The sequence below is a fragment of the Tenacibaculum finnmarkense genomovar ulcerans genome, assembly GCF_900239495.1.
Classification (GTDB): Bacteria; Bacteroidota; Bacteroidia; order Flavobacteriales; family Flavobacteriaceae; genus Polaribacter; species Polaribacter ulcerans.
In genome coordinates, this window is record NZ_OENE01000003.1 from 129,303 (window position 1) to 186,973 (window position 57,671).

A 57,671-nucleotide genomic window follows, 5' to 3' on the forward strand; every position below is an offset into this window, starting at 1 on the left:
AGCTATGGGTAATTTTAAGAAAAATAAAGGATATTAAAAACCTGATTTTAAGTGTTTTAATATCGATGTGTTTTATTTTTCAACATTTATTTAACTTTTAGGTTCGTGTATTTGTCAATGTATTAACTATCAATCATTTATGTAATGTTTATCAGTTGTTTATCAGTTGTTTGTCAGTTTAAATAAACTGCGTATTAAAATATTAACATTTTTTAAATAAAAAAGTTTTAGTTTTATAAACGTATTAAAGAAGTGATCATTTTTTAATACCTGCTAGCTAGTAAAAAGAAGAAGCCCATGGTTTAATTGATGAACTTGAAAAAGAAAGAAAAAAAGGGTATTAAAAGGCTGGCTTATTGCAATTTGTTATTAAAATAATTCAGTTTCTTAAAAAAAATCAGAAATGAAAATAAAAGCATTATTAATTTTTGTTGTTTTTTTTACAATAACAGTAAAAAGTCAAATAATAAAACAAGGAATTATAACTTATGAAAAAAGTTATACAGAAAAATTTCATGCAGAAAATAAGAATAAACATCCTAGTTTTGCTAAGTTTAAAATGATTGAAGAAAAAACAATTGATATTTTAAAATCAATTAGGTTTAAATTGAAATTCACTAGAACAACAAGTACTTTTTCAGTTGTACCTTCTTTAATAATAGATGAGAATATGTTTTCGGGAATGGCTTTGATTCCTGAAGGTAAAGGGCAGTATTATAACGATGAAAACAATATTTTGTCAGAAAAAAATACTTTCGGAGAAGATTTTTTAATAACAGATGAACCATTAAATTGGGTATTAAAAAATGAAACAAAAAAAATAGGAGATTACCTGTGTTATAAAGCTACAGCAATAGAGAGAAAAATGAAGAGAGGAGGAATGAAAGAGTATCCTGTCATCGCTTGGTATTGCCCTGAAATAAATACTTCTTTTGGTCCTGTAGGGCTTGCTGGTTTACCTGGTTTAATTTTAGAAGCAAATAAAGGTAGGTTGAGATACACAGCTACTAAAATTAATTTAAATCCGAAGAAGAATATAAAAATAGCAAAAATAACAAAAGGAAAAAAAGTTACTCGCAAAGAAATGAATCAAATGTTAGGTGAAGCAATGGGTAATTTCAAGAAAAATAAAGGGTATTAAAAAGATAAATCTATGTTAGAAAAAAGAATATTAATTTTATTTTGTTTGATGCTATCTTTAGGATGTTTTGCTCAAAAAAAATCAGGAATTGTCAAGTATAAAGCAGAAGTTAATAAAAAATATGTAGATAGTTTTTTGGTAGCTTTGAAAAAGGATAAAAAAACAGCTATGCATATAAAACAGGGAGTTATACAAATGTTTAGAAATTCTACGCCTGACGAGTTTATATTAAGTTTTAAAAATGAAGAATCGTATTATCATCATATCTCTAAATTAAAAAATGAAGTAGGTTTTAGCATGGGAAGTAGAGCAGGAACAATGCCGTATTATACCAATAATAAAACCAATGCTATTATTGAAATAAGTCGAGCTTTGGGGGCTACTTCACATAAGTCACTTGACTGGAAGGTTAATAATAAAACAAAAATGATTGGTAAATATAAATGTTATCAAGCTACAACTACTGAAAGACTTTATAGCCGAAAAGGTTTTTATTACAGTAAACAAGCTATAGCTTGGTTTGCACCTAGTATCCCTCTAAATTTTGGTCCAATGCATTATAAAGGATTGCCTGGGTTAATTTTAGCCCTAAATACAGATGAATTTACAATGAATGCGGTAGAAATTAATTTGAATCCTTTAAAAGAGGTTAAAATAAAAAGACTTTCTAAAAAAACTAAAATAAAAACACAAGAAGAAGCCCACGGTTTAATTGATGAACTTGAAAAAGAACGAAAAAAAGGGTATTAAAAAGCTGGTTTATTGTAATTTGTTATTAAGACTATTTTAATGATTTATAAGATAAAAGAATATATGTTAGAAAAAAAAATGCTGTTTATCTTATTGATTATCGCTAGTACTTTAAACGCTCAAACTATCGTTTTTAAAGGTGTTGTAAAAGATAGTTTACAAAATCCGTTGTCTTATACCAATATCATAGCAAAACCAAAAGATATTCGTAAAAACATCAGTTTTGCTATTACTGATCAGCAAGGGCGGTATCGTTTAGAGCTTAGCAAAAATAAAAAATATACCATTGATATCAGTTATTTAGGCTATCAAAAAAAAACCTTTGAAATAACACCAACAGAAAACACGCTTAAAAACTTTATTTTAAAAGAGGCTAAAAATCAGCTAGACGAAGTCGTTATTGAACTGCCAGTAATTACAAAACAAGACACAATTATTTACAATACTGATAAATTTGTAAATGGTAGCGAGCGTAAACTTCAAAATATACTTAAAAAATTACCAGGTGTTGAAGTCGATAAAAATGGCGGGGTTACTGTTCAAGGAAAAAAAGTAACCAAATTATTAGTTGATGGAAAAGCTTTTTTTGGTGGCGCAACAAAGTTAGGTGTTCAAAATATTCCTGCCGATGCGGTGGCTAAAGTTGAAGTTATCGATAATTATAATGAAGTGTCATTTTTAAAAGGATTAACCGATTCTGATGAAATGGCAATGAATATTCAGCTTAAAGAAGATAAAAAACGCTTTGTTTTTGGTGATGTTGAAGCGGGGTCGGGTGTTGGTTATGAATCTTCTTATAAAGCCAATGCCAATTTATTTTATTACTCGCCTAAAACCAATGTGAATTTTATAGGAAACTTAAACGATATCGGTGAAAAAACCTTCACTTTTAAAGATTATATGAGTTTTCAAGGAGGTGTAAATGCTGTTTTTAGCGGTAATTTTAATTGGAAAGGTGGCGATTTCTCGCAATTTATAGAAAACAAAGATATTTTAAAAAGTACACAACGTTTTGCGGCTTTAAACATCACAAAAACCGTTGCCGATAAATTTGATGTTTCAGGATACGCTCTTTTTTCTGATAATAATACTACGAGTTTTACCGAAGAGCATCATCAATATACTACTTTTTTAGAAGATAAAAAAAATGAAAATACGTCAAATAATATTTTAGGAATCGGGAATTTAAGTATTGAATATACACCAAACTTTGAAGAACGATGGATGCTAAGAACACAGGTTAAAAAATCAGGTGTACAGAATAACAATGCTATTTCTTCATCAATAAACAATGCTATAAATAACATAAAAACAATCAAAGAAAATGATATTTGGTATGTAAATCAAAATATAGAATGGCATAAAAACCAATCGCAAAATCATACTTTTTCATCCGTAGTAAATTATACTTTTGATAAAAATAATCCAACTACTTTTTGGAATGCTTCAAAAGCATTTTTAACGAGAATTAAACCCATTATTCAACCTTTAAATAGTAATCAGAATTTACTGAAAATTCAGCAATTAAACGAAACTGAAAAGCATTATTTACACAGTGTTTTTAAAGATTTTTGGGTGTTAAATAGAAATCATCATATTTATACGACTATTGGAAATACACATCAACAAGAAAAATTTAGTAACCATAATTTTCAAATATTAGATAATAATACGATTAATAATTTTTCTAAAGGCGGTTTTAATAACAATACTATTTTAAAGCACAACGATTTTTTTGCGGGAGCTCATTATAAGTTTAGAACAGGAATATTTACCTTTAAACAAGGCGTGTATTTACATAATTATAAGTGGAAAGTAAGTCAAGAAAATATTTTTGAAAAAAATAAATGGATTTTATTACCCGATTTTTTAATGAAAATCGCCTTTAATAAATCGAGAAAAGTGGAATTAAATTATAATTTAAAAACCAATTTTTCGGACGCCTCTAAACTCGCTAATCGATTTTATTTACAATCGTATAATTCGGTATTTAAAGGAAATTCAAGCTTAGAAAATGAATTATTTCATTCGGTACGCCTACGATACCGACGTTTTAGTATGTATCGAGGTTTAATGTTACACGCTAGTGCTAATTATACTAAAAAAATGAAAGGCTTTAATAATTCGGTTAATTTCGATGGAATAAACAGGTTTATATCGCCTGAAATTTTAAACAATCCGAATCAAAATTGGCGTGCTAGAGCATCGCTTAAAAAGCGTATCAAAAAAATAAGATATAAGCTTGTAGGAAGTTATAGTAGTTCAGTTTTTACACAAAAAATAAATACTATTTTGGCAACTAATAAAAGCGATAATTATTCTTTTGATGTAGGTTTTGAAACTTTATTTGATAAATTCCCAACCTTAAAAATGGGCTTTAAAAAGAGTATCGGAAATTACACTTCTAATAATTTCAAGGCTAAATTTACGACCAACGAACCTTATATAAACATCGATTATGATTTTTTAAACAGTTTCATTTTCAATGCCGATTATACGCATTATAATTATCAAAATAAAGCACAAAAAGCTTATAATAATTATGAAGTTGCCAATGCAATGTTGTCGTATCAAAAACAAGATAGCCCTTGGTTATTTAAGCTGACTACTCAAAACTTATTTGACACCACATTTAAGCAAAGTAATCGATTTTCTGATTATCTAATTACTGATGCTAAAACCTATATGATGCCAAGGGTTGTATTGTTCAGTATCGGTTATAAATTGTAAAAAATATAGGTTTATCCGCCACTAACAGGAGGAATAACGGCAATAATATCATTTTTTTTGATAAGAGTTTCTTGCTTGGCATAACTTTCGTTAATCGCCACGGCGTATGCGCTAATTTTTGCTAACCTCGGATATTGTTCTGTAAGCAATTCTTTAAAATGGCTTACGCTACAATTTTCAGGAAGCGTTATTTCTAAAGAAGCGTTTCCTATTAAATCGGTAGCAATACCAAAGAGTAATACGGTTGTTTTCATATTGTAAAATTACAGTTTAATTTTGAAATTATTTCCCAAATAATCCGCCTAAAACATCGGTTACTTTTTTAACTGTTTCGGTTTTAGTACTGCTTGTTTTTTTGGTTGTAGTGGTATCTGTTTTTTTATTTCCTAATAAATTACCAAGCTTACTCCCTAGTTTATCGCCAAGTTTATTACCGATTTTAGTATTGATTTTATCGATTGTTTTGTTTACCGTTTTATTTTCAGAAACTTTACTTACAGCTGTGTTAATTAAGTTTTGTTTTTGCTGATTAATTAAATTTTTACTGAAGTTTTTTACAGAAGATGATACATCTGTTTTTACCGTAGGATTTGTCATGTTTCCTGTAATATTCGCGGTAATTGGCACCATTGTATTTTTGCTTTCAGGGCTTAGTTTAGACAATAAACCTTGTACTTCGCTTCCTAAATACTTAGCAGGTACATCTAAAGTTACGTTATAATTCATGTTCTGATCAAAGCTATGGCTTCCACCTATATTAATAGCGATGTCTTTATATTTTAATTTAAAAGGCTTCACATTTACTTTTCCTTTATCAAAAGAAAGCTGTGTTTTTATGTCTGATAAATCTAATTTACTAATATCGATAAAAGAAAGATTATTGTTTAATAAACTTAAAGCTTTGCTATTTTTAGGTTCAATTTTAGTACTTAATAATTCTGCCAAAGCTTTTCCTGAAACCGATGCTAAATTAGGGGTAAAGTCGTTGTTTAAATTTCCTGATAAATTAATATCAGAATTTAATTTACCGCTTAATGCCGTTGCTATCGGGCTAATCGATTTTAATAGGTCTAAACCGTTAAAAGATTGCGCAATATCAAACGATTTCATTCCTAAATTCATATTGAAAACAGGTGTTTTAGGCTTGGTGTTTACCTCACCGTTAAAAGAAATTTGTCCTTTAAACATATTAGCATTTACATTTTGTAAAATTGCTTTTTCATCTTTTATTAATAAAGTTCCGTGTACATTTTTTAAGGTTAAATTGTCATAATAAACTGTTTTTGCATCGGCTAAAATTTTACAATCTAAAAATGCAGGGATTTTTAAAGCGGTGGTAGGTTGTTCTTTTTGAGTAGTATTTTCTTCTTCTTTATCAGAAGTTTCAACACTTTCTTGCATAAAATCACTAATATGAAAAGCGGTCGATTTTACATTAAAAGTTCCTTGTAAATTTTTATCAGCAAGTAAAAAACCGATTAAATTTTCAATGTTTCCTGTGGCGTTTATATCACTTTTTCCTGTGCTTGCATTAAAAGTGTTTAAGGTAATTGTTGTAGGAGTAAAATTTACTTTTGCTTTTTTAATGTTAATCGGGTTGGCAATATCTTCGGATGAATATACAAAATTGTTTAACTCGATATTTCCATCGTTTTTTATACGATTTACTAGGTTTTTTTCAATTGCTTTTACATCAAAATTAGTGTGTAAATTGGCTTTTAAAATCCCTTGTAATTTAGTATCTAAATCAACAGGATATGCCTTGTTAATATTTGCTAAATTTAAAGTTCCTTTTAACTTGGCGTCAATTTTAGGATTGCTTAATATGTTTGAAACAGTTCCGCTTCCCGAAAAAATATCTTCATCTATTTTAAATGATAAACCATTAATAGCTACCAGTGTTTTTTCAATGTTTCCTGTAGTGTTTTTTAATTGGGCATCCATATTAATATTGCGGACGCTTTTTGGTAAATCAGGATATTTAAAAGAAGCATTTGATGCTTTTAAAGCAATATCTAACAGCGGTATTTTAGTATCTGTAATCAAACCTTTTACAGTACCTGCAACGCTAAAATTACCAGCTGTTTTTACGTTTTTAATACTTTTTGTATAGGCTTGAGGAATTAATCCTAAGAAATTTTTAAAATCAGATGAAGGTGTTTTAAAACTAAGATCAATTTCTTGATTAGTGTCGTTTATTTGAACGTAACCATCAAAAATTAAAGGTAAATTATTAAGTTTCGCTTCATTTTTTAAAAATGAAAACTTGCTATTAACCAAGTCCATAGCTAAGGTAGCATCTAGGGTTATTTTTTGATTTTTAGCATACGAAGTGCCGTCCATTTCAAAAGAAACTAAGGTTGATGTACTCGTGTTTAATTCTGATATTGTTTGAGAAAAATCGCCATTTCCACTATGATTAAAATCAGTTAGTTGGAGTTTTAATTTACCTTTTTTATCATGATATTTTATCAAGGCATTATTAATGGCATACGAATTAATTGAAAGCCCAAAATTAGATGGATTTTCATCGGTATTTTCAATTTTTTGGTCAATTTTACTTGAAGGTTTTGCAATATCGTAATTGGCAACCCCTTTTTCGTTGACCAAAACATGCACGATTGCATCATCAATAGAAAAAGATTGAATATTAAGTTGTTCTGATGTTTTTTTGAATAACTCAGTAAGTTTTAACTCTAAATTAATTTTTTTTGCAAACAATAAGGTGTCTTCTTCAAAAGGTTTTTTGTTGATAATTGAAACATCAGAAAGTTGCACAGAGGCATTTGGGAAATCTCTAAATAAACTTAGGTTCGAGTTTGAAAAATCTAACTGAGCGGTAATGTTGTTATTAACCGTTTTTTTAACTAGTGTAATAATTTTATCCTGAAATAAAAACGGTGTTAAAATAAGTAACATTAATAATGCAACAAATATGGTTAGCAGTATTTTATATATTTTTTTCATGGATAAAAAATTTAGACTATCGATTATTATAAGTTACAAAGTTCCGAAATTATTTGTTAAGAAAAAGATAATAAATAGCTCTAAAAATAAGTTTTTTCGAGTTGTTTTTAACAATAAAAGCCACCTAAATTCATAAACTTAGGTGGCTTTTATATTTTGAAAAATTAATTAGTTTTTAGAAAAAAACCAACTTAACCCTTTTTTAGGTTTTGCTGCTTCTTCGTCGGCTATTTTTTCACTTTTCATAGATTCATCAGTAAATAAATCAACTACAAATTCATCGTAGCTTTTACCAATTTCTTCTTTTAAATACGCATCAAAATATAACTTACTAGCAGCTTCTCCTTTTACTTTTTCTATTTCTAGAAGTGTCTTATAAAGCGGCGCTATTTTTTCGACAACACTATTTGGCAATGCTTTTCTACGACCAGTGTAACCAACTACATTTCCTTTTTCATCTTTGTCAATGGTAAAATCGGTAATTACCCAGTAATACCTACCTGTTCTGGTAAGGTTTTTAACAATGGCATGAAAGTTCTTTTTTCCTTTTAAATTTTCCCATAATACTTTAAAAATAACTTTAGGCATATCAGGATGCCTAATAATATTATGAGGCTCACCGATTAGTTCAATTTTATTATATTCAGAAGTTGCTTCAAAAGCATCGTTCATATATAAAATAGTACCAGCAGCGTCTGTTTTACTAATTATGGTTTGTGTTTTATCCCATTTTATTTCTTCATTAAGAATTTGCTGTGGGCGAAGGGGGGTTTTTGTCATGGTTTTTTATCTTTAACATTATTGCGAAATTATAACATTTACTTAACACGGCAATGTTAAATTAATTATTTGTATAAGACAGAAAAACCGCTTATGTTTTAAATAAGCAGTTTTTAGAATGTTTTTATTATGAATTAGTTTGTTTTTTTAGATAAAATCACCAAAGAAAAACCAATTTAAACCCTTTTTAAGTTTACTTTCGTGTTCAGGCTCTATTTCTTTTATTTCTGCTATTTTTTTAAGTTTTTGTTCATTTAAAGATTCTTCCTTAAATAAATCAACCACAAATTCATCATAACTTTTACCTACTTCTTCCTCTAGGTAGGCGTTAAAATATAATTCACTTGCTTTTTCCCCTTTAAGTTTTTCAATATCTAACAATATTTTATATAAAGGTTCAATTTTTTTAACAACGCTAGCGGGTACCGATTTTCTTCGAGCAGTGTATCCTGTAATATTCCCAGCGTCATCTTTATCAATAGTAAAATCTGTAATAACCCAATAATACCTACCTGTTTTGGTTAAATTTTTTACAATTGCATGGTAATTTTTCCCTTGTTTTAAGGCATCCCAAAGTGCTTTAAAAGCAACTTTTGGCATATCTGGGTGCCTAATAACATTATGAGGCTCACCAATTAATTCAATGGCGCTGTATTCACAGGCATCCGTAAAAACACTATTTGCATAAAGAATTGTTCCTGCAGTGTCTGTTTTACTTACAATTGTTTGGCTTTTATTCCATTTAACTTCTTCATCAATGAGGTGTTTTATAGGAGGGGTTTCCATATTTCGTAATTTAATTTATATAATATATACAAATTTAAGAAGAAAATTATTTCTATAGAGATTCTTTTACTAATATTTTAAAGTTTAAACTAAATAACAAAAATGTATATTTGTGAGTTCAAACAAACAAGAACGAACCTATGAGTGATTCTAGAAAAAGGCGTGAAGCTTTGTTATACCACGCCAAGCCAAAACCAGGGAAAATAGCAGTAGTACCTACTAAAAAATATGCAACACAGCACGATTTAGCATTAGCATATTCACCTGGGGTTGCAGAACCTTGTTTAGAAATAGCAAAAGATAAAAACAATGTTTATAAATATACAGCTAAAGGAAATTTAGTAGCGGTTATATCTAACGGAACAGCAGTGCTAGGGCTAGGAGATATAGGTCCTGAAGCCTCTAAACCAGTAATGGAAGGAAAAGGATTGTTGTTTAAAATTTTTGCAGATATTGATGTTTTTGATATTGAAGTAGATACTACTGATGTAGATAAATTTGTAGAAACAGTAAAAGCAATAGCTCCTACTTTTGGAGGGATTAATTTAGAAGATATTAAAGCTCCTGAAGCTTTTGAAATAGAACGAAGATTAATTGAAGAATTAGACATTCCGGTAATGCACGATGACCAGCATGGAACAGCTATTATATCTGCGGCAGCATTAAAAAATGCTATCGAAATTATTGATAAAAACATTGCCAATATTAAAATTATTGTAAACGGAGCAGGTGCAGCAGCAATTTCATGTACTCGTTTATACCTAGCGCTAGGAGCTAAAAGAGAAAACATCGTAATGTGCGATAGTAAAGGAGTTATCCGAAAAGATAGAGATAATTTAACCTCACAAAAAGCCGAATTTGCAACCGATAAAGACTTAAATACTTTAGAAGAAGCAATGCACAATGCCGATGTTTTTATTGGTTTATCAAAAGGAAATGTGGTAACACCAGCTATGTTATTAGCAATGGCAAAAGATCCTATTGTTTTTGCAATGGCTAACCCTGATCCTGAAATTGAATACCAAACAGCCATTGATACTCGTGATGATATTATTATGGCAACTGGAAGGTCTGACCATCCTAACCAAGTAAATAACGTACTAGGATTTCCGTTTATTTTTAGAGGTGCTTTAGATGTTAGAGCTACTAAAATTAATGAAGAAATGAAAATGGCAGCCGTACATGCTTTAGCCGATTTAGCTAAAAAATCAGTGCCAGAGCAGGTAAATATTGTGTACGATGAAGTAAGTCTTTCATTTGGGCGTGAATATATTATTCCAAAACCATTTGACCCTCGATTAATTTATGAAATTCCACCAGCAATTGCAAAAGCAGCTATGGAATCGGGCGTTGCTCAAGAACCAATTACCGATTGGAAAGCCTACCGTGAACAATTAATGGACAGGTCGGGTAATGGAAATAAAGAAATCAGATTATTACACAACAGGGCAAAGAAAAACCCTAAACGTGTTGTTTTTGCTGAAGCAGATCATATAGATGTATTAAAAGCTGCACAACGTGTTTCTGATGAAAAAATAGCAATCCCTATTTTATTAGGTAGAAAAGAAGTTATTTTAGAATTAAAAGAAGAACTAGGTTTTAATGCCGAAGTTACTATTATTGATCCTAAAACAGATGAAGAATCAGCTCGAAGAAATAGATATGCTGAGTTTTTCTGGAAAACAAGACAGCGTAAAGGAATTACTTTCTTAGAGGCACAAAAATGGATGCGTGAGCGTAATTATTTTGCAGCAATGATGGTAAATACTGGCGAAGCAGATGCCTTAATTACAGGATATTCTAGGTCATACGCATCGGTTGTAAAACCAATGTTAGAATTAATCGAAAAAGACAAAGGTGTTACTAGGGTTGCGGCAACAAATATGATGCTAACCAAACAAGGACCTATATTTTTAGCCGATACAACCATTAATATTAATCCAACGGCAAAAGATTTAGCTAAAATAACACAGTTAACCTCTGTATTGGCAAAAATGTTTGGAATGACCCCACATATTGCTATGTTAGGTTTTTCAAATTTTGGATCATCAAAATCAGAAAGTTCTGTAAAAATTAGAGAAGCCGTTGCTTACATACATCGAAATCATCCAAATGTAATTGTTGATGGAGAATTACAAGCCGATTTTGCTTTAAATCCAGAATTATTAGCCAAAGAATTTCCTTTTTCTAAATTAAACGGAAAAAGAGCCAATATTTTAATCTTCCCTAATTTAGAATCAGCAAATATTACTTATAAATTAATGAAAGAGGCGGAGGGTGTAGAATCTATCGGACCTATTTTATTAGGAATGAGTAAACCTGTACATATTTTACAGCTAGGTGCGAGTGTTGATGAAATGGTTAATATGGCAGCAGTTGCCGTTGTAGATGCTCAAAATAAAGAGCGAATAGCGAAGGTATAACAATTTAATGTTCAAAAAACCACCTATATTTATAGGTGGTAAAACTTATTTAAATGATTACACAAATAAAAGGGAAATTAGTAGAAAAAAGCCCTACACATGCCGTTATTGACTGCAATGGAGTAGGCTATTTATTACATATTTCTTTACATACATATTCCAATTTACCTGCGGATGAAAACGTGTTATTATACACGCATTTAGCTATCCGAGAAGATGCGCACACTTTATATGGTTTTTTTAATAAAGTAGAGCGAGAAATTTTTAGATTGCTTACCTCTGTATCTGGTGTAGGACCAAGTATTGCCCGAACCATGTTATCGTCAATGACATCCGAAGAAATACAACAGGCTATTGCCTCAGAAAACGTAAAAGCAATTCAATCTGTAAAAGGAATCGGAATTAAAACAGCGCAACGTGTTATTGTTGATTTAAAAGATAAAATTGTAAAGATTTTTGATTTAGATGAAGTTTCAATCACACACAACAATACAAGTAAAGAAGAAGCGTTATCAGCTTTAGAGGTCTTAGGCTTTTTACGCAAGCAAGCAGAAAAAGTTATTGGAAATATACTAAAAGAAACACCTGATGCAAGTGTTGAAACACTTATAAGACAGGCGTTGAAAAATTTATAAAACGGGTTGAAAAAAAAAGTCATCAATATATTCTTAACAACACTTGCTTTATTGGTAAGTGTTGTTTCGTTTTCGCAAAATACAGGAAGTACGACCAATAATATTGTTAAAAAAGATACGCTTATACCTTTAAAGTATCGTTTTAGCAATACTCAAAAAGGGGCGCTTTTTTTAAACAATCCAACAGAAAAAATTGTGCGCTATGACAAGGCAATCAATAAATTTGTGATGGTAGAAAAAATTGGTGATTATACTATTGGTACGCCCATTTTTATGACGCCTAATGAATATAAAAAGTATCGCTTAAAAAACGATATTAAAGCATATTTTCAAGAAAAAGTAGCTGCAACAAACCCAAAGAGTAAAGGGAGTAAAAAAGCTCGAAAAAATTTACTGCCAAAATATTATGTAAACTCAAAGTTTTTTGAGTCTATTTTTGGAGGAAATACCGTAGATGTTAAGCCAACAGGACAGGTAAATATTAAGTTGGGTGGGGTTTATCAGAAAAATGAAAACCCGCAAATATCTATTGAAAATCAAAGTAATTTCACCTTTGATTTTGATCAGCAATTAAGTGTTGGTTTACAAGCAAAAATAGGGGAACGCCTAAAAGTAACCGCAAATTACGATACCCAATCTACCTTTGATTTTCAAAACATTATCAAGTTAGAATATACCCCAACTCAAGATGATATTATTAGAAATATCGAAGCGGGAAATGTTAGCATGCCTATTAAAAACTCGTTAATAAATGGTGCGCAAACATTGTTTGGAGTAAAAACCGAACTACAATTTGGTAAAACACATATAACTGCCGCTTTTTCGCAGCAAAACTCACAATCTAAAACCGTAGTAGCCGAAGGAGGCGCTACCATTGAACCTTTTGAATTACGTGCTTCTGATTATGACAATGACCGTCACTTCTTTTTAGGGCATTATTTTAGAGAAAATTACAAAGAAGCCTTAGTTAATTATCCGCTAGTAAACAGCCCGATAAACATTACAAGGGTTGAGGTTTGGGTAACAAATACCTCTCAAAACGTAACCGATTATCGAAGTATTGTAGGACTTGCCGATTTAGGAGAGTCGAATACCAAGAGTTTAGTAAACACTGAAGTTAAAAAACTAAATGCTAGTCCTGTAACTGCAAATGGTTTTAATATTCCTGATAATAAGGTAAATAAATTAGCAAATTTATTAACAGAATCTGGAGAAATTAGAGATGTAGCTACCATAGATGCCGCTATAAAAAGCGAAGGAATTATAGCAAAACAAGGCTATAATTATTCCTATTTACAAAATGCTCGAAAGTTACAACCCAATGAATTTAGAGTACACAATCAACTAGGATTTATCTCTTTAAACAGACGTTTAAATGATGGTGAAGTTTTAGCGGTTGCCTACGAATATACTGTTGTTGGAGCTTCAAATGGCGAAACAGTTTTCAAAGTAGGAGAGTTTTCAAATGATGGCGTAGTTGCGCCGTCTAACTTAGTGGTAAAATTACTGCGTAGTGAAATTTTAAACACCATTCGCCCTAATACAAGTGCGCCTGGTTTTTTAGGAGAAGCATTTCCTACCTGGCAATTAATGATGAAAAACGTGTATGCTTTAGGCGCTTTTCCATTACAACGTGAAGGTTTTCGTATTGAATTATTATATAGAGATGATCAAACAGGAACCCTACAAAATACTTTGCAAAATGCAGAGACCGATAAAAATGATGCCGATAAAGCAGTGCGAAAAAAAACATTACTACGAATATTCAATTTAGATAAATTAGACCAAAGTGAATATGCCGTACCCAAAGGAGATGGTTTTTTTGATTATGTAGATGGAATAACAGTAAATTCTGAAAGAGGATATGTTATTTTTCCAGAGCCAGAACCTTTTGGAAATGGTTTAAAAGATGCTTTGACCAATGCAAGCGATCAAAAGAAATACCTTTTTGAAGAACTGTATTTAACCACTAAAATTCAAGCAAAAAACGAATATCAAAATAAAGATAAATTCTTTTTAAAAGGATATTTTAAAGCTGCAACAAGCCGTGGAATATCGCTTGGCGGATTTAATATTCCTAGAGGTTCGGTTCGTGTTACCGCAGGCGGACGACAATTAGTAGAAGGAATTGATTATGTAGTAGATTATCAACTAGGGCGTGTACAAATTTTAGATGCAGGATTAGAAGCATCAGGGATTCCTATTAATGCGACTACCGAAAGTAATAATTTATTTAGTCAGCAACGAAAAACATTTATTGGAATTGATGTAGAACATCGTTTTTCAGAAAACTTTACCTTAGGAGGAACGTATTTGAATGTAAGCGAAAAACCAATAACACCAAAGGTGAATTTTGGAGGTGAACCAATTAACAACACCATGTTAGGGTTTAATTTAGCGTATTCATCTGAAGTGCCTTTTTTAACAAAATTAGCCAACAAATTACCCTTTGTAGAAACGGATGCTGCGTCAAATGTATCGGTTCGAGCCGATTTGGCATATTTAATTCCTGGTTCGCCAAGCGGAATTAATGTAGATGGAACGGCAACTTCTTATTTAGATGATTTTGAAGCGTCTCAAATTCCTATTAATTTAAGTTCGCCACAGCAATGGTTTTTGGCAAGTACGCCAGAATCACAACAATTAAATGGTGGTTCAGGCGATTTATCGTATAATTATAATAGGGCAAAAATAGCGTGGTATAATGTAGATCAGCTTTTTTATGCAGGATCAAACAGACCAGGAAATATTGATGAAAATGAACTGTCAAGAAATGAAGTGCGTCAAATTCGTTACAATGAATTATTTCCAAATACAGATTTAGATATTACCCAACAAAACTTAGTAAGAACCTTAGATTTGGCGTATTATCCGTCAGAAAGAGGTCCTTATAATTATAATGTAGGTCAAGAAACAGCAACAAAACGTTGGGCAGGAATTATGCGCCCGTTAACAACCAATAACTTTGAACAGTCAAATGTGGAGTATATTCAATTTTGGCTGATGGATCCGTATGAAAATTACTCGATTACTCAGGCGGAAGGTTTGCCAGCAGGTGTAAATCCTCAAGATTTTAGCAATCAGGTAGGAAAGTTATTTATCAATTTAGGAAATGTTTCTGAAGATATTTTAAAAGATGGTAGAAAGCAATATGAAAATGGTTTACCTGAAGATGGTGATAAAACCGACGGGCTTAATGTAAACGAAACCGCTTGGGGAAATATACCAATTAATCCATCGATTTTATATGCTTTTGATAATGATAACAACCATAGAAAAAATCAGGATATTGGTTTAGATGGATTGAATGATGCCGAAGAAACAGCTTTTCTTAAAAGAAAACATAATTTAACAGATCAGCAAATAGCAAGCTTTGGAAATGATCCTGCGGGCGATAATTTTCAATATTTTAGAGGAGGCGCAATAGAGGCGTTAAATCCGTCAATTTTATCACGATATAAAAACTTTAACGGTACACAAGGAAATTCGCCAACGGCAAGCCAATCGGGGGAGTCATATCCTACATCATCAACAGCATATCCTGATACTGAAGATATTAATAAGGATCAAACAATGAACCCTGTTAATAGTTATTTTGAATACGAAGTTTCATTAAATAAAGCCGATTTAATAAAAGGTCAAAATCATATTATTGATGTTAAAGAAGGAGTATCGGTTAGTTTATCAAACGGACAAAAAATAACGCCTAAATGGTATCAATTTAGAATACCTATTCGAAATATTACTGAAGATCAAAAAATAAATGGAATTTCTGATTTTAATAGTATTCGCTTTATCAGAATGTTTTTAACCGAATTTAAAATGCCTGTTGTTTTACGATTTGGTGAATTAGAATTGGTGCGTGGCGATTGGCGACGTTACACCAAAACATTCCCGGAAAATGGTGTTCCTGTTGCTTTAAAACCGAGCGAACTTAATAAGTTTGAAGTGGGTGTTGTTAGTATTGAGCAAAATCAGGAAAGATATCAATTACCTCCAGGAATTCAACGAGAAGAATTACAAGGAACAAACAGAATTCAACGTCAAAATGAGCAATCGGTAACCTTAAAAGTAACCGATTTACCTGCCGATCAGGTAAGAACAATTTATAAAAATATTAGTATTGATATGCGTAGGTATAAAAAACTACGAATGTTTTTACATGCCGAAACTCCTACGGGTAGCGGTACTCAAAGTGGCGATATGGTTGCTGTTATCCGCCTAGGTACAGATTTGAATGATAATTATTACGAAATTGAAAAACCCTTAAGTTTATCAACTTCTAATGCAACTTCTGAAGATGTTTGGTTGCCAGCAGAAAATAATTTAGAAATCCCTTTAAAAGAGCTTGCTAACTTAAAATTATTAAGACCTTTAGATGCGAGTATTACCGAAATATTTTCATCATCAAAAGTAGCTGGTTTAAAAATATCCGTAAAAGGAAACCCAACATTGGCACAAATAAAAACGGTAATGTTAGGGGTAAAAAACACATCGAATTCAACCAAAACAGCTGAGGTTTGGTTTAACGAATTACGAGCAGTTGGTTTTGATAATAAAGGAGGATGGGCAACGGTTGTAAATGCCGATGCCAACCTTGCCGATGTAATGGATGTATCTTTAGCAGGTAGGATGTCAACGATTGGTTTTGGTAGTATTGAAGATAGAGTGCAACAACGAAGTATTGAGCAAACCAAGCAATATAGCGTTGCCACGAATGTTCAATTAGGTAAAATGATGCCTAAAAAATGGAATATTCAATTGCCGATGAGTTACAGTTATGGCGAAGAATTTAGAGATCCTAAATACGATCCTCAATTTCAGGATATTGAACTAAAAGAAGCGTTAGATAAAAACCCAAATAGTAAAAATGCGCAAGATTATACGCGTAGAAAAAGTATTAGCTTTATCAATGTTAAAAAGAATAAAAATCCTGAAAGTAAAAAAACGCCAAAGTTTTATGATGTAGAAAATGTATCGGTTTCTTATGCGCATAATGAAGAGTTGCATCGAGATTATAATATTGAAAAATTTGAAAACACCAATGTAATGGCAGGGGCGAGTTATAATTTTAATTTCAAGCCTTTTGTTATTGAACCGTTTAAAAAATCGACAGTATTTAAAAGTAAGTATTTAAAGTTGATAAAAGATTTAAATATAAATCCTGTTCCTAAAACGATTGCTGTTAATTCTAAAATTAATAGAAGTTATAATACCCAACAATCACGAAATTTAATTGAAGGTTTAACTGCACAGCCCGAATTAATTCAACGTAGATTTTTATTTAATTGGGATTATACTGTTGGTTTTGATTTAACAAAATCATTGCAATTGAATTTTAATGCAACCAATAATTATATTTATGATAGTTTTGGAACGGAAGAAAATTTAGAAATCTACGATCAGTTTTTTACCGTTGGACGCCCTGATAATTATCATCAGAAATTAAATGCAACCTATAAATTACCGCTTAAAAAAATACCGTTTTTGAATTTTGTAACTGCCGATTACGGCTACACTGCCGATTTTGATTGGAAAGCAGGTTCACAGAGTGTCATTAATCAGAAAGATGAATTAACCGGCGAAATTACCACTATTGATTACCAAGATGTTGTTGGTAATATGATTCAGAATGCCAACACGCACAACTTAAATGCTACGATTGATTTTGGGCGTTTTTATAAAACCTTAAAGCTTGATAAATTACTATTAAAAGGAACTAAAAAGAGCCCTGTTAAAAAAGCAAGTTTAAAAAAGAATGCTTCTTTTGGGCGTAAAATATTGAAAGGAACCTATAATATTTTAACATCAGTAAAAAGAGGTAAAATTAGTTATTCTCAAAATAATGGAACTTTATTACAGGGGTACAAACCTTCAGTTGGTTTTTTAGGAAGAAACAATTATGCTGGTGGTACTGCGCCATCTTTAGGATTTGTATTTGGTAGTCAAACAGCTATTTTAAATACTGCTATTGAAAACGGATGGTTGGTTACAAGAACAAGTCAAACAGATAAAAAACAACCTTATTACAGTAAGAATTACGGAAAAACAGCCTATAAAAAGTTAGATTATACAGTGTCTGTAAAACCTTTTAAAAATTTAACGATTGATTTAAGAGCAAATAAAATTCATACCAGTAATTTAAACCAACAGTTAGATGTAATTTCTGATGGAGCTGGTGGTTTTGAGCAAGACCCAAAAATTAAAGCCTTCGAAACAGGTAATTACAGTACGAGTCATTTTATGATGGGAACTATTTTTACAAACAATGATGCTTTATACGATACCTTTTTAGCAAACCGAGCAACAATTTCGGAACGCTTATCTGCTGCATCAAAATTACCAAACACGCCAGATGCAGGATATAAAATAACAGGGCAACAAGTAATGCTTCCTGCATTTGTAGCAGCATATTCAGGAATTAATGCCAGTAAGGTAAGCACCAATGTATTTAAAAATATTCCAATTCCTAATTGGACATTGCGTTTTAATGGGTTAATGCAATATAAGTGGTTTAAAAAATCATTTTCATCATTTACCGTATCTCATGGGTATAAATCATCTTATACAATAGGAAATTACACCAATAATTTACAATATGATACATCGGTAGCAACAAATACAAATAATTCTGGTAATTATCAGTCAGAACTACTACTTTCGTCAGCAACTTTAATCGATGAGTTTTCTCCTTTGGTAAAAGTCGATTTTAGAATGAAAAATTCATTTTCATTTAAAGGAGAAATACGAAGAGATAGAAGTTTAACTTTAAATTTTAATAATAATACTTTAACCGATGTTAAAGGAACAGAATATGTTGTTGGCTTTGGATATAAAATTAAAGATGTTAAATTTGTAACCAAATTTACTGGAAAAAAGCAAACCGTAAAAGGAGATATTAATTTAAGAGCAGATGTTTCTTTAAGAGATAATTTAACTTTAATACGAAGTGTTGATAAAGAGAATAGTCAAATAACAGGAGGAGAGAAATTATTAGGGTTAAAATTTATTGCCGATTATAATTTAAGTAGTAGTTTAACAGCGTCGTTTTATTACAACCATCAAACGTTTAAATACGCGGTGTCAACTACATTTCCAAGGCAGTCAATTAATGCGGGAATCAATATTATATATAATTTAGGAAATTAAAACAAACACAATAAAAATAGTACAATGAACATTCCATCAGAATTAAAGTTTACAAAAGACCACGAATGGGTTAAAATTGAACAAGATGTAGCAACAATTGGTATTACCGATTTTGCACAAGGAGAATTAGGTGACATCGTTTATGTAGATGTTGATACTTTAGACGAAACTTTAGATATTGAAGAAGTTTTTGGTTCGGTAGAAGCAGTTAAAACGGTATCGGATCTTTTTATGCCTTTATCAGGAGAGGTAATCGAATTTAATGAGAAATTAGAAGACGAGCCAGAATTAGTAAATTCAGATCCTTACGGTGATGGTTGGATGATAAAAATTAAATTATCAGAAATTTCACAAACGGAAGATTTATTAAGTGCTCAAGCGTATCAAGAGCTTATTAAAGGATAATTTAACGATAATAGCAATACTGATAAGCATCGGTATTGCTATTCTTAGTTTAATTAAAATTGGAAAACCACCCGCTATTATTCAAATAAAAAATTTAGACAAATACGAGCATGCTTTTGCTTATTTTGTTTTATGCTTTGTTTGGTTAATTGCCTTTGATAAAACAAAAATAAATAAAATTATAATTGTTTTATGCTGTTTATTTTACGGCATAATTATTGAAGGGCTTCAGGTAACAATAACAACATACCGATCAGGTGATGTTTTAGATATTGTAGCAAATACGACGGGTATTTTAATAGCTTATATGATGTACTTTCTTTTTTTGAGAAAAATGTAACTATTTAAAGAATTAGCTTGTAAAAGTTGAAATAAATTAATTAAATTAGCGAACTATTAAAAAACATTTAGGATGGAAATTAAGAAGAATCCAAAGTCAAATTTAGAGAATTATAGTAAACTGTTTATGCAGCTAGGTTTGGTTTTAGCTTTATTTGTAACATATGTTGCAATTGAAAATAAAACATATGATAAAACATATGGCGTTTTAGAAGGTGTTGAAATGGCATCTGAAATTGAAGAAGAAACAATTGAATTAACCATTGAGCCACCAAAACCAAAACAAAACACACCACCACCACCAGCTCCAGATAAAATTGAAGTTGTTGAAGATGAGAAGGAGGTAGAAGAAACTGTTATTGAGTCAACTGAAACTGATGAATCTGAAGCTGTTGAGGTAGAAGATATCGAAGAGGTAGAAGAAGAAGAAGAAGTGGTAGAAGACGTACCATTTTCTATTATTGAAGAAGTGCCAATTTTTCCAGGTTGTACAGGATCGAAAACAGAAAAGAAAGCCTGTTTAAATAAAAAATTACAGAAACACGTACAACGTAATTTTGATGCTGAATTAGCAAATGAGTTAGGTTTAGCGCCAGGAAAGAAACGTATTTATGTTCAATTTAAAATTGACAAAGATGGTTCTATTACTAGTGTAAACGCAAGAGCTCCTCACCCAAGGTTAAAAAAAGAGGCTATTCGTGTAGCTAAAAAAATACCTAAAATGAAACCAGGTAGACAAAGAGGTAGAGCAGTAAGAGTAGGGTACACATTACCTATTACTTTTAATGTAGAATAAACTACTTTTAGTATTATATATATAAAAGCAACCCAAATAGGGTTGCTTTTTTTATGACTGATATTTTTTTTTAGATAAAATTTAAACAGGCTTTAATAGCCTATTTATTTAAAATTAAATACGACAAAAGACTAGCGATAATTGGTTATGTGAAAAAAAATATCATAAAACATTTGTTTTCAAGTATTTAGTTATGTATATTTGCCTAGTGGTTTTAAAACCACTACTTTTTCTTTTTCATAGCAATTTTTCCCACTCAATTTTGAGTGGGTTTTTTATGTCTTTTATTTAAAGCATAAAAAAACCATCAAAATAATTTTTGATGGTTTTTTTATAGGCTAAAAAGTATTGTTATTTTTTATTAATACCTTTTATATATTTGTCTAAAGCCATAGTCATTGAAGGCGTTTCAGGTGTTGGCGCAGCAATATCTACACGTAAGCCTCTATCTTCAACAGCTTTAACGGTTGAGTTTCCAAAAACAGCTATTTTTGTTTCGTTCTGTTTAAAATTAGGGAAGTTTTGGAATAAACTATCAATTCCTGAAGGACTAAAGAATACTAAAACATCATAAAATACATCTTCTAAATCAGATAAATTACTTACAACAGTTTTGTATAAATTTACACGTTTCCAGTTAATTCCTAATTTATCTAATTCTTCAGGGATTAATGGTTTTAATTTATCCGAAGAAGGTAATAAAAACTTCTCGTCTTTGTGTTTTTTAATCAATTTGATTAAATCAGGAAAAGTTCTGCTTCCAACATAAATTTTACGTTTTCTGTACACAACGTATTTTTGTAAATAGTAAGCTACAGCTTCTGATTGACAAAAATACTTCATTGAGTCAGGAACTGTAAAACGCATTTCTTCGGCAATTCTAAAAAAATGATCAACAGCATTTCTGCTTGTTAAAATAATTGCAGTATAGTTTTTTAAATCAATTTTTTGAGTTCTGACCTCTTTTCCGTCGATACCCTCAACATGAATAAAAGATCGAAAATCAATTTTTACTTTTTGTTTTTCTGCTAAATCAAAATAAGGAGAAGTTTCCGTTTTGGGAGCAGGTTGAGAGACTAAAATAGTTTTCACTTTCATATGTTTTTCTCTTTTACGTAGTAGTTATTTTATAAACAATTAGTAGGGGTGCTATTTCAAGGGTGCAAAAGTACAAAATAAAATAAAAGAACTTACGTATAACTATTTTTTTGTTATTAATAAAGATTAAAAAAGCCCTGAAAATAAATAAGATAAGGCTATAAATAAGTAAAAATAAAGGAGGGTTAAACGCATACTGATAGATAATTATGGCTGGAAATAACCATAAGCTAAGATTGCTTAAATAACCTGATTTTGTAGCTAAGAAATATTTAGTATTATAATTAGATTGAATAATATTAGCCAAAATAGCTTCTAAAGAATATTTTAATACATAATACAGAACCACAAAACAGAGCACTATTGTGTAGTTGAAAAAAGTCGGCAAATAATATTTTTGAAGTAGCATTAAAAACAAGAACAACGAAATTGTTATTGTAGAGAAAAAAAATAGGAGCATGTAAAATACGGAAAAAACACTCGGATTATCTTCTACTTTTTTTTTGAAAAACCCCGAAGTAAAAAAAGCAAAGGTATAATCTCGCAGTTTATCAGGGGCAAGTAGTTTCATTATTGCTACTAAAACAATAGCAAATAAAATGACTAAGGTAATCCAGTTATTGTCGGTTATAATGCGTTCAATTGCTTGCAATCGTATTTGTTTTATGCTTTAATTTAACACAAAATTAGTGATAATTTAGTGTATATTTGCTTAGTTTTAGATGAAAATTACATGAAATCAGACGCTTTAGTTATAATACCTACTTATAACGAAAAAGAAAACATAGCGGCAATAATACAAGCAACTTTTAGTCAAGAAAAAGAGTTTGATATTTTAGTTGTTGATGACAATTCACCCGATGGCACTGCTAATATCGTAGCGAATTTACAAAAAGAATATCCGAACAGGCTTTATATTGAAAAAAGAACCGGAAAAAATGGATTAGGAACTGCTTATATTCATGGTTTTAAATGGGCAATTGCCAAAAAATATGATTTTATCATTGAAATGGATGCCGATTTTTCACACAATCCTGCCGATTTAATTAAATTATACAATGCCTGTGCTATTGACGGAGCTGATGTTTCTGTCGGATCTCGATATTCGGTAGGTGTAAACGTGGTTAATTGGCCAATGAAACGAGTTTTATTATCGTATTGTGCCTCCAAATATGTGCGTTTTATAACCCGAATCCCAGTGCACGATACCACTGCAGGTTTTGTATGTTGGAAACGAAAAGTTTTAGAAACAATTCGCTTTGATAAAATTAAATTTATCGGATATGCTTTTCAAATTGAAATGAAATTTAAAGCATGGAAGCATAAATTTACCATTAAAGAAGTATCGGTTATTTTTACAGATAGAGTTTTAGGAACTTCAAAATTAAGTTCTGGAATTATTAAAGAGGCCGTATTTGGAGTGATAAAAATGACATTAAAAGGCTTACCAAAATAACAACACAACTACAACTATGAAATCATACTTAATTAAAAATGCAAAAATCGTTAATGAAAACAAGGTTTTTAAAGGTGATGTTTTAATCGAAGGAAATTATATCAAAGAAATTTCAACTCAAATAAATACAACTTCAGCTATTCAAGTGATCGATGCTCAGGGGAAGTATTTAATTCCTGGAATGATTGATGACCAAGTGCATTTTCGTGAACCAGGTTTAACCCATAAAGCAAATATTGGTACCGAAAGTAAAGCCGCTATTGCTGGTGGAATTACCTCATTTATTGAAATGCCAAACACGGTTCCGCAAGCAACAACGCAAGAATTATTAGAAAGTAAATTTCAAAGAGCTGCTGAAACATCGTATGCAAACTATTCGTTTATGTTTGGTGGAACAAACGATAATTTAGACGAATTATTAAAAACAAATCCTAAAAATGTAGCGGGAATTAAGTTGTTTTTAGGTTCATCAACAGGAAATATGTTGGTTGATAATGAAGAAACTTTAGAAAAAATATTCTCTTCTACCGATATGCTAATTTCGGTTCATTGTGAAGATGAAGCAACAATCAGAAAAAATACAGCAGAATATGTGGCTAAATATGGCGATGATATTCCATTAAAATATCACCCAATTATCAGAAGTGAACAGGCGTGTTATTTATCTTCATCAAAAGCCATCGAATTAGCTAAAAAAACAGGAGCAAGGTTGCATGTTTTTCATTTATCAACAGCAAAAGAAACGCATCTTTTTAGAAACGATATTCCGTTAGAAGAAAAGAAAATTACCGCCGAAGTTTGTGTGCATCATTTATGGTTTACCGACAAAGACTATGACCAAAAAGGAACACATATTAAATGGAATCCTGCGGTAAAAACCCAAGCAGATAAAGATGAATTATGGAAGGCTTTATTAGATGATAGAATCGATGTAATTGCTACCGATCATGCACCACATACTTTAGAAGAAAAAGACAATGTGTACACCAAAGCGCCAAGTGGAGGACCATTAGTACAGCATGCTGTTACAGCAATTTTTGAAAAAGTAAAAGAAGGTGTTTTACCAATTGAAAAAGCGGTTGAAAAAATGTGTCATAACCCTGCGAAATTATTTAGAGTAGAAAAACGTGGGTTTATAAAAGAAGGTTATTTTGCCGATATAGTTTTGGTAGATACCAATCAAAAATGGACGGTTTCGAAAGATAATATTTTATATAAATGCGGTTGGGCTCCTTTTGAAGGGACTGAGTTTTCAAGTAAAATTACCCATACTTTTGTAAACGGTAATTTAATGTATGAAAATGGTGTTTTTGATGAAAATATCAAAGGAAAACGTTTAGAATTTAAACTTTTATAAAAGATAAACAAGAGAAATATGAACAATGATTTTTTATCTTATTGGGAAGAAAAACGCAAAAATAAAATAAGGTTTCTTTTATTAAATAATTTTAAAGTTTCTTTATTTTTAGTGGTACTACCTATTTTATTTGCGCTAAGCGATAACGCTTTTTTGGTGGATCAAAATTTAATAATGCCTTTATTTAAAAATATAGTATTTTTTATGATACTATGTATTGTTTTAAATTTTTATCAGTTTAAAACCAATGAAGGCTTATTTAAAAAATCATTAAAAAATGAAAAATAAGATACTACTTGTTTGTGTTTTAATTTTAGCGTCTTGTAGTACAAGTAATACGATGTATGAAAAGCCTAAAAACCTGATTCCAAAAGATTCTATGGTTGCTTTATTAACCGATATGTATATTGTATCGTCGGCTAAAAATATAAAGAACAAGTTTTTAAAGCGCGATGAAAATTATATGTATTATGTTTATCAAAAATATAGTATTGACAGCACTCGTTTTAATCAAAGTAACGTATATTATACCTCTAAGCCAGAGGAATATACCGATTTACTGAAAATAGTAAAGTCGAATATAGATTCATTGGCCTCTTTTTATATGGAAAAAAGAAAAATAAAAGATTCTTTAGCTAAAAAAGAGTTGATACCTTTCGATAAAAAGTTAAGAAAAGGTTCTAAAAATTTATCAATAGAAAAAAGACCCGAAAAAAGGCCTGAAAAAAGACCTCAAAGAAAGCCTTATTTGATTGAAAAATAAAATTAAAACGTCTTGCTTATTTTAGCAATTTGCGAATTAATTAGTTCAAATTTAAAGGCTAGTGCTTTTTCTATTTTAGAAGAAGAATAGTAGGATATATTATGAGAAGCCCGCGCTGTATTTTTAGTTAGCAAGGGCTTCTTTTTTGTTAGTAACGATACCAAGAAACTAACCCGCCAAGCCAATGCGCTTAGGGTTTTAGATACTTTTATTGCAGGATGTTTTTTATGTAAGTTATCGGCAATTGTATCTAAAATTTCTTTAAACGATTTGTTTTCTGAAACCAAAATAAAACGCTCGTTTTTAATATTTTTATTATCTGATTTCATTAATAAAAGCATGGCTTTTACTACGTCTTGCACGCCTACAAAACCTGTAATTCCTTGGGTGTAAAAATTAAAACCATTGTTTATTTGGGTAAATAATTTACCAGATCCTTCTTGCCAAAAACCGCTTCCTAAAATAACGCCTGGGTTTACAATAACAACCTCTAAACCTTCTTGACTGCCTCGCCAAACTTCCATTTCTGCGCCATATTTTGTAATGGCATATCCGCTGTGCGTATCGCTATCTGACCATTCATTTTCTTCATCGATTGGTTTGGAATTTATGGCATTTCCAACGGCAGCGATTGAGCTTACAAAACAAAACTTTTTAACCTTATTTTCAATAGAAAAATTAACAATATTTGCGGTTCCTTCAATATTTACTTGACGCATTTTTTGGTAATCTTTCGGATTAAAAGAAACCAATGCGGCACAATGATATACTTGGGTAATGTCTTTAAAAACAGGTTCTAAAGAAGGGATATCTGTAATATCAGCTTGAATCCATTGTATTTTAGAAAAAAGATGTTCAACATTATCAGTATAAAAAGAAAATATTTTTTTTACATGTTCTCGTTTTTCATCGGTTCTATAAATTGCCCGAATCTTATCCTCTTTTTGAGTTAGATGATATAATAAATGTGCGCCTACTAAGCCTGTTCCTCCTGTAACTAAAATCATGATTCAAAGATAAATGTTTTAACCAAAAAAAGAGGTCGAAATATCGACCTCTTTTAAATTATTTAGTGTAACTATTAAAGTATAATTATTGAAAATTATAATTTGATATATTCAACATTTTGAATTTTTACATCAAAATATATTTTACCTGAATTTCCATAAGTTCCTGCTATTTTGGTAACTTTAATTAATCCTTTAGCACCATTTTTATCTTCAAATTCTAAAACATCTCCTGCGGTTAACTCGTTAACTCTTTGAGATTTTGGAGTAGCAATAGCTTCTAATTCAGTAGCAGTTACCGTATCAAAATCTTTTGTAGATTTAGCGATGTAAAAGTTATTTAAAGGTTCTTGAGTGATATTTATATTAGCTTTATCAGCAATATCAACAATATTTGTAGGAAAATCTGAAGCAGATGCAAAAGAAGCTTTATGAGTAGCTCCATAATAATAACCAAAATCCCAAAAAGAAGCAGTTTCTAATCCTGCGTTAATTGCATAAGTATCTCCGTTATATACTGAGATAAAAGATTTAGAAGAACCATCCGCTAAAGGAGCGGCTAAAATAACTGCTGAAAATTGTTTTATAGTAGCAGCTGTTGCAGTTGCTTTTCCTGCTTTAATTGTAATGGTTCCATAAGCGTTTTCATCACCATAAGCATTTCTTTTAGATACATCTCTAAAATCTCCTTTACTCGTTGTTCCTAAAGCAGCAAGACGGGTTGTCCATAATTTATATACAACAACACCATCGGTACTTGTTGGAGCTTCAAAAGGAATACTATAGGTAAATTCTGTCCCTTCTTTACTTCCTAAGTTGATTGAACCATCACCATAAGTTTTAACGGCTGCGGCAATAGTTGATAAATCATAAGCGACAGCTCCTTGCTCGCTTCCATATACATTTTTAGTAATATATAAACGTTTCATTTTCTTTTCAGCGCCTGAAAATTTTACAATAACATCTAAAGTAGTGCTAGCTTCGGCTGTTAATTCTAATGTTGGGTAATAAGCAGAAGCATCAACAACTAATTGTTTTGGCGTATCAGGAGTTACAACCACAGGTTCATCAGGGTCTATTGCAAGCCCATTTTGCTCCTCTCCACAGCTTGTAAATGTCGTTCCGATTAAAAATGCACTACAGGCGATAAATAATGGTTTCAATAAATTTTTCATTCTTTTTTTTGTTTAAATTATTTTTGATAAAACTATATATTCTTTTTCAAAATATATGCCAAAGAGCTTTATATTTGTGTTAAAACATAAATACTTCTAAATAGTAGAAACATTTTGTGTTTTAAAGTCACATTTTTAGCAAATTTTAACAAAGTAATAAAATGAATAACTTAGTAGAAGAATTACGTTGGCGTGGAATGATTCACGACATGATGCCAGGAACTGAAGAGCAATTACTAAAAGAAATGACGGCAGCATATATTGGTTTTGACCCAACTTCTGATTCGTTACATATTGGAAGTTTAGTACCTATTATATTACTTGTTCATTTAGAAAAAGCAGGGCATAAACCCGTAGCTTTAGTAGGTGGCGCAACAGGAATGATTGGTGATCCGTCAGGAAAATCAGACGAACGTAATTTATTAAACGAAGAAGCATTAGCCAAAAATGTAGCAGGAATTCAACGAACTTTAGCACGTTTTTTAAATTTTGAAAGCACTGCTAAAAACGCTCCTTTATTAGTAAATAATTATGATTGGATGAAAGATTTTTCCTTCATCGAATTTGCTAGAGATGTAGGGAAACGAATTACGGTAAACTACATGATGGGAAAAGAATCTGTTAAAAAAAGAATTTCAGGTGATACTACCGGAGGGATGAGTTTTACCGAATTTACCTACCAATTAATTCAGGGATACGATTTTTATCATTTATATAAAAACCACAACTGTTTATTACAAATGGGAGGTTCTGACCAATGGGGAAACATTACTACAGGAACAGAATTAGTTCGTAGAATGAACGTTGGGCAAGAGGCAAAAGCCTACGCAATGACCTGCCCATTAATTACCAAAGCTGATGGTTCAAAATTTGGGAAATCAGAAGGCGGAAATGTATGGTTAGATGCCGATAAAACATCGGTATATAAATTTTACCAGTTTTGGTTAAATACTTCGGATGAAGATGCGGCTAAATATATTAAGATATTTACATTTTTAGATCAGCAAACTATTGCCGATTTAATTGAAAAACATCAAGAAGTACCACACGAAAGAGCGCTTCAAAAAACATTGGCAAACGCAGTTACTACTTTTGTACATTCGCAAGAAGAATTAGAAAAAGCCATTGCAGCTTCTAATATTTTATTTGGAAAATCAACAGCGGATGATTTAAAAAGTTTAGATGAACAAACTTTTTTAGATGTGTTTGATGGTGTGCCACAAGCCGAAGTTTCTAAAGATGATATTCAAGCAGGTTTATCAATGATTGATGCTTTATCAGGAAAAACAAGCTTTTTAAAATCGAACGGAGATGCTAAAAGAGCTTTAAAAGAAAATGCTGTTTCGGTAAATAAAGAAAAGGTAAAAGAAGATTTTTTAATTACATCAAAAGATTTAATAGCCGATAAATACGTGTTATTACAACGTGGAAAAAAGAGCTATTTTTTATTAAAAGTTCTTTAATTAAGAAGCAATTTTTATATCAAAAGTTAAAGGGCATCGCTTACAGTTGATGCCTTTTTTTTGGTACTTATTACAACACCTAGTTTTAGGTTTTATACAACTAGAAGAGCAAATACTACTACAAGAAGTTGTTGTAAGTGCTTTTGCTACCACTTTTGGCTGTATTGGAATAATCGGAGTTAATTTCTTAACATCCTTATTTTGAGTGTAAAATATAATCATTTTGCTGTAATTTCGCTGCAAATGTAATAATTATTTAGAACAAATAAAAATAATATTATATTCTCTAAAAAATGTAGTAAAAAAAATACTTAAACTATATTTGCTCTTTCTATTTTAAAAACACGTTTTGTTACAAAAGTTAAGTATCTATTTTTTTATTTTATTGTATCTGGTAGCTATGTTGCGCCCAGTGGCTCCGTTTGTGGAGTATGCAATAAATTATGATTATATTTCTAAAGTTTTGTGTATTAATAAAGACAAGCCTGAACTTGCATGTAATGGTAAATGTCAATTAATGTTAAAAATAGAACAGCAGCAGCAAGACGATTTTGAATCTCTTCAAATTGTTCTTAAAGATTATCCGATAGGTTTTATAGAATTGGTTAATTTACCAAAAAACACTTTAACAGCTTATCATAAAAAAGCATTATTTACTTACAATCAAACATATTCTTATCTGTTTGAAAATGCTACATTTCATCCACCCAACACTTCTTTTTTATATCGGTTAGCCTAATTTATACTTGTGTTTTTAACATAGGTTTTATAGGCTGTTTATTAAATTTTTTTAAAACATAATTTTCTGATGACTTAAAAAAGTTCATCAGAATGTAAACACGTATAAAATGAATAAAATTTTAAGTTTAGTTGCAGCAGCAACACTATTAGTATCTGTATCATGTAGTAATAATGATGATGAATTAGCATTAAAAGGAAAAAACGATATTTCAGTTGAATTTGACCATGCAATGGCCGACGGCGATTTTATATTAGGAACTACCTATACTTTAAATGATGAAAAAATAACCCCTGATGCTTTAGATTATATTGTAGGGAATTTTACATTAACTAACGAAGAAGGAAAAGAAGTAGCAGTACCAGGTTTTTATATTATTAGTGAAGGAGGCGGTACAAAAGTGAAAAATTTAAAAGTTGATTTAAAAGATGTTCCTGCTGGGAAATACACCAAAATGAAATTTGGAATCGGTGTTGATAAAAAAACATATTTAAACCACGAAGAAACGTATAAAACAGATGAATCAGGTGACAATATCGACCTTTGGGTAGCTGCAAGAAAATACGGTTTAACTTGGAGCTGGACAGCAGGTTATAAAAATTTAGCCTTTGAAGGTTCTTTTACTTCTCAAACGAATAAAGAAGAAACAGGCTATGCTGTACACCTTGCAAACACTGTTTTATATCAAGAAATAACCTTAGCAATTGAACATGTTGCGGTATCTGAAGAAAATGCACCTCAAATACATTTAAAAGTAGATGTTTCTAAAACTTTAGCAGGAAAAAACACTATAAAATTATCAGAACAAAGTAGTATTATGGGCGGTGTAAAAGCAGGGAAGATATTTGACAATTTATTAGACCATATGTTTACTGTAGATCACGTACATAATTCAGGAGCACACCATTAATTAGCGCCTTGTAAAATATAGATTTATCAACCTCATCGGCTTTAAAAAAACGATGAGGTTTCTAAAATGTTTTTATGAAAAAAACACTGTTTTTTTTTAGTTTCTTATTGATGTTATCGTGTAAAGAAGCAGAAGCACCTTATGTGAAAATTCCATTAGTTTTTGAAAAACCTGCTAATTTCCCCGACTTAGCATATAATTTAGAAGCCAATCCGCCAACCGAAAAAGGTTTTGAATTGGGTAAAAAGCTATTTTATGAAGGTAAATTATCTTCGGATGGAACTATTTCATGTGGTTTTTGTCATCTGCAAGCAAATGCGTTTACACATCATGGGCATCAATTTAGCCATGGTATTGATGATCAGCAAGGGGTTCGAAATACGCCACCTATTCAAAATGCCGCTTTTTTAAAGCAGTTTATGGCAGATGGCGCTACCGATAACCTTAATCGTTTTTCGATATTACCAATAACAAATCCTGTTGAAATGAATGAAACAATAGGAGGCGTTTTAGATAAATTAAAAGCCGATAATGAATATCAGAAATTATTTGAACAGGCTTTTGATGATGGTGAAATTAACATGTCAAACATGCTTAAAGCCTTATCTCAGTTTATGATGATGCTAGTTTCTTCAAATTCTAAATATGATAAATATGTGCGAAATGAAGAAGGTGGAAATTTTACAGCTCAAGAAAAACAAGGATTAGCAAGCTTTAAAGAAAAGTGTGCTTCTTGTCATCAAACAGATTTATTTACAGACGATTCTTTTCGAAATAATGGTTTGGCGGAACATCCGATACTTAAAGATTTAGGAAGGGCTAAGGTTACTTTAGATGAAAAAGACAATTTTAAGTTTAAAGTGCCAAGTTTACGAAACATCGCCTTAACAAAACCATATATGCACGACGGGCGTTTTTATACCCTAAAAAGAGTGCTTGATTTTTATAGCAATGATGTTCAAAATACGCCAAATTTAGATCCTATTTTAAAACATTCAGACGGACGCTTAGGAATTGCATTATCCGAAGAAGAAAAAGAAAATATTCTTGTCTTTTTAAACACATTAACCGATTTAGAATTTATAACCGATGAACGTTTTTCAGAATAAAATTATACTAACAATAGCAGTATTAAGTATTGCAATACAAGGTTTTTCGAATACGATATTTCCAAAGTCATACAAAGCTTTTTTAGAAGAAGAATGCGATGCCTGCGGATGTAGCAATAACGGTGGAAGCCTGGGAATGGGTGGAATTATCGACAATAATTTTGTAGGAGTTCGGTATTTGTATCAACAATATGAATCGAAAGATGGAATTTTTACAGATTCGCCTAAAATTGATGAATCTTTTAATACTATTCAGCTTTGGTCAAGAATTCCTGTGGCTACAAATTTAGAATTACAGGTATTTGTGCCGTATCATGCGCATCATAGAAATTATGTCGATAAAACAACAAATATAACGGGCTTAGGCGATATTACACTGCTTTCAAATTATACGATTCTTGATAAAAAACAAGGTGATTATAACGAGAAAACTGAAAAAACATCGATGGTAAATCATGTTGTAAAAGTGGGTGTTGGTGTAAAGCTTCCTACAGGAAAATATACCCAAGAAATTAACAATTCAACAAACCCAAGTTTTCAATTAGGAACTGGTAGTGTTGATTATATGTCGAACCTACAGTATGTTTTTAAATATAATGATTTTGGTGTAACAAATTACCTAAGTTATTACTATAAAAACACGAATAATAAAAAATACCGTTTCGGGAATCAATTTAATTTTAATAGCACGCTTTTTTACGTTTTAAAAGATGCTAAAAAGAATGTATTTATTCCATCATTAGGAATTTCAGGAGAGTTTTACAATGTTAACAAACAATTTAACATGGAGGTAAAAGGTTCTGACGGACACGCCTTGTTTTCGAGTATTGGCTTGGAATATAATACCAATAAAATAACTTTTGGAGCATCAGGTATGTATCCAATAAATCAAAATTTAGCACAAGCAAAGGTGGAAGTAAAATTCCGAACAAGCTTATACTTAAACTATAACTTTTAAGTAAAATAGTTACAAAATTATAATCATGAAAAAAATAGTACTAATCCTAGTAATAGCATTTCTTATGCCTATTTCTAAGAATTTTGCACAACAAAAAAATCAACAAAATCAGCAAAAAATATATAAAAAATATCAAGGAAAAATTATTGATAAAAATAATAATCCAATAGTTGGAGCTACTATTATTTCTATAGATAATAAAAATATAGGAACCGCTTCTGATTTAAATGGAGATTTTTCTATTAAATTAACAAGCTTAAAAAATCAGAAAAATGTAAAAGTAAACATTACAAGTGTCGGCTATCAAACAAAAATGCTAACGCTTTTAAATAAGTTAAACACAATTCAATTAGTAGAAGATTTAGAAAGTTTAGAAGAAGTTATTGTTTCGGCTTCTCGTGAAGCTCAAAAACGTAAATATATTCCTGCGGCAATTGGTTTGGTTACTGAAAAAGATATTGAAGAGTCTAAGGCTTTTGGAATAGAACAGTTAGTAAATCAGGTTCCTGGGGTGTATATGAGTACTTCAATGGCGGCAAGTAACGAGCAACATATGATGGCAATTCGTACGCCAATATCAACAAAATCGTTGTTTTTATACTTGGAAGATGGCTTGCCAATCCGCCCTGTTGCAGTGTTTAATCATAATGCGTTGTTAGAAATGAACAGTACTGCTTTTGGTAGGGTTGAAGTGGTAAAAGGACCTGCATCGAGTATTTACGGAAGTGAAGCAATTGGAGGAAGTATTAATTTTATCACTAAAAATCCTAGAAAAGAATTTGGCGGTTCGTTTGCGATGGAAGCCAATACTTTGGGCTTGCAAAAAGTACAAGCAGAAGTATCTACAACGGCTTTAGACAAGCATGGTTTTTATGTGGGAGTTCATAAGGTGCGCCGTGTAAATGGTTTGCTTGAACATTCTGATTATGAGAAATTTGCTATTACCTTTAAAAATGTAAATGATTTTTCTCAAACGTTACGTTGGACAAATACCGTTTCTTTTATCGATTTTCGTTCTGATATGGGGTCAAGCTCTTTATCCGAAGAAAATTATTTGGCAGGAAAATATAAGAGTAATCATACGTTTGCTGAAAGAGAAGCAACGGCATTGCGTTTTCGTACGACTTTAGATAAAACATGGAATGACAGCAATAAAACGTCTTTTAATTTTATCTACAGAAATAATGAAATGAATCAAATTCCTTCTTACAGAATGTCAACAAGAAGTGATTTTGGTGAAATTAATTCGAATAAATTTACCAGTGCAGTAGCGTTGGTTCAACATAAATTAGATTTTAATTTTGCAGATGCTTCTTTAATTGTAGGAGGTACGGTTGATTATTCGCCACAAGATTATTATGCGAAAAAAATAAAGGTGAATTATGATAAAACTACCAAGAAATTTACTGATTATCAGCAAACAGACCTGTATAAAATGTTTTATCAGGCTGATATTTTAAATTATGCGGGGTATGCGCAGTTTGAAATTTCGCCACTAGAAAACTTAAAGGTAACTGCTGCGTTGCGTTATGATGGTTTTAACTATGATTACGATAATAAAGATGAAGGAAAATCGGGTGTGAAAGACCAAAAAGTAAGTTATAATAATGTATCTCCTAAAATAGGAATGAATTTTAATATTACCAACAATATTGGTTTTTATTCAAATTATTCAAAAGGATTTACGCCGCCACAAGTAGGGTCGTTGTTTAGAAATAGTGGTGTTGATAAGGTAGTTTATGCCTTAAAACCTGCCAATTTTGATAATTACGAAGTTGGAGGATATGTAGCTATAAATTCTGATATAAAACTAGATGTTACTGCTTACAGATTAGATGGTAAAAACAGGCTGGTTACCACTTCGGATGCTAGCGGAAATTATTTAAAGCAAAACGCAGGAAAAACGCGTTCGCAAGGAATTGAGTTAGGGGTTAATTGGAAAATTTTAAACAATTTAACTTTTGATTATAATGCAAGTTACGCTACACATAAATATCTGGAGTTTTACAAGGCTGTAAAAGATAAAAAAACAAAGGCATATTCAAAAATTGATCATTCAAATACCGATATGCCAACGGCACCAAATTACATTGCTTCGATGTCGTTAAAATATACGCCAATCGATAATTTGTTAGTAACATTTCAGCACGAACAAATAGGAGCGTATAATACGAGTCTTGAAAATGAAGCTATTATAGCAAAGGATGCTTCAGGAAATAAAATAATGGGGACAAGTACTTATGATGGGCATCAGATTTTTAATTTGAAGGCAAATTATACCTACAAAAAATTTGATGTTTGGGCACAGGGCTTAAATATTTTTGACACGTTATATTCAACAAGGGCTTCTTATAGATATGGAAGTACCAAATATGGTGTAGGTGCTCCAAGAGCATTTCATTTTGGAGTCAAGTACAATTTTTAATATCAAATTTTTAAAATAAAAAGTCTTTTTACTCCCTTTTTATTTTTTTAATAACTAAAGTAAAAAGACTTTTAAAATTTTATAAAATGAAAAATAGAAAACTAAATCAATGGCTTTGGAAATGGCATTTTATTGCAGGGCTTATTTCCTTGCCTTTTATATTGGTGCTATCTATTACTGGAGCTATTTATTTATTTAATCCAGATGTACAAAGTAAAGAGGTTGCAAAAATTCAAGACGTTGAAACTTTGCAAACAACACCAATTTCGTATCAACAACAGTGGGAGAATGCTATTAAAAAATTAAAAAAGAAACCAAATTCAATGGTTATTAATGATAATCCTCAGAAGGCTACCGAATTTGTAGTTGGAAGGTTTAGTCATAAAAAAGCCGTTTTTATAAATCAATATACAGGGGAAGCTACAGGTACTTTTTCGCCTAAAAGTACGTGGATGTATTCTATAAGAAAATTACACGGCGAATTATTAGCAGGAAAAGTAGGAACATTACTTATTGAATTAATTGCCAGTTGGATGGTGGTTTTAATTATCACAGGAATCTATATTTGGTGGCCATTTGCTAGTTTTAAAGATTTAAAAGGGCTTTTTACAATTCGATGTAATCAAGGAAAAAGAACTTTATTTAGAGATTTACACGCCGTAACTGGTTTTTGGATGTCGATTTTATTATTGCTCGTTTTAGCAGGAGGTTTACCTTGGACAGATGTTTTTGGAAGTAATTTTAAATGGGTTCAAAAAGTAACAAATACAGGATTTCCTAAAACTTGGAGCGGAAGAGGTTTAATATCCGAAGTAAAAAATAAAGAAACTATAAAGATAAAAACCTTATCAATAGATGAAATGGTTGCTATTGCAAATCAGCAAAAATTACAAGGAATTGTTAGTATTGGTTTGCCAAAATCAGCAAAAAGTACGTTTAGTGTTTCGAATAAAACATTTCCTTTAGATGCTCAGAAAAAGTTACATTTTAATCAGTATTCAGGAGAATTAATTAAAGCACATACTTGGAGTGATGTCGGGTTTTTAATGCGTGGCAGAATGTGGGTGATGGCATTTCATCAAGGGCAATTTGGTGGTTGGAATTGGTGGCTGATGTTTGGCGTTGCTATCGGTTTAACATTAATGACGGTTGCGGGTTTATTTTCGTATTTATATAGAAAACAAAAAGGAAGTTGGGGCGTTCCAAAAGTATCATCTCAATTTAAAGTTGGTAAATTAATTGTTTTTATACTTGTTTTATTAGGGGTATTGTTACCAATGTTTGGAGTGAATTTGTTGTTGATTGTATTATTTGAACAACTATCTAAAAAGGTAAAAACTGATTAAGTACGTTGTAAATTTAACAGAAGTATGGGTTATTATTAAGAAATAATTCCTGTAAAGGTTTGTAATTTTGAAAACAGCAATTATAAATTAATCAACTTGTAAAATAATTCCAACATGAAAAAAATAATCTTTGTTACAGTAGTTTTAATACTAACAGTATTATTTTCTAATCAAGTAAATGCACAAAGTTTCGCAGGATTAGATAAAAGCCCGATGGATGTAGCAGCATACCCTAGCAGTTATCGAATTTCAGATAAATTAGTAAAAGTAGTTTATAGCCGTCCGCAATTAAAAAGAAGAAGCGTTATTAAATTAGCACCCAACGATAAAGTTTGGAGAACAGGCGCTAATGAAGCTGCTGAAATCACCTTTTATAAAGATGTAAATTTTGGAGGTAAAGAAGTTAAATCAGGAACATATACGTTGTTTACCATTCCTGGAGATAAACAATGGACAGTAATTTTAAGTACCGCCAAAAATGTTTGGGGAGCTTATTCTTATAGTGAATTGGAAGATGTAGTAAGAGTATCGGCTAGTGTATCAACATCAAAAAAATCAATTGAAGCATTTTCAATTGCTTTCAACGGACAAGAAAATGATGCAACCATGTATTTAGGATGGGGAAAATTAATTGTATCTGTGCCTGTAAAAGGATAAAAAATTAACAACAATATATAGTGCATTAAATAGGTTTTTAAATCCCCCGATTTTTAAACCTATTTTTTGTTGCTCTATAGTATTATGTTTTTGTTTCGATGTATAAAAAATAAACAAAAATAGTATTTAAAATAAACGTAAATTTGTAGCTTCTTAAACGAAATACAATGCAATATAATCATCAAGATATAGAAAAAAAATGGCAACAGTTTTGGGCAGATAACCAAACATTTAAAGCCAGTAATGAATCAGAGAAACCTAAATATTATGTGTTAGATATGTTTCCTTATCCTTCAGGAGCGGGGCTACATGTTGGGCATCCTTTAGGATATATTGCATCTGATATTTATGCACGTTACAAGCGTCATAAAGGTTTTAACGTATTGCATCCGCAAGGATATGATTCTTTTGGTTTACCAGCAGAACAGTACGCAATTCAAACAGGTCAGCATCCAGCAATTACTACGGAAACTAACATTAAAACCTACCGTCGTCAGTTAGATAATATCGGTTTTTCTTTCGATTGGTCTCGTGAGGTGCAAACTTCTAGCCCTGAATATTATAAATGGACACAGTGGATTTTTATCCAATTATTTAATTCTTGGTATAATAAAGATGCTGATAAAGCTGAAGATGTTTCAACTTTAATCTCTGTATTTGAAACGCAAGGAAATGCATCTGTAAATGCTGTATCAGAAGAAGATATTGCTATTTTTTCTGCGGATGATTGGAATGCATTTTCTGATAAAGAAAAAGAAGCTGTTTTATTACAATATCGTTTAACCTATTTATCTGATACCGAAGTAAACTGGTGTCCTGAGTTAGGAACGGTATTAGCAAATGATGAAATTATAAACGGCGTATCAGAACGTGGAGCGCATCCTGTAATTCGTAAAAAAATGACACAATGGTCTATGCGAATTTCAGCATATTCACAACGTTTATTAGACGGATTAGAAAACATCGATTGGCCACAACCTTTAAAAGATAGCCAAACAAATTGGATTGGAAGAAGCCAAGGAGCAATGGTAACTTTTAAAGTTGATGCTTTAGAAGTAGAAGCTGGAGTAAAATTATCATTCAAAGAATTAGAGGCATTAAAAGAAATGCGTTTAAACTTATCAAAGGCGGAAGAAGTTCTTTGGAATGAATTAAAAAATAAAAAAGGAGCATCAAAATTTAGAAAAAAATATACCATCGGTACGTTTTTAGTAGATTATGTATGTTTAGCAAAAAATATTGTTGTTGAATTTTCTGGTAAAGAAGATGAAGCAGCAAGAACTACGTATTTTGCAAATGAAGGACTTCATATCGTTCGCTTTACAAATGAAGAAGTATTAGAAAATGTTTTAGGTGTTGTATCTAAAATTAATAATACCATTCAATTTGCAAAACCTCTTGAAAAATCAACAGTTGAGGTAGTTGAAACAGCAGTACAAAACGATTATGTAATAGACGTTTTTACCACAAGACCTGATACTATTTACGGAGTATCTTTTATGACACTAGCTCCAGAACATGAGTTGGTAACTAAAATTACAAGTGAATCTCAAAAGAAAGCTGTTTATGCGTATATAAAAGCAACAGCAAAGCGTTCTGAAAGAGATAGAATGGCAGATGTAAAAACTATTTCAGGAGTATTTACAGGAGCCTATGCTTTACACCCATTTACAGGAAAACAAATTCCTATTTGGATTGGTGATTACGTATTAGCAAACTACGGAACAGGTGCAGTAATGGCAGTTCCTTGTGGTGACCAACGTGATTATGATTTTGCAAAAAACTTCGGATTAGCAATTCCTAATATTTTTGCTGATGTTGATATTTCTGAAGCTGCACATGCAGATAAAGAAGGAACTAAAATTGCAAATTCTGATTTCTTAGATGGTTTATCATATAAAAAAGCCATGAAATTAGCTATCTATGAAATGGAGAAGCAAGGTTTCGGTTTTGGAAAAATAAACTACCGTTTACGTGATGCTGTATTTAGTCGTCAGCGTTATTGGGGAGAGCCTTTTCCTGTATATTACAAAGATGGAATGCCACAAATGATTGACGCAAAATATTTGCCAATTGTTTTACCAGAAGTTGAAAAATATTTGCCAACACAAGATGGAAAACCACCTTTAGGAAATGCTGAAGCTTGGGCTTGGGATACTGATAAAAATGAAGTAGTTGCTAATAATTTAATTAACAACGAAACTATTTTTAATCTAGAATTAAACACAATGCCAGGTTGGGCAGGAAGTTCTTGGTATTTTAACCGTTATATGGATGCTACAAATGATGGAGAATTTGTAAGCAAAGAAGCGGCTGATTACTGGAAAGAAATCGATTTATATATTGGAGGTTCTGAACATGCAACAGGACATTTATTATATGCTCGTTTTTGGCAAAAATTCTTGTTTGATAAAGGCGCTTTACCTGTTGATGAGTTTGCAAAGAAACTAATCAATCAAGGGATGATTTTAGGAACATCAGCACTTGTTTATGAAGCGTTGTTTGACGGTAAAAAACATAATTTATATGTTTCTGCTGATTATTTCCAAGGAGAAAATCAAATAGAAGATACAGAAGCTGATGATAAATTAGGTTCTCGATTACACAAGAAGTTAGTCGAAGCAGGTTTAACAGAAGAAACAGAAGCATCTTTAACGTACAGACCAATTCATATTTGTGTAAGTACTTTAGAAGGAGATATCAATGTAAATATTGATAAATTAAAAGCTTGGAGATCAGAATTTGAAACTGCTGAGTTTGTTTTTGGAAGAGATAATCAATTTGTTTGTTACAGAGAGGTTGAGAAAATGTCAAAATCTAAATACAATGTTGTAAATCCTGATTTAATTTGTGAAGAATTTGGAGCAGATGCATTACGTTTATTCGAAATGTTTTTAGGTCCTTTAGAACAAACGAAGCCTTGGAAAACTTCAGGTATTTCAGGAGTATATTCTTTCTTAAAGAAATTATGGAAATTATATGTTGGCGAACAAGGAGTTATTATAACCGAAGCTGAACCGACAAAAGAAGAATTTAAAATTTTACATAAAACCATTAAAAAAGTAGCAGAAGATATCGAGAATTTCTCTTTCAATACTTCGGTTTCTACTTTTATGATTGCGGTAAATGAGTTAACTGCTTTAAAATGTAATAAACGTGCAATTTTAGAGCCTTTATTAGCTTTAATCTCTCCATATGCACCACATATTGCTGAAGAATTATGGAGTCAATTAGGACATGAAGGTTCAATTTCTACCGTTGATTTCCCTGAATTTGATGCTTCTTATTTAGTAGAAAGTTCAAAAAACTACCCAGTTTCTTTTAACGGGAAAATGCGTTTTACTTTAGAATTAGCATTAGACTTATCGAAAGAAGAAATTGAGAAAATTGTATTAGCAGACGAGCGTACAATTGCGCAATTAAAAGGAGAAGCTCCTAAAAAGATAATTATTGTTCCTGGAAAAATAATTAATCTTGTAGGGTAATTGCCTTATAAATAAGTAACTAAATTTTTTATATAAAGCCACAAACGATTAATTGTTTGTGGCTTTATTTTTTAAGCTATTTTTGAATCATAAAAATATATAAAATGAATTTATTTAAAACAATTTCCCTTTTAATACTACTATTTTTAGCAACAAGCTGTGCTTCAAGCTATAAAACTATTAGTCCTGAAACACTTAATTATGTATCAAAAAGTACCGATAAAGGGGTTATTCTTGAATATAAATACGAGTTATTGAAAAAAAAATATCACAAAAAAGAACTTTCAAAAGGTATTCGGTTAATTGCTGTTAAATTGACTAATAATTCTGATAAAGATATTGTTTTTGGTAAAGACTTAAAATTAACCTACGACGATGGCGCAGGTTTATATATTATGGAAAACGAAATGGTTTTTAAATCATTAAAACAAAGCGTTGCTTCTTACTTATGGTATTTATTATTAACACCATTAAGATTTTACACCACCGATTCTAGCAATGGATACAATCAACAAACAAGCTCAACACCTGTTGGTTTAATTGTAGGACCAGGAATAGCAGGAGGAAATATGATTGCTGCAAATTCGGCAAATAAAAAATTTAAAAAAGAGTTATTCGACTATAATATAACCAATACTACCATTAAAAAAGGCGCAACAGTTTCAGGGTTAATCGGCGTACGATCTGACGGATATCACGCAATTAAACTAGTTGTTTTAGACTAACTTAGCATTTGTTTTCTAATTTAAATTCTGATAAATAACCCGTTTGTTTATCAGAATTTATAGTTTTAATCATTAATAACGTGTACTAAAAAACAGTAAATGCAAAAATTACCCTTCAAAAGCTCGTGGCTTTTTTTATTAATACCTATCGGAATGATTTATTTTGTATTTGTACCGCAAATTCAAAAGCAATATGAAAGATATAACAATAATCAAATAAACCTTCAAAATGATATTCGCAGTTTAGACTCTTTAAAACACGCCAAAAAACTAAATCGAAAAGGCACACATTTACTTAAAAAACTAGAAATAACTGTACCTGTTCATCAAAAAGTGTATGGTAAACAAAAATTTCTATATTATAAAACAGGCGGAATGTTACTTGTTTTAGTTTTTATGGGAATCGGTATGCTAGTAACAAGTTATCTATCTAATAGAAAAAAAACATCCTCTAAAAACAAACAAATCGATTTTACTTTTGATGATTTTACGACCGATCAAATAGGACAAACTATTTCGTGGGATGGTTTAGAAAGTTCAGGAAGCAATTTTGCGAGTGAAACATTTAAAAAAACAGCACAAGGTTATAAAATAACAGGAAGTTCGTTTACCAAAGTTTTTGCCTGGAGTTTTTTCTTGATAGGATTAAATTATGTCGCTGTTTCATTTTACGAATTTTATCAAACTTCCGATATTCCGCTTACTTTTATGAAAGGCGGAAAATTATTTTTTACATCAGGAGGTGTTTTCTTCATTGTAGGAGTTATTTTATTATTTATGTTTTCGCCAAAAGCATATATATACACTCGAAAAAGAAAAATAATTGTAGGAGCAGAATTATTAACATTTCAGCAAGTACACGCCTTACAGGTTTTAGAGAAATTTATATCAGGCAGCAGTTCTTCGGGAAGTTATTTTTCCTATGAATTAAATTTAATCACTAAAAACGGCGTACGTTATAATTTATTAAATCACGGTGATAAAACCTATATTTTAAGCGATATGCTAAAAATTAGCAAACTCTTAAAAGTACCCGTTTGGAATAATGGCGTTGTATAACATCGATTAGATAAACTTTTAGTATTTTACACCAAAAATAGAACCAAAACCTGTGTGTATTTTATCTTGTAATAAACCCAATTTAAATGCTCAATATTTTAATGATGTTCATGAAATATCTACCGATATTTGGGCAGCATTAAACTGTACAAACAACTGGTATTTTCATCCGAAGTACTTAAAAGCATTACAGCAAAATAATTCAAAAATACAATTTGCCTATATTGTTTTGTTTGATGAAAAAAATAGCGCAATTGCTTTTGCAACCCTTCAAATAGTCGATTTTTATTTAGACAGCGTTAAAAATGAGATGCAATCTATTGTTAATTGGGTAAAATGTATGGGGGAAAAATCGGGTTTTTTATCCCCTGAAAAAGCCTTTAAAATACTTACTTGTGGTAATACTTTTGTAAGTGGTGAACATGGTGTTTTTATCAAAAAAAATCAAAATAGAAATGAAATTCTTCCTAAAATAGCCGAAGCAGTATTAGCGTTTTCTAGTTTAAAACCTCAAAATACAGCCGATGCTTTTATGTTAAAGGATTTTGAAAATAAATCATTATTTAGTAAATCGGTGTTAAAAGAAAAAAATTATAATTCTTTTAATGTAGATCCAAATATGATTTTACATATACCTGAAAATTGGAATTCATTAGATGATTATTTAGCCGCTTTAAAAACAAAATTTAGGGTAAAAGCCAGAAAAGCATTTAAAAATAGTGCTGTTTTAAAAACCGAAGATATTACCGCAGACAGGTTAAAAGATTTATTACCTGAAATGACTTTTTTATATAAAACAGTTTCAAGCAAAGCGAGTTTTAATTTAGGCGATTTCAATTTACAAACTTTTCAAACTTTAAAAGATAATTTAGGCGATGCTTATTTTTTAAAAGCCTATTGGTTAGAAGATAAATTAGTTGGTTTTTTATCAGGAATTTTTAATCAAAATTCATTAGACGCTCACTTTGTAGGAATCGATTATCAGAACAATAAAGAGTACGCTATTTATCAGCGAATGTTATACGATTATATTTCTTTAGGAATAGAAAATCAAGTAAAAACCATAAATTTTGGACGAACCGCTAGCGAAATAAAAAGTTCGGTCGGTGCTGTTCCACAAGATTTGACTATTTATTTACGCCACAAAAAAACCATTACAAATAGTATTTTAAGTTTGTTTTTGAAAAAAATTCAACCATCAGAATTTAAACAGCAATATCCTTTTAAAGAGAAAAAAAACACTATCAGAACTTAAATTGTAGCTATGAAAAATACAGCAGAATTATTAAGTATATTAACCTTAAAAAATACAGATAACAATAATTTTAAAGGAATAAGTAAAGATATTGGAAGCCCAATTGTATTTGGCGGACAAGTTTTAGCACAGTCTTTAAATGCGGCGTATCGTACGGTTTCAGACCAGCGCATTTTACATTCCTTGCATTCGTATTTTTTAGAAGCAGGAAATTTAGAACTGCCAATTATTTATAATGTACAGGTAATTCGCGATGGCGGAAGTTTTTCAACCCGACGTGTAACCGCCTCTCAAAACGATAAAACAATTTTTATATTAGCCTGTTCTTTTCATAAAAAGGAGGAAGGTTATCAGCATCAAAAGCCCATTAAAAAAGACATCAAACAACCTGAAGAATTGTTAAGCTGGTCGGATATGTTGGTTGAATTTGATCATTTTTTGCCCAAAAAATTAAAAGCATTTTTAAGTATTGATCGCCCTATTGATTTTAAACCTGTTCACCTAGCAAACCCGCTCGACTTAAAAAATTTGCCAGCAGTTGTCGATGTTTGGTTCAAATTAAAAGACGCTCCAAGTAATTTAAGCCTAGCTTTAAAGCAGCAAATTTTAACCTATATTTCCGACTACAACCTATTAACCGCCTGCTTAAACCCCAATGCGAGCGTTGCTAATTTTGGCAATACACAAATGGCAAGTTTAGACCATTCTATGTGGTTTCACCGTGATTTTGATTTTTCCGATTGGTTATTATTTTCAATCGAAAGCCCTAGTGCATCTGGCGCTCGAGGTTTTGCAACAGGTAATATTTACACCCGAAAAGGCGTTTTAGTGGCATCGGTTGCGCAAGAAGGATTGATGCGTGCAATTAAAAAGAAGGAATCATAAAATCAGAATTATATAAAACAGATTAAAGATTTTTTGAAGCAATTTCCCGCTTTCCGCACTCGCTTTTTTTTGAAGAAAAATCAAAAAAAGAGCTCAAACAATTGCTTCAATCGGGGCTAGGCATTTGTACTTAAAACTAAATTTTATCTAAAAAGAATATAAGATAAAACAGAAATTCAATTCGAATACGTGAATACAGGTTTATAGAATCTTCTGCCATATTAACAGACCTCACAGGTTTTTAAAACCTGTGAGGTCTAAGTTTACCTAAAAAACGAAGAGCTTGTTTAAATTTCATCTGAAAAAAAATATAGCAGAAAAATAAGAAATCGCATCGGTCAACCTTAATTTGCCGTAGCCAATTAAAAAAAACGCTAATGAATAAGATATCAATCCTTTTAATTATTTTGACTTTATCATTTAAAATTTCTCTTGGTCAAAATTTTGGCAATTTCCCGAATATTGAGAAACAAAAACTACACAACGATTTAGAGATTCTCTATCAAGGATTGAATAAGTTCCACACTGGAATGTATTGGTACACACCAAAAGATAGTGTAGATAATGCTTTTAAAAAAGTAAAAACACAAATAAATAAAGATCTGAATGTGCTTGAATTTCATAAACTCATTGCACCTTTAGTAGGGCTGTCAAGAGAAGATCATACAGATATATATTTACCGAAAAGTGTAAAAGAAAAGATAAATAAAGAAGCTACTTTTATTCCTTTAACTTTTGTCTTTCTTGGCACAAAACTATATTGTTTCAAAAATGGTTCGAATTATCAAGAATTGAAAATTGAAGGAAAGGAAATTGAATCGATAAATGGTGAGAAACCTATCGATATTGTTGCGAAAATTGGAAGCTTATTTGCTTCAGATGGTTTTATAAAAACAGTTAAATATAGTGATCTAAAAGGGTTTAATTTCTCTAAATATTATTTTTACCACTACGGAAATATTAAAGATGTAAATATTAAATTTAAAGAATTAGAGCACCCAATAGTTATTAAATCTTTAAAAATTGAAAATATCAACAAACATTTACGTTCAAGAAATTCAAACAATAAAGATGCTAAAGAAAAAGATCTATTAGAGTTTAAAATACTAAATAAAACAACTGCTTATTTAGGACTTCATTCGTTTTCTAATTCTGATATAAAAAAGCAAACTAAAGAAAGAAGTCTTAGTAAATTTTTAGAAAATAGTTTTGAGTCAATTTCAAATAATAATATTACAAATTTAATAATTGATGTAAGCGAAAACGGAGGTGGTAATGAAGGTAATGAAGGAATCGTTTATTCATATTTAGGAGACAATTATCAAAAATATAAGAAAGTCAGGGCAAAAACTCAAAAAGCAGTTCTTGATAATGGTATTGACAAGCCAATAACATTAAAAACATTTGGATTTTTAGAAAGGACATTTGTAAACAAAAAAATGCCAGATGGCTCTTTAGAAAGGAAAAAATGGATTGGATATGGTTTAATGGCGTACAAAAAAGTACCGAAAAATAAATTTTCAGGAAAGCTATATGTCATCATCAGTCCAATAACTTATTCTGGTGGAAGTGAATTTAGCAATATGGTTTATTCAAATGATAGAGGGACTTTTGTTGGGCAAGAAACTGGCGGTGGATATTTGGGAAACACAAGTGGTTATAGCCAAGAACTTATTTTACCAAATTCGAAAATTGAAATAGAGATTCCTAATTTACAATTTGTTATGAATGTTGAACAAAAACTTCCTTTTGGAAGTGGGGTAATTCCTGACTATAAAGTTATACCAACTTTTGAGCAATATAATAGTAATGTAAACGCAGCTTTAGAATATATTTTAAAGCAGATTGAAAACAAAAAATAACTGCTAAACTTAAAGTAAAATTCTTTTTTATAAATTCATTATTTACTGAAAGTTTTAGTCTTTTAATACGTCATTAACCATATAGTAAAGCTTAATGCGATGCTGAAATAAATTCAGCATGACGATAAACTTATTTTATGTCCTTTAAAAGCAGTTGAATACTTGTATTTCCGTTCCAAGTATTTTCATCTAAAGCGTAGGCAATATCAAAATCGTTTTTAATTAAAGGAAGTTTTTTTCCTAAACTAAAACCGATAGCGCTGTATGTTTTTTTATCGGCAGCAGAAATAATATTTAGTTTTAAATGTGTTTTATCAGCACCTACTTGTTTTCCAAAACCATTATCTCTAACGGCAGTTGTTGAAAAAGTAGGTTTTAAATTTAAAGGTCCAAAAGGTGCCATTTGTTGAATAATTCTAAAAAACTTAGGCGATATTTCCGATAAATCTAATTCGGCATCAATACTAATTTCAGGGGTTAATAAGTTTTTATCAATAGTTTTAGCAACGACTTCTTCAAATTTATTTTTGAAATTCTCGTATTGTTCTGGCTCTAAAGTTAAACCCGCAGCATATTTATGTCCGCCAAATTGTTCAATAAATTCTGCACATTGTTCTAAGGCATTATACACGTCAAATCCTTTTACCGAACGAGCAGAAGCCGCAAGTTTATCGCCACTTTTTGTAAAAACTAAGGTAGGTCTGTAATAGGTTTCTATCAATCGAGAAGCTACAATTCCGATAACGCCTTTGTGCCAAGTTTCATCAAAAACAACCGAAGTGAATTTTTCAGTTTCATTATTTTCTTCAATTTGAAGTAAAGCTTCTTGGGTGATTTTTTTATCGATTCCTTTTCTATCAGCATTAAATTTTTCAATTGATGAAGCAAATTCAACAGCTGCATCAAAATCCATTTCTGTTAAAAGATTTACGGCATGAATTCCGTGTTTCATTCTACCAGCAGCATTTATCCGAGGAGCGATGATAAAAACAACATCGGTAATGGTTAATTCTTTTTTATCTAACTGTTCAATAATGGCTTTAATTCCGTTGCGTGGTTTTGTGTTAATAACTTGTAATCCGAAGTAGGTTAAGGTTCTGTTTTCGCCTGTCATCGGTACAATATCGGCAGCAATTGCGGTGGCTACCAAATCTAAATATGGTATTAAATCATCAATAGTTTGCCCTCTTTTTGAGGCTAATGCTTGAATCAATTTAAAACCAACGCCACAACCACATAATTCATCATAAGGATAAAAACAATCGTCTTGTTTTGCATTTAAAACCGCCACCGCTTTCGGGATTTCTTTACCTGGTTTATGATGGTCGCAAATAATAAAATCAATGTTTTTTTGAGCTGCGTAGGCAACTTTATCAATGGCTTTTATACCGCAATCTAATGCGATAATTAAAGAGAAATCATTGTCATCAGCAAAATCAATTCCCATGTATGAAACGCCATAACCTTCGGCATATCTGTCAGGAATATAGGTGTAAATATTTGGGTGAATTGTTTTTAAATAAGACGAAAGCAACGAAACAGCCGTTGTTCCGTCAACATCATAATCGCCAAAAACCAAAATATTTTCGTTGTTTGCAATTGCTTTTTCAATGCGTTGCACGGCTAATTCCATGTCTTTCATTAAAAAAGGATCGTGCAAATCATCTAAAGAAGGACGGAAAAACTGTTTCGCTTTATCAAAAGTATCAATATTACGTTGTACCAAAATTTTAGCCAGCGTTTTTTCAACAGATAATTCTTTAGCTAATTGAGTTACTTTTAATAAATCGGGAGTTTGTTTTAACGTCCAACGCATAGTTTCTGATATTTATTTGTTATTGATTATGAAAATGAGATGTGATTTTTACTTCGGCAAATTTTCTAAACATTTCCATTACACCACAATATTTATCTACAGATAATTGTACTGCTTTATTAATTTTTTCTTCATTTAAATCAGTTCCATAAAAATGATAATCAACAGTAACTATGTGGTAATATTTAGGATGTTCTTGGGTTAACTCGCCAGTAACTTCCATTTTAAGGTCAGTTATTGAAGTTCTCATTTTGTTTAAAAGAGGAATAATATCTAAACCTGAACAGCCTGCTAATGCCGATAACATCATTGCTTTGGGTCTTAAACCTTCACCTTTTCCACCACTTTCTTCGCCAACATCTATAAAAACTTTATGCCCGCTAGGGTTGTCGGTTTCAAATTGCATGTTTTCTTTCCAAACTGTTGTAACTCTATGCGATGCCATATTTTGTGTATTTTGATACAAGCAAATTTAAGGAAGCGATAATAATACTTGTTCAATATTCGAATAAATTTATCTTAAGAAATCATTTAGAATATTTGTAGAAAATAAAAAGGCGATAAAAATAATTTTATCGCCTTTAATATAGTAGTTAGTGGTTATATTACTTTTTTAATAAGTCTCTAATTTCAGCTAATAAATCTTCTTGACTTGGTCCTTTTGGAGCTTCAGGAGCTGGAACTTCTTTTTTCTTTAAAGCATTCACACCTTTTACAACCATAAACATTACAAAAGCAACGATTATAAAATCAATAATGTTAGTTAAAAATTCACCATAAAGAATCGCAACTTCACCAGTTACTTTTCCTGCTGCATCGGCAACACCTTCTTTAGCGATGTATTTTAAATCTTTAAAGTCAGCATTAAATAATAACCCGATTAATGGAGATACAATTCCGCCTGTAAAAGAAGTTACTACTTGTTTAAAAGCAGCACCCATCACAAAACCGACAGCAATATCGACTAAGTTACCTTTCATTGCAAACTCTTTAAATTCCTTAAGCATACTCATGTTTTTTTGATTTAATAGTTAATACTTTGCAATTATAAGTAAAAATTAGTGTTTAACCACTCTTTTTACACGTTGAGATATAGCGGTAAGTGTTTCATACGGAATGGTTTCACATTTATGGGCAATGTATTCGATATGTTGCTGATGGTTAAAAATAATAACTTCATCACCTTCATTGCAATCAATATTGGTTACATCGACCATAATCATATCCATGCAAACATTTCCAATAATAGGCGCTGGTTTATTGTTGATAAAAACAAAGCCTTCTTTTTTACCTAGTTTACGTGAAATTCCGTCGGCATGACCAATAGGAATTGTTGCACTACGGGTAGGTTTATTTGCTACAAATGCACGGTTATAGCCAACAGTTTCACCAGGTTGAATAATATGAATTTGCGAAATAATTGATTTTAAACTATGGGTGTTTTTTAACTGAGCAGTTTCTTTAGGATTATTTCCAAAACCATACAATCCGATGCCAATACGCACCATGTCAAACTGGGCCTGTGGGTAATTAACAACGCCTGAGGTGTTTAAAATATGAACCATCGGTTTGTAGCCTAAGTGTTCATAAATTTGTTTTACAATATAAGCAAAGTTATTAATTTGTCCGATGGTAAATTCTTGTTCATTAGGGTCTTCACTAGCAGCTAAATGCGAAAAAATAGATTCTACCTTAACATTATTCGATTTTTTTAATTCCGAAATAAGCTTTGGTGTATCGGTATGCCAAAATCCTAATCTATTTAAACCTGTGTTAAATTTAATATGAATAGGATAGTTCATTAGGGGTTTTTGATCTGCCAATTTTAAAAAAGCATCAAATATTTTAAAATTGTACAAGTTTGGTTCTAGTCTATATTTTACAATATCTTCTAAATTTTGAAGCTGCGGATGTAATACTAAAATAGGTGTTTTAATACCTGCTTCACGTAAAATAATCCCTTCATTTGAATAGGCTACGGCAAAATAATCAACTTTATCTTGTACTAATTTAGCAACTTCTGTGGCTTCACTTCCGTATCCGAAAGCTTTTACAACAGCTAAAATTTTAGTATCAGGATTTAGTTTTTGCTTAAAAAAAGCAAGATTATGCTCAATTGATTTTGCATCAATTTCTAAAATAGTTACATGATTATTCATCGGATAAATTTTCGTTCTTTTTATGTTGTTCTTGCACAGCTTTGTAATAAGCAGCTCTGCTTAAAGGCTCGTATTCTTGTACTTCACCTAATAAGACAAGGTCATCACTGGCTGCTTTTCGATGACTATAATGTGCTAAGTTACCGGTATGTGTGCAAACAGCATGTACTTTTGTAACATATTCTGCCGTAGCCATTAAAGCGGGCATTGGTCCAAAAGGATTTCCTTTAAAATCCATATCTAAACCTGCCACAATAACTCGAACACCTCTATTGGCTAGTTCATTACAAACAGCAACAATACCTGAGTCAAAAAATTGTGCTTCATCAATACCAACAACATCAACATTGTTTGCTAGTAATAAGATATTGGAAGAACAAGGAACGGGTGTTGATCTAATTTTGGTCGCATTATGAGACACTACTTGTTGATTGTCATAACGAGTATCTATAGTTGGTTTAAAAATTTCAACACGTTGTTTTGCAAATTCGGCACGTTTAAGTCTGCGGATTAATTCTTCAGTTTTTCCTGAAAACATTGAACCACATATTACTTCAATCCAACCAAATTGCCCTGTATGATTTACTGTATTTTCGAGAAACATTTTGTATTTTTAGGCGCTAATTATTGATTTTTGTCTTACTTTCGAGTAAAGAACAAATTTATTAAAATTAAACAGTAAAAATTAAAATCAAAAGAACAACTTATGCACAAAAAGCTAGCGTCAGATTTAACCAGTTTAGCACACGCTATTTTACAGATGAAAAATAAGGAAGATGTGTTTGAGTTAAAGCAGAAGGCATATGAAGTTTATGAAAAACTTTCGGTTTTAGTCTATATAGAAGAATACATAAATAATACGCCAAATCCTTCAAAAACAAAACAAGAGTTATTGAGTGGTGTTTTATTGGCAGAACAAAACAGAACTAGAGGTGAAATTGAAAAAAGAGATCTTGAAATTTCTTTATTAAAAAAAGAAACGGTTGTTTATCAACTAGAAGAAGAACTTGACGAAATCCCTAAATTTAAGACCCCTGAAAATAAGATAATTGAAACAAAAATTGCTGATACTACTGTTTTTGATAGTAAAATTATTGAAGATACTTCTGTTAAAAATCATTTAGTAAGTCCTTTTGAAAAAATTCAAGAGAAAAGTCAAGGGGAAATTCAAGAGAAAATCACAAAAGAAAATGATAAAAATCTTGATGAAAAGATTGAGGAAGTATTCGCGAAAAAAACAAAAGAAATAGCCGAAAAAAAGGAGACTATTTCGGTAAAGGAGGCTTTAAAAGAACCGATTAATTTAATACCCGAAGAAAAACCAATTGATTTAAAGCCTGTCGAAGAAATTATAGAACAACCTTTCGATGAAATAGCTCGTTTGCTATCTGAACCTAATAATGAAGTTGAAAATGACACAGGGAATATCGAGGAGTTAAAAACAAAAACCCTTGAAGAAGAGTTAGACGGAACAATTTCTGTTGATGTTATGGCTGATTTATTTGAAAAAGCACCAGTAAAAAAATCATTAAACGATTTTCTACAAAGCACCATTCAAATAGACTTAAATGATAGGATTGTTTTTGTAAGACATTTGTTTAATGGCAATCAAAATGATTTTAATAGAGTAATTTCGCAGCTCAATACTTTTAAAACAGAAAAAGAAGCTAAAAATTTTATCAATAAGATGATAAAGCCTGACTATAATTGGTCAGGTAAAGAGGTTCACGAAGCTCGATTATTTGAAATTATTGAAAGAAGATTTGCTTAAAAAACAGTACATTATGAGTAATAAGAATACAGGAATGAAGTATATATTTTGCATGAAATGGGGTACCTTGTACGGTCCTGAATACGTAAACAGACTGCATGCTATGGTAAAAAAGAATTTATCATATGATTTTAAAATGGTTTGTTTTACTGATGACAGCACTGGAATTATAGATGATGTTGATTGTTATGATATTCCAGAGATGAAAATCCGTACAGACATACCTGAAAGAATGTGGAAAAAATTAACAACACTTAAAGATGATTTGTATGGGCTTGAAGGAACCGCCTTGTTTTTAGATTTAGATATTGTTATTGTTGATAAAATTGATTGCTTTTTTGAGGTTGAAGGTTCTTTCAGAATTATCAAAGACCATAGTTGGAGAACTTGGAGAATAACAGGAAATTCATCTGTTTATAGATTTGAAATAGGAAAGCATGGCTATGTTTTTAATGATTTTATCAAAAATTTTGACGAATTAAGAAAAATCCATAGAAATGAACAAGAATATTTAACACATAGTATTAACGATAATTCAAGCCTTCAATATTGGGATAAAAAATGGTGTCCTAGTTTTAAGTATGATTGTGTTTCAAGATTTCCTTTAGCTTTTTGGAAAAAACCTACAATACCTGAAGGAGCTAAAATTATAATTTTTCATGGAGAAATTAATCCACATAATGCTATAAAAGGAGGAAGAGGTAAGTGGTACAGGTATGTCCGCCCTGCGCCTTGGGTTGCTGATTATTGGATTCAGTAATGTGAAATGAAGTAAATAAAGGGTTAAGAGGGGGACTTGAAAAAACTTAACGCCATTTTAATTTGTTGTTATTATGCCTTAAAAGTAAGTACGGGCTTTAATACATTTTTAGATAAATCAATAGAAATGCTTGAGTTAAAAAACTGAGACAAACCGCTTCTTCCATGTGTTGCTAAAGAAACTAAATCAACGTTATTTTCATCTGAAAAATTTAAAATTCCATCTTGTATTGAAGTATCATTGTACACTTTTATGGTGTGATTCCCTATTTTGTAAGGTTCAATAAAAGTTTCAATTCTCTTTTTAGAATCGCTTGTGTTTTCAAAATTATCGGGAGTATTAATTTTTAATAAGTAAATTTTACTTTTAAATTTTGCAGCAAACTCTAAGAAACCTTCAAAAGCTTTCGCTTCTTTATTTTCAAAAGAAGAGGCGAAAACTAATTTTTTCAATTTGAAATCATCGTTATCTTTTTTAGTGATAATTACAGGTATTTCAGAGTTTCGAACTGTTTTTTCAGTATTCGATCCAATAATAATTTCTTCTAAAGCTGTTTGTCCTTTAGAGCCCATAATTATTAAATTGGCATTGATTTTTTTAGCATAATCTCGAATCCCTTCATACGGGTTTTGAAAACGTATTGAATGATATACATTGTCAAAATCAGCAAAGAAAGTATTTTTGTAATCGAGTAATTTTTCTTTAATCATTTGAATGTATAGCATGCTTTCAGGAATGCTAATATTTGCACCAGAGCCCATGTCTCTAAAACCACTAGGGAGTTCAATCATATGAATTAGGTGTATTTCGCCAGCTGTTTTTTTAGCTATTTTGGCTGTTAGTTTCGCAGCATATTTAGAATGCTTAGAAAAATCAATAGGAAGTAATATTTTTTTCATAATTAAAAGATTTAAAGATACATAGTGCTGTTAAGTTACGAAATTTATTCTAAATTAGAAATTTGTATGTTAATGAATAACTCACTATATTTGCACCAAATTTATTAATTAGATTGATACAGGGGACGAGAGTCCCCTCTTTTTATACCTTAGCATGAATCAAGACAAAGTCAAAGAATTATTAGACGAAGCATTATTAGAAAATGAATCATTATATTTAATTGATTTGCAATTTTTAGCAAACAGTAAAATAAAGGTGATTGTTGATGGTGATTCAGGAGTCCCTTTAAACGAATGTATGCGTATTAGTAGAAAAATAGAGCATAATTTAGATAGAGAAGACGAAGATTTTTCTTTAGAGGTGACAACACCTGATATTGCGCATGCCTTAACGGTTAAGCGCCAGTATAAAAAGAATGTAAATAGAATTTTGAAGGTTAAAACAGCAACCGAAGAATTTGAAGGTACGCTAATCCAAGCAACCGATAAAGATATTACCCTGTTTTGGAAAGCAAGAGAACCTAAGCCGATAGGTAAAGGTAAGCATACGGTAGAGAAAACAAAGGTTTTGTTGTATCAAGATATTAGTGAAGCAAAAGTGAAGATCATATTTTAATAAGAGAATGAAATGGAAAATATTGCGTTAATTGAGTCATTTTCAGAATTTAAAGATAATAAAAGTATAGATAGAGTAACTCTAATGTCTATCTTAGAGGAAGTATTTCGTGCAGCATTAAAACGTAGGTTTGGATCAGATGAAAACTTTGATATAATTATTAATCCTGATAAGGGAGATTTAGAAATTTGGAGAAATAGAATTGTAGTAGCAGACGGTTTTTCTGAAGATGATAATGAAGAAATAGAACTTGCTGAAGCACGAAGAATTGAGCCAGATTTTGAAATTGGTGAAGACGTATCAGAAGAAGTAAAATTAATAGATTTAGGAAGACGTGCTATTTTAGCATTACGTCAAAATTTAATATCTAAAATACAAGAACACGACAGCACGAATATCTTTAAGCAATTTAAAGATTTAGAAGGAGAAATTTATAGTGCTGAAGTACACCATATTCGTCATAATGCTGTAATTTTGTTAGACGACGAAGGAAACGAAATTGTGTTGCCTAAAAGTGAGCAAATTCGTTCAGATTTTTTCAGAAAAGGAGATTCAGTTCGTGGTGTTATAAAATCGGTAGAACTAAGAGGTAATAAGCCGGCTATTATTTTATCAAGAACTTCACCAGCATTTTTAGTGAAGTTATTTGAACAAGAAATCCCAGAGGTATTTGATGGGTTAATTACCATTGAAGGCGTAGCAAGAATTCCTGGTGATAAAGCAAAAGTAGCGGTAGATTCGTACGATGATAGAATAGACCCTGTAGGAGCTTGTGTTGGTGTAAAAGGATCTCGTATTCACGGAATTGTACGTGAATTAGGAAACGAAAATATTGACGTAATTAATTATACGAAAAACGAAGCATTATTTGTAGCAAGAGCATTAAGCCCTGCTAAAGTAACTTCGGTAGATATTAAGCCTTACGAAGAAGAGAAAAATGGTAAAAAAGGACGTGTAAGCGTTTTATTAAAACCAGAAGAAGTATCAAAAGCAATTGGTCGTTCAGGAGTAAATATCCGTTTAGCAAGTGAGTTAACAGGATACGAAATCGACGTACAACGTGAAGGATTAGAAGAAGAAGATGTAGAGTTAACGGAGTTTTCTGATGAAATAGAAGACTGGGTTATTGCAGAATTTAATAAAATAGGTTTAGAAACAGCGAAAAGTGTACTTGAAAAAGACGTTTCAATGTTAGTACAAAGAACCGACTTAGAAGAAGAAACAATATTAGATGTTCAGCGAGTTCTAAGAGAAGAGTTTGAAGAATAACCAATATAAAGGAAATCAGTCTCCTGCTAAATTGATGATAATCAATACGAAATCTGATAACCAGAGAAAAAAAACGTAACTATGCTAGCGTGTAAAGTGTGTTTTTTGAATATAAAGTATAAAATAATTTATGGCTGAAGGCAACAAATTAATAAGACTTAATAAAGTATTAAGAGAATTTAACATTTCTTTAGATAGAGCTGTAGAACACTTGGCTAAAAACGGTCATAAAGTAGAATCACGTCCTACTGCTAAAATTTCTGATGCGGAATATCAAATATTACTTGATGGGTTTCAAACAGATAAATCTAAGAAGGTAGCCTCTAAAGAAGTAAGCGAAGAAAAGCGCAAGGAAAAAGAAGCTAATCGCCTACGTGTCGAAGAGGATCAGGAGAAGAAAAGAGTAGAAGACGAAGCTAAAAAGCAAGAAGTTTTAAAAGCCAAAGCTAAAAGATTAGAGGTTAAAACCGTAGGGAAGATTGATATTAAAACTGGAAAACCAGTAGAAGATGCAAAACCAGCTGCGCCTGTAAAAGAAGCACCAAAAGCGGTTGTAGAAACCCCTAAAAAAGAAATACCTGTTCAAGAAGCTAAGATTGTTGAAAAACAAACAATCAAGGTAGCTGAAAAGAAAATTGAACCAGTTAAAGTTAAGGTTCAAGAACCTAAAGAAATTAAGATTAAAGAAGTTAAGCCCGAGGTTGTGAAAGCAGAAACACCTAAGAAAATAGACATTAAGGAAGTAAAAAAGGTTGCGGAAACAAAACCAGAGGAAGCAAAAGCAGAGAAACCTGTTGAAATTACTGCCGAAAACGCTGTGAAGTTAAAAACACAGTATAAAAAATTAGACGGTCCTAAAATTACAGGAATTAAAATTGATTTAAAGCAATTTGAACGTCCTAAAAAGAAGAAACCAGAAGCTAAAACAGACGCTGACAAAAGAAAGCGTAAACGTATTAGTAAACCAGGAACTCCAACAAAACCAGGCGAAAAAAGAGTCGTTAGACCTGCCCAAAATAGAAGCGGTGGAAACCGTACGCCATTTAGAGGTAGAGCAGCTCAAAGACCAGCCGTTAAAAAAGAAGAACCAACTGAAGCAGAAGTACAAAAACAAGTACGTGAAACTTTAGAAAGACTTCAAGGTAAATCTAAAAGAGGAAAAGGAGCAAAGTATCGTAGAAATAAAAGAGATGCTCACAGAGAACACACCGAAGCTGAATTAGAAGCACAAGCGTTAGACAACAAAATCTTAAAAGTAACAGAATTTGTTACTGTAAGTGAAGTTGCTACGATGATGGATGTTCCTGTAACAAACATTATTTCTTCATGTATGATGTTAGGAATGATGGTAACAATGAATCAACGTTTAGACGCTGAAACATTAGTTATTGTTGCTGAAGAATTTAACTATAAAGTAGAGTTTGTTGGCGCTGAAGTAGAAGAGTCTATTGAAGAAGTTGAAGACAAACCTGAAGATTTAATAAACCGTGCGCCAATTATTACGGTAATGGGTCACGTAGATCATGGTAAAACATCGTTATTAGACTATATTCGTAAAGCGAATGTAATTGAAGGTGAATCAGGAGGAATTACTCAACATATTGGTGCATACGCTGTACCAGTTGGAGAACAAAAAATTGCCTTTTTAGATACACCAGGTCACGAGGCCTTTACAGCAATGCGTGCCCGTGGAGCTCAAGTAACCGATTTAGTAATTATTGTAGTTGCTGCCGATGATGATGTAAT

Annotated in this window: 47 protein-coding genes (2 of these 47 cut by a window edge); 33 read left to right on the top strand and 14 right to left on the bottom strand. The window is 31.2% G+C overall.

Translation table 11 applies throughout. The annotated features are described in order from the left end of the window. From DPIF8902391_RS00595 to DPIF8902391_RS00610, 4 genes are all read left to right on the top strand, one after another. Positions 1-37 carry the 3' portion of a GLPGLI family protein gene (locus tag DPIF8902391_RS00595; RefSeq protein WP_172504743.1) on the top strand. Its footprint begins 701 nt before the window's first position, so the window shows 37 of its 738 coding nt (coding positions 702-738); its start codon lies beyond the left edge, outside the window; its stop codon occupies positions 35-37. 366 nt (positions 38-403) lie between these two features. Continuing rightward, positions 404-1,141 carry a GLPGLI family protein gene (locus tag DPIF8902391_RS00600; protein ID WP_172504744.1) on the top strand — a complete coding sequence of 246 codons (738 nt, stop codon included), beginning with the start codon at positions 404-406 and terminating at the stop codon, positions 1,139-1,141. A gap of 12 nt (positions 1,142-1,153) precedes the next feature. Further along, positions 1,154-1,891 (top strand): GLPGLI family protein, encoded by a 738-nt coding sequence (locus DPIF8902391_RS00605; protein ID WP_172504745.1) that lies wholly within the window; start codon positions 1,154-1,156, stop codon positions 1,889-1,891. 39 nt (positions 1,892-1,930) lie between these two features. Then, positions 1,931-4,621, top strand: a complete 2,691-nt coding sequence (locus DPIF8902391_RS00610) for a carboxypeptidase-like regulatory domain-containing protein (protein WP_242037261.1) — start codon at positions 1,931-1,933, stop codon at positions 4,619-4,621. A gap of 11 nt (positions 4,622-4,632) precedes the next feature. Here the strand turns inward: DPIF8902391_RS00610 and DPIF8902391_RS00615 are convergent, their stop codons facing one another. The 4 genes from DPIF8902391_RS00615 to DPIF8902391_RS00630 all read right to left on the bottom strand — a co-directional run bounded on the left by DPIF8902391_RS00615 (position 4,633) and on the right by DPIF8902391_RS00630 (position 9,154). Next, on the bottom strand, positions 4,633-4,875 hold the full coding sequence (locus DPIF8902391_RS00615; RefSeq protein WP_058884097.1) for a MoaD/ThiS family protein: 243 nt from the start codon (positions 4,873-4,875) through the stop codon (positions 4,633-4,635). Positions 4,876-4,903: 28 nt separating this feature from the next. Further along, complete coding sequence (locus DPIF8902391_RS00620; RefSeq protein WP_172504746.1) at positions 4,904-7,588, bottom strand: AsmA family protein; 2,685 nt, start codon at positions 7,586-7,588, stop codon at positions 4,904-4,906. Positions 7,589-7,756: 168 nt separating this feature from the next. After that, positions 7,757-8,368, bottom strand: a complete 612-nt coding sequence (locus tag DPIF8902391_RS00625; RefSeq protein ID WP_172504747.1) for a PAS domain-containing protein — start codon at positions 8,366-8,368, stop codon at positions 7,757-7,759. Between the two features lie 147 nt (positions 8,369-8,515). Continuing rightward, the gene (locus DPIF8902391_RS00630; protein ID WP_172504748.1) at positions 8,516-9,154 is read right to left on the bottom strand and encodes a PAS domain-containing protein; all 639 of its coding nucleotides are present in this window, start codon (positions 9,152-9,154) and stop codon (positions 8,516-8,518) included. Positions 9,155-9,294: 140 nt separating this feature from the next. On the opposite strand from DPIF8902391_RS00630, the gene DPIF8902391_RS00635 reads away from it, so the two are divergent. The 6 genes from DPIF8902391_RS00635 to DPIF8902391_RS00660 all read left to right on the top strand — a co-directional run bounded on the left by DPIF8902391_RS00635 (position 9,295) and on the right by DPIF8902391_RS00660 (position 20,901). Beyond that, positions 9,295-11,577 (top strand): NADP-dependent malic enzyme, encoded by a 2,283-nt coding sequence (locus DPIF8902391_RS00635; RefSeq protein ID WP_058884100.1) that lies wholly within the window; start codon positions 9,295-9,297, stop codon positions 11,575-11,577. Between the two features lie 53 nt (positions 11,578-11,630). Beyond that, a complete protein-coding gene (gene ruvA, locus DPIF8902391_RS00640) occupies positions 11,631-12,212 on the top strand; it encodes a Holliday junction branch migration protein RuvA (protein ID WP_058884101.1) in 582 nt (193 codons plus the stop codon). A 6-nt stretch (positions 12,213-12,218) separates the two neighbouring features. Next, positions 12,219-19,361 (top strand): T9SS outer membrane translocon Sov/SprA, encoded by a 7,143-nt coding sequence (sov, locus tag DPIF8902391_RS00645; RefSeq protein ID WP_242037262.1) that lies wholly within the window; start codon positions 12,219-12,221, stop codon positions 19,359-19,361. A gap of 24 nt (positions 19,362-19,385) precedes the next feature. Then, positions 19,386-19,766 carry a glycine cleavage system protein GcvH gene (gene gcvH, locus DPIF8902391_RS00650; protein WP_058884103.1) on the top strand — a complete coding sequence of 127 codons (381 nt, stop codon included), beginning with the start codon at positions 19,386-19,388 and terminating at the stop codon, positions 19,764-19,766. Continuing rightward, positions 19,732-20,106, top strand: a complete 375-nt coding sequence (locus tag DPIF8902391_RS00655; RefSeq protein ID WP_083501033.1) for a VanZ family protein — start codon at positions 19,732-19,734, stop codon at positions 20,104-20,106. The genes gcvH and DPIF8902391_RS00655 overlap by 35 nt, the downstream gene beginning before the upstream one ends. A gap of 72 nt (positions 20,107-20,178) precedes the next feature. Beyond that, the gene (locus tag DPIF8902391_RS00660; RefSeq protein ID WP_172504749.1) at positions 20,179-20,901 is read left to right on the top strand and encodes an energy transducer TonB; all 723 of its coding nucleotides are present in this window, start codon (positions 20,179-20,181) and stop codon (positions 20,899-20,901) included. A gap of 351 nt (positions 20,902-21,252) precedes the next feature. Here the strand turns inward: DPIF8902391_RS00660 and DPIF8902391_RS00665 are convergent, their stop codons facing one another. Further along, positions 21,253-21,999 carry a uroporphyrinogen-III synthase gene (locus DPIF8902391_RS00665; protein WP_058884105.1) on the bottom strand — a complete coding sequence of 249 codons (747 nt, stop codon included), beginning with the start codon at positions 21,997-21,999 and terminating at the stop codon, positions 21,253-21,255. Positions 22,000-22,012: 13 nt separating this feature from the next. Beyond that, a complete protein-coding gene (locus DPIF8902391_RS12580; protein ID WP_058884106.1) occupies positions 22,013-22,651 on the bottom strand; it encodes a DUF4271 domain-containing protein in 639 nt (212 codons plus the stop codon). An 81-nt stretch (positions 22,652-22,732) separates the two neighbouring features. On the opposite strand from DPIF8902391_RS12580, the gene DPIF8902391_RS00675 reads away from it, so the two are divergent. The 3 genes from DPIF8902391_RS00675 (at position 22,733) to DPIF8902391_RS00685 (ending at position 25,575) form a co-directional block, all read left to right on the top strand. Next, the gene (locus DPIF8902391_RS00675; RefSeq protein ID WP_058884107.1) at positions 22,733-23,455 is read left to right on the top strand and encodes a polyprenol monophosphomannose synthase; all 723 of its coding nucleotides are present in this window, start codon (positions 22,733-22,735) and stop codon (positions 23,453-23,455) included. A 16-nt stretch (positions 23,456-23,471) separates the two neighbouring features. Then, on the top strand, positions 23,472-24,812 hold the full coding sequence (locus DPIF8902391_RS00680) for a dihydroorotase (protein WP_101902091.1): 1,341 nt from the start codon (positions 23,472-23,474) through the stop codon (positions 24,810-24,812). 277 nt (positions 24,813-25,089) lie between these two features. Further along, positions 25,090-25,575: a DUF4296 domain-containing protein gene (locus DPIF8902391_RS00685; RefSeq protein WP_172504750.1), complete on the top strand. Its 486-nt coding sequence runs from the start codon at positions 25,090-25,092 to the stop codon at positions 25,573-25,575. Between the two features lie 2 nt (positions 25,576-25,577). On the opposite strand, the gene DPIF8902391_RS00690 is transcribed toward DPIF8902391_RS00685, so the two are convergent. Together DPIF8902391_RS00690 and DPIF8902391_RS00695 are read right to left on the bottom strand one after the other, a co-directional pair. Then, on the bottom strand, positions 25,578-26,582 hold the full coding sequence (locus tag DPIF8902391_RS00690) for an NAD-dependent epimerase/dehydratase family protein (RefSeq protein WP_172504751.1): 1,005 nt from the start codon (positions 26,580-26,582) through the stop codon (positions 25,578-25,580). A 95-nt stretch (positions 26,583-26,677) separates the two neighbouring features. Continuing rightward, the gene (locus DPIF8902391_RS00695; RefSeq protein ID WP_058884112.1) at positions 26,678-27,757 is read right to left on the bottom strand and encodes a hypothetical protein; all 1,080 of its coding nucleotides are present in this window, start codon (positions 27,755-27,757) and stop codon (positions 26,678-26,680) included. A 161-nt stretch (positions 27,758-27,918) separates the two neighbouring features. Here DPIF8902391_RS00695 and tyrS point away from each other — a divergent pair, with 161 nt between their 5' ends. The 15 genes from tyrS to DPIF8902391_RS00770 all read left to right on the top strand — a co-directional run bounded on the left by tyrS (position 27,919) and on the right by DPIF8902391_RS00770 (position 46,635). Then, complete coding sequence (tyrS, locus tag DPIF8902391_RS00700; protein ID WP_058884113.1) at positions 27,919-29,220, top strand: tyrosine--tRNA ligase; 1,302 nt, start codon at positions 27,919-27,921, stop codon at positions 29,218-29,220. Positions 29,221-29,269: 49 nt separating this feature from the next. Further along, on the top strand, positions 29,270-29,425 hold the full coding sequence (locus DPIF8902391_RS00705) for a hypothetical protein (RefSeq protein WP_172504752.1): 156 nt from the start codon (positions 29,270-29,272) through the stop codon (positions 29,423-29,425). A gap of 195 nt (positions 29,426-29,620) precedes the next feature. Then, on the top strand, positions 29,621-29,959 hold the full coding sequence (locus tag DPIF8902391_RS00710) for a hypothetical protein (protein ID WP_101914452.1): 339 nt from the start codon (positions 29,621-29,623) through the stop codon (positions 29,957-29,959). A 109-nt stretch (positions 29,960-30,068) separates the two neighbouring features. Continuing rightward, a complete protein-coding gene (locus DPIF8902391_RS00715; protein ID WP_172504753.1) occupies positions 30,069-30,869 on the top strand; it encodes an MbnP family protein in 801 nt (266 codons plus the stop codon). Positions 30,870-30,943: 74 nt separating this feature from the next. Next, on the top strand, positions 30,944-31,978 hold the full coding sequence (locus DPIF8902391_RS00720) for a cytochrome-c peroxidase (RefSeq protein ID WP_172504754.1): 1,035 nt from the start codon (positions 30,944-30,946) through the stop codon (positions 31,976-31,978). Next, a complete protein-coding gene (locus DPIF8902391_RS00725; RefSeq protein ID WP_172504755.1) occupies positions 31,959-32,936 on the top strand; it encodes a transporter in 978 nt (325 codons plus the stop codon). The genes DPIF8902391_RS00720 and DPIF8902391_RS00725 overlap by 20 nt, the downstream gene beginning before the upstream one ends. Positions 32,937-32,961: 25 nt before the next feature. Continuing rightward, positions 32,962-35,361: a TonB-dependent receptor gene (locus DPIF8902391_RS00730; RefSeq protein WP_172504756.1), complete on the top strand. Its 2,400-nt coding sequence runs from the start codon at positions 32,962-32,964 to the stop codon at positions 35,359-35,361. Positions 35,362-35,447: 86 nt separating this feature from the next. Continuing rightward, positions 35,448-36,707 carry a PepSY-associated TM helix domain-containing protein gene (locus tag DPIF8902391_RS00735; RefSeq protein WP_172504757.1) on the top strand — a complete coding sequence of 420 codons (1,260 nt, stop codon included), beginning with the start codon at positions 35,448-35,450 and terminating at the stop codon, positions 36,705-36,707. A 114-nt stretch (positions 36,708-36,821) separates the two neighbouring features. After that, on the top strand, positions 36,822-37,364 hold the full coding sequence (locus tag DPIF8902391_RS00740) for a DUF2911 domain-containing protein (protein WP_058884120.1): 543 nt from the start codon (positions 36,822-36,824) through the stop codon (positions 37,362-37,364). Between the two features lie 167 nt (positions 37,365-37,531). Beyond that, positions 37,532-40,849 (top strand): leucine--tRNA ligase, encoded by a 3,318-nt coding sequence (locus DPIF8902391_RS00745; RefSeq protein WP_172504758.1) that lies wholly within the window; start codon positions 37,532-37,534, stop codon positions 40,847-40,849. Positions 40,850-40,953: 104 nt separating this feature from the next. Continuing rightward, complete coding sequence (locus tag DPIF8902391_RS00750) at positions 40,954-41,574, top strand: hypothetical protein (RefSeq protein ID WP_172504759.1); 621 nt, start codon at positions 40,954-40,956, stop codon at positions 41,572-41,574. Between the two features lie 153 nt (positions 41,575-41,727). Then, positions 41,728-42,633 (top strand): hypothetical protein, encoded by a 906-nt coding sequence (locus DPIF8902391_RS00755; RefSeq protein ID WP_216833239.1) that lies wholly within the window; start codon positions 41,728-41,730, stop codon positions 42,631-42,633. 52 nt (positions 42,634-42,685) lie between these two features. After that, a complete protein-coding gene (locus DPIF8902391_RS00760; RefSeq protein WP_232119281.1) occupies positions 42,686-43,888 on the top strand; it encodes a GNAT family N-acetyltransferase in 1,203 nt (400 codons plus the stop codon). A gap of 9 nt (positions 43,889-43,897) precedes the next feature. Further along, positions 43,898-44,773 carry an acyl-CoA thioesterase gene (locus DPIF8902391_RS00765; protein ID WP_172504761.1) on the top strand — a complete coding sequence of 292 codons (876 nt, stop codon included), beginning with the start codon at positions 43,898-43,900 and terminating at the stop codon, positions 44,771-44,773. A gap of 377 nt (positions 44,774-45,150) precedes the next feature. Next, positions 45,151-46,635 carry a S41 family peptidase gene (locus DPIF8902391_RS00770; protein ID WP_172504762.1) on the top strand — a complete coding sequence of 495 codons (1,485 nt, stop codon included), beginning with the start codon at positions 45,151-45,153 and terminating at the stop codon, positions 46,633-46,635. Positions 46,636-46,765: 130 nt separating this feature from the next. Here the strand turns inward: DPIF8902391_RS00770 and recJ are convergent, their stop codons facing one another. The 5 genes from recJ to DPIF8902391_RS00795 form a co-directional block, all read right to left on the bottom strand. Then, complete coding sequence (gene recJ / locus DPIF8902391_RS00775; RefSeq protein WP_172504763.1) at positions 46,766-48,451, bottom strand: single-stranded-DNA-specific exonuclease RecJ; 1,686 nt, start codon at positions 48,449-48,451, stop codon at positions 46,766-46,768. A gap of 19 nt (positions 48,452-48,470) precedes the next feature. Beyond that, positions 48,471-48,896, bottom strand: a complete 426-nt coding sequence (locus tag DPIF8902391_RS00780) for an OsmC family protein (RefSeq protein WP_172504764.1) — start codon at positions 48,894-48,896, stop codon at positions 48,471-48,473. 160 nt (positions 48,897-49,056) lie between these two features. Next, a complete protein-coding gene (gene mscL / locus DPIF8902391_RS00785; protein ID WP_198912915.1) occupies positions 49,057-49,458 on the bottom strand; it encodes a large-conductance mechanosensitive channel protein MscL in 402 nt (133 codons plus the stop codon). 51 nt (positions 49,459-49,509) lie between these two features. Then, complete coding sequence (alr, locus tag DPIF8902391_RS00790) at positions 49,510-50,610, bottom strand: alanine racemase (protein WP_172504765.1); 1,101 nt, start codon at positions 50,608-50,610, stop codon at positions 49,510-49,512. After that, positions 50,603-51,214, bottom strand: coding sequence for a thymidine kinase (locus DPIF8902391_RS00795; RefSeq protein WP_101901894.1), 612 nt, complete (start codon positions 51,212-51,214; stop codon positions 50,603-50,605). Before DPIF8902391_RS00795 ends, alr begins: the two co-directional genes overlap by 8 nt. Positions 51,215-51,316: 102 nt before the next feature. On the opposite strand from DPIF8902391_RS00795, the gene DPIF8902391_RS00800 reads away from it, so the two are divergent. Together DPIF8902391_RS00800 and DPIF8902391_RS00805 are read left to right on the top strand one after the other, a co-directional pair. Further along, positions 51,317-52,381 (top strand): hypothetical protein, encoded by a 1,065-nt coding sequence (locus DPIF8902391_RS00800; protein WP_232122733.1) that lies wholly within the window; start codon positions 51,317-51,319, stop codon positions 52,379-52,381. A gap of 13 nt (positions 52,382-52,394) precedes the next feature. Further along, complete coding sequence (locus tag DPIF8902391_RS00805; RefSeq protein WP_058884131.1) at positions 52,395-53,141, top strand: hypothetical protein; 747 nt, start codon at positions 52,395-52,397, stop codon at positions 53,139-53,141. Between the two features lie 71 nt (positions 53,142-53,212). On the opposite strand, the gene DPIF8902391_RS00810 is transcribed toward DPIF8902391_RS00805, so the two are convergent. Continuing rightward, positions 53,213-54,040 carry a universal stress protein gene (locus DPIF8902391_RS00810; protein WP_058884132.1) on the bottom strand — a complete coding sequence of 276 codons (828 nt, stop codon included), beginning with the start codon at positions 54,038-54,040 and terminating at the stop codon, positions 53,213-53,215. Between the two features lie 154 nt (positions 54,041-54,194). On the opposite strand from DPIF8902391_RS00810, the gene rimP reads away from it, so the two are divergent. The 3 genes from rimP to infB all read left to right on the top strand — a co-directional run. Continuing rightward, entirely contained in the window at positions 54,195-54,656 is a 462-nt protein-coding gene (gene rimP, locus DPIF8902391_RS00815; RefSeq protein ID WP_058884133.1) for a ribosome assembly cofactor RimP, read from the top strand. Positions 54,657-54,668: 12 nt separating this feature from the next. Beyond that, complete coding sequence (gene nusA / locus DPIF8902391_RS00820) at positions 54,669-55,925, top strand: transcription termination factor NusA (protein WP_058884134.1); 1,257 nt, start codon at positions 54,669-54,671, stop codon at positions 55,923-55,925. 130 nt (positions 55,926-56,055) lie between these two features. After that, positions 56,056-57,671, top strand: the 5' portion of a protein-coding gene (infB, locus tag DPIF8902391_RS00825) for a translation initiation factor IF-2 (RefSeq protein WP_058884135.1). 1,246 nt of this gene lie beyond the right edge of the window; only the first 1,616 of its 2,862 coding nucleotides appear in the window; its start codon is at positions 56,056-56,058; the stop codon falls past the right edge of the window.

What these genes read in the sequence shown, in the direction of transcription:
- nusA (WP_058884134.1), top strand. Translation starts at nt 54,669, where the DNA reads ATGGAAAATATTGCGTTAATTGAGTCATTTTCAGAATTTAAAGATAAT.
- DPIF8902391_RS00705 (WP_172504752.1), top strand. Translation starts at nt 29,270, where the DNA reads ATGCCTTTTTTTTGGTACTTATTACAACACCTAGTTTTAGGTTTTATA.
- DPIF8902391_RS00610 (WP_242037261.1), top strand. Translation starts at nt 1,931, where the DNA reads ATGATTTATAAGATAAAAGAATATATGTTAGAAAAAAAAATGCTGTTT.
- DPIF8902391_RS00720 (WP_172504754.1), top strand. Translation starts at nt 30,944, where the DNA reads ATGAAAAAAACACTGTTTTTTTTTAGTTTCTTATTGATGTTATCGTGT.
- DPIF8902391_RS00735 (WP_172504757.1), top strand. Translation starts at nt 35,448, where the DNA reads ATGAAAAATAGAAAACTAAATCAATGGCTTTGGAAATGGCATTTTATT.
- DPIF8902391_RS00665 (WP_058884105.1), bottom strand. Translation starts at nt 21,999, where the DNA reads ATGAAAGTGAAAACTATTTTAGTCTCTCAACCTGCTCCCAAAACGGAA.
- mscL (WP_198912915.1), bottom strand. Translation starts at nt 49,458, where the DNA reads ATGCTTAAGGAATTTAAAGAGTTTGCAATGAAAGGTAACTTAGTCGAT.
- DPIF8902391_RS00810 (WP_058884132.1), bottom strand. Translation starts at nt 54,040, where the DNA reads ATGAAAAAAATATTACTTCCTATTGATTTTTCTAAGCATTCTAAATAT.
- DPIF8902391_RS00795 (WP_101901894.1), bottom strand. Translation starts at nt 51,214, where the DNA reads ATGTTTCTCGAAAATACAGTAAATCATACAGGGCAATTTGGTTGGATT.
- DPIF8902391_RS00600 (WP_172504744.1), top strand. Translation starts at nt 404, where the DNA reads ATGAAAATAAAAGCATTATTAATTTTTGTTGTTTTTTTTACAATAACA.
- DPIF8902391_RS00725 (WP_172504755.1), top strand. Translation starts at nt 31,959, where the DNA reads ATGAACGTTTTTCAGAATAAAATTATACTAACAATAGCAGTATTAAGT.
- DPIF8902391_RS00750 (WP_172504759.1), top strand. Translation starts at nt 40,954, where the DNA reads ATGAATTTATTTAAAACAATTTCCCTTTTAATACTACTATTTTTAGCA.
- DPIF8902391_RS00680 (WP_101902091.1), top strand. Translation starts at nt 23,472, where the DNA reads ATGAAATCATACTTAATTAAAAATGCAAAAATCGTTAATGAAAACAAG.
- DPIF8902391_RS00605 (WP_172504745.1), top strand. Translation starts at nt 1,154, where the DNA reads ATGTTAGAAAAAAGAATATTAATTTTATTTTGTTTGATGCTATCTTTA.
- DPIF8902391_RS00715 (WP_172504753.1), top strand. Translation starts at nt 30,069, where the DNA reads ATGAATAAAATTTTAAGTTTAGTTGCAGCAGCAACACTATTAGTATCT.
- DPIF8902391_RS00710 (WP_101914452.1), top strand. Translation starts at nt 29,621, where the DNA reads ATGTTGCGCCCAGTGGCTCCGTTTGTGGAGTATGCAATAAATTATGAT.
- DPIF8902391_RS00675 (WP_058884107.1), top strand. Translation starts at nt 22,733, where the DNA reads ATGAAATCAGACGCTTTAGTTATAATACCTACTTATAACGAAAAAGAA.
- DPIF8902391_RS00770 (WP_172504762.1), top strand. Translation starts at nt 45,151, where the DNA reads ATGAATAAGATATCAATCCTTTTAATTATTTTGACTTTATCATTTAAA.
- tyrS (WP_058884113.1), top strand. Translation starts at nt 27,919, where the DNA reads ATGAATAACTTAGTAGAAGAATTACGTTGGCGTGGAATGATTCACGAC.
- DPIF8902391_RS00630 (WP_172504748.1), bottom strand. Translation starts at nt 9,154, where the DNA reads ATGGAAACCCCTCCTATAAAACACCTCATTGATGAAGAAGTTAAATGG.
- DPIF8902391_RS00620 (WP_172504746.1), bottom strand. Translation starts at nt 7,588, where the DNA reads ATGAAAAAAATATATAAAATACTGCTAACCATATTTGTTGCATTATTA.
- rimP (WP_058884133.1), top strand. Translation starts at nt 54,195, where the DNA reads ATGAATCAAGACAAAGTCAAAGAATTATTAGACGAAGCATTATTAGAA.
- DPIF8902391_RS00745 (WP_172504758.1), top strand. Translation starts at nt 37,532, where the DNA reads ATGCAATATAATCATCAAGATATAGAAAAAAAATGGCAACAGTTTTGG.
- DPIF8902391_RS00730 (WP_172504756.1), top strand. Translation starts at nt 32,962, where the DNA reads ATGAAAAAAATAGTACTAATCCTAGTAATAGCATTTCTTATGCCTATT.
- DPIF8902391_RS00765 (WP_172504761.1), top strand. Translation starts at nt 43,898, where the DNA reads ATGAAAAATACAGCAGAATTATTAAGTATATTAACCTTAAAAAATACA.
- DPIF8902391_RS00685 (WP_172504750.1), top strand. Translation starts at nt 25,090, where the DNA reads ATGAAAAATAAGATACTACTTGTTTGTGTTTTAATTTTAGCGTCTTGT.
- DPIF8902391_RS00755 (WP_216833239.1), top strand. Translation starts at nt 41,728, where the DNA reads ATGATTTATTTTGTATTTGTACCGCAAATTCAAAAGCAATATGAAAGA.
- DPIF8902391_RS00805 (WP_058884131.1), top strand. Translation starts at nt 52,395, where the DNA reads ATGAGTAATAAGAATACAGGAATGAAGTATATATTTTGCATGAAATGG.
- DPIF8902391_RS00690 (WP_172504751.1), bottom strand. Translation starts at nt 26,582, where the DNA reads ATGATTTTAGTTACAGGAGGAACAGGCTTAGTAGGCGCACATTTATTA.
- DPIF8902391_RS00740 (WP_058884120.1), top strand. Translation starts at nt 36,822, where the DNA reads ATGAAAAAAATAATCTTTGTTACAGTAGTTTTAATACTAACAGTATTA.
- DPIF8902391_RS00660 (WP_172504749.1), top strand. Translation starts at nt 20,179, where the DNA reads ATGGAAATTAAGAAGAATCCAAAGTCAAATTTAGAGAATTATAGTAAA.
- DPIF8902391_RS00625 (WP_172504747.1), bottom strand. Translation starts at nt 8,368, where the DNA reads ATGACAAAAACCCCCCTTCGCCCACAGCAAATTCTTAATGAAGAAATA.
- DPIF8902391_RS00800 (WP_232122733.1), top strand. Translation starts at nt 51,317, where the DNA reads ATGCACAAAAAGCTAGCGTCAGATTTAACCAGTTTAGCACACGCTATT.
- ruvA (WP_058884101.1), top strand. Translation starts at nt 11,631, where the DNA reads ATGATTACACAAATAAAAGGGAAATTAGTAGAAAAAAGCCCTACACAT.
- recJ (WP_172504763.1), bottom strand. Translation starts at nt 48,451, where the DNA reads ATGCGTTGGACGTTAAAACAAACTCCCGATTTATTAAAAGTAACTCAA.
- alr (WP_172504765.1), bottom strand. Translation starts at nt 50,610, where the DNA reads ATGAATAATCATGTAACTATTTTAGAAATTGATGCAAAATCAATTGAG.
- DPIF8902391_RS00695 (WP_058884112.1), bottom strand. Translation starts at nt 27,757, where the DNA reads ATGAAAAATTTATTGAAACCATTATTTATCGCCTGTAGTGCATTTTTA.
- DPIF8902391_RS00635 (WP_058884100.1), top strand. Translation starts at nt 9,295, where the DNA reads ATGAGTGATTCTAGAAAAAGGCGTGAAGCTTTGTTATACCACGCCAAG.
- DPIF8902391_RS00780 (WP_172504764.1), bottom strand. Translation starts at nt 48,896, where the DNA reads ATGGCATCGCATAGAGTTACAACAGTTTGGAAAGAAAACATGCAATTT.
- gcvH (WP_058884103.1), top strand. Translation starts at nt 19,386, where the DNA reads ATGAACATTCCATCAGAATTAAAGTTTACAAAAGACCACGAATGGGTT.
- DPIF8902391_RS00615 (WP_058884097.1), bottom strand. Translation starts at nt 4,875, where the DNA reads ATGAAAACAACCGTATTACTCTTTGGTATTGCTACCGATTTAATAGGA.